The organism is Herbidospora sakaeratensis, from assembly GCF_001570525.1.
Lineage (GTDB): Bacteria > Actinomycetota > Actinomycetes > Streptosporangiales > Streptosporangiaceae > Herbidospora > Herbidospora sakaeratensis.
Window position 1 is genome coordinate 422,826 of sequence record NZ_BBXC01000012.1, and the last position, 55,105, is coordinate 477,930.

General features: G+C 71.6%; 57 protein-coding genes (1 of these 57 running past the window's edge). 32 read left to right on the forward strand and 25 right to left on the reverse strand.

The genetic code is table 11. The annotated features are described in order from the left end of the window. The first annotated feature begins 26 nt into the window (after positions 1-26). Together AW271_RS20790 and AW271_RS20795 are read left to right on the forward strand one after the other, a co-directional pair. The gene (locus AW271_RS20790) at positions 27-797 is read left to right on the forward strand and encodes an LOG family protein (RefSeq protein ID WP_062339037.1); all 771 of its coding nucleotides are present in this window, start codon (positions 27-29) and stop codon (positions 795-797) included. Continuing rightward, entirely contained in the window at positions 797-1,366 is a 570-nt protein-coding gene (locus tag AW271_RS20795) for an LOG family protein (protein WP_062339038.1), read from the forward strand. Before AW271_RS20790 ends, AW271_RS20795 begins: the two co-directional genes overlap by 1 nt. Before the next feature lie 5 nt (positions 1,367-1,371). On the opposite strand, the gene AW271_RS20800 is transcribed toward AW271_RS20795, so the two are convergent. Continuing rightward, entirely contained in the window at positions 1,372-1,569 is a 198-nt protein-coding gene (locus tag AW271_RS20800; protein WP_062339039.1) for a hypothetical protein, read from the reverse strand. Between the two features lie 44 nt (positions 1,570-1,613). On the opposite strand from AW271_RS20800, the gene AW271_RS20805 reads away from it, so the two are divergent. Beyond that, the gene (locus AW271_RS20805) at positions 1,614-1,949 is read left to right on the forward strand and encodes a hypothetical protein (RefSeq protein ID WP_062339040.1); all 336 of its coding nucleotides are present in this window, start codon (positions 1,614-1,616) and stop codon (positions 1,947-1,949) included. Continuing rightward, a complete protein-coding gene (locus AW271_RS20810; protein WP_062339041.1) occupies positions 1,943-2,488 on the forward strand; it encodes a DNA-3-methyladenine glycosylase I in 546 nt (181 codons plus the stop codon). The genes AW271_RS20805 and AW271_RS20810 overlap by 7 nt, the downstream gene beginning before the upstream one ends. Here the strand turns inward: AW271_RS20810 and AW271_RS20815 are convergent. Continuing rightward, a complete protein-coding gene (locus tag AW271_RS20815) occupies positions 2,478-3,245 on the reverse strand; it encodes a PaaX family transcriptional regulator (protein ID WP_062339042.1) in 768 nt (255 codons plus the stop codon). The genes AW271_RS20810 and AW271_RS20815 overlap by 11 nt on opposite strands. Before the next feature lie 183 nt (positions 3,246-3,428). Between AW271_RS20815 and AW271_RS38650 the strand changes: the two genes are divergently transcribed. Both AW271_RS38650 and AW271_RS20820 read left to right on the forward strand, forming a co-directional pair. After that, positions 3,429-3,596, forward strand: coding sequence for a DUF3117 domain-containing protein (locus tag AW271_RS38650; protein WP_083502187.1), 168 nt, complete (start codon positions 3,429-3,431; stop codon positions 3,594-3,596). Positions 3,597-3,679: 83 nt separating this feature from the next. Beyond that, positions 3,680-5,059 (forward strand): leucyl aminopeptidase family protein, encoded by a 1,380-nt coding sequence (locus AW271_RS20820; protein ID WP_062339043.1) that lies wholly within the window; start codon positions 3,680-3,682, stop codon positions 5,057-5,059. Here the strand turns inward: AW271_RS20820 and AW271_RS20825 are convergent. After that, positions 5,043-5,672, reverse strand: a complete 630-nt coding sequence (locus AW271_RS20825; protein ID WP_062339044.1) for an O-methyltransferase — start codon at positions 5,670-5,672, stop codon at positions 5,043-5,045. The genes AW271_RS20820 and AW271_RS20825 overlap by 17 nt on opposite strands. 127 nt (positions 5,673-5,799) lie before the next feature. On the opposite strand from AW271_RS20825, the gene sigE reads away from it, so the two are divergent. The 4 genes from sigE to AW271_RS20845 all read left to right on the forward strand — a co-directional run bounded on the left by sigE (position 5,800) and on the right by AW271_RS20845 (position 8,882). Next, the gene (gene sigE / locus AW271_RS20830; protein WP_062339045.1) at positions 5,800-6,429 is read left to right on the forward strand and encodes an RNA polymerase sigma factor SigE; all 630 of its coding nucleotides are present in this window, start codon (positions 5,800-5,802) and stop codon (positions 6,427-6,429) included. Continuing rightward, on the forward strand, positions 6,426-6,959 hold the full coding sequence (locus AW271_RS20835) for an anti-sigma factor family protein (protein ID WP_062339046.1): 534 nt from the start codon (positions 6,426-6,428) through the stop codon (positions 6,957-6,959). Before sigE ends, AW271_RS20835 begins: the two co-directional genes overlap by 4 nt. Before the next feature lie 124 nt (positions 6,960-7,083). Continuing rightward, positions 7,084-8,463 carry a S1C family serine protease gene (locus AW271_RS20840; RefSeq protein ID WP_062339047.1) on the forward strand — a complete coding sequence of 460 codons (1,380 nt, stop codon included), beginning with the start codon at positions 7,084-7,086 and terminating at the stop codon, positions 8,461-8,463. A 62-nt stretch (positions 8,464-8,525) separates the two neighbouring features. After that, on the forward strand, positions 8,526-8,882 hold the full coding sequence (locus tag AW271_RS20845) for a sec-independent translocase (RefSeq protein WP_062339048.1): 357 nt from the start codon (positions 8,526-8,528) through the stop codon (positions 8,880-8,882). Positions 8,883-9,020: 138 nt separating this feature from the next. Here the strand turns inward: AW271_RS20845 and AW271_RS20850 are convergent, their stop codons facing one another. Further along, on the reverse strand, positions 9,021-10,160 hold the full coding sequence (locus tag AW271_RS20850; RefSeq protein ID WP_083976939.1) for an Mrp/NBP35 family ATP-binding protein: 1,140 nt from the start codon (positions 10,158-10,160) through the stop codon (positions 9,021-9,023). Between the two features lie 136 nt (positions 10,161-10,296). Between AW271_RS20850 and AW271_RS20855 the strand changes: the two genes are divergently transcribed. Beyond that, positions 10,297-10,674: a MarR family winged helix-turn-helix transcriptional regulator gene (locus tag AW271_RS20855; protein ID WP_245653133.1), complete on the forward strand. Its 378-nt coding sequence runs from the start codon at positions 10,297-10,299 to the stop codon at positions 10,672-10,674. On the opposite strand, the gene AW271_RS20860 is transcribed toward AW271_RS20855, so the two are convergent. Together AW271_RS20860 and AW271_RS20865 are read right to left on the reverse strand one after the other, a co-directional pair. Then, entirely contained in the window at positions 10,633-11,106 is a 474-nt protein-coding gene (locus AW271_RS20860) for a DUF1003 domain-containing protein (RefSeq protein WP_062339050.1), read from the reverse strand. The two genes, AW271_RS20855 and AW271_RS20860, sit on opposite strands and share 42 nt — an antisense overlap. Further along, positions 11,099-12,307, reverse strand: coding sequence for a magnesium transporter MgtE N-terminal domain-containing protein (locus AW271_RS20865; RefSeq protein ID WP_062339051.1), 1,209 nt, complete (start codon positions 12,305-12,307; stop codon positions 11,099-11,101). The genes AW271_RS20860 and AW271_RS20865 overlap by 8 nt, the downstream gene beginning before the upstream one ends. Before the next feature lie 81 nt (positions 12,308-12,388). Between AW271_RS20865 and AW271_RS20870 the strand changes: the two genes are divergently transcribed. Then, positions 12,389-13,336, forward strand: coding sequence for an EamA family transporter (locus AW271_RS20870; protein ID WP_062339052.1), 948 nt, complete (start codon positions 12,389-12,391; stop codon positions 13,334-13,336). On the opposite strand, the gene AW271_RS20875 is transcribed toward AW271_RS20870, so the two are convergent. Together AW271_RS20875 and AW271_RS20880 are read right to left on the reverse strand one after the other, a co-directional pair. Next, positions 13,320-13,685 carry a hypothetical protein gene (locus AW271_RS20875; RefSeq protein WP_062339053.1) on the reverse strand — a complete coding sequence of 122 codons (366 nt, stop codon included), beginning with the start codon at positions 13,683-13,685 and terminating at the stop codon, positions 13,320-13,322. The two genes, AW271_RS20870 and AW271_RS20875, sit on opposite strands and share 17 nt — an antisense overlap. Before the next feature lie 32 nt (positions 13,686-13,717). Next, entirely contained in the window at positions 13,718-14,290 is a 573-nt protein-coding gene (locus tag AW271_RS20880) for a biotin transporter BioY (RefSeq protein ID WP_062339054.1), read from the reverse strand. 114 nt (positions 14,291-14,404) lie between these two features. On the opposite strand from AW271_RS20880, the gene AW271_RS20885 reads away from it, so the two are divergent. Continuing rightward, on the forward strand, positions 14,405-15,340 hold the full coding sequence (locus tag AW271_RS20885) for an HpcH/HpaI aldolase/citrate lyase family protein (RefSeq protein WP_062339055.1): 936 nt from the start codon (positions 14,405-14,407) through the stop codon (positions 15,338-15,340). Positions 15,341-15,402: 62 nt separating this feature from the next. Here the strand turns inward: AW271_RS20885 and AW271_RS20890 are convergent, their stop codons facing one another. Continuing rightward, entirely contained in the window at positions 15,403-15,960 is a 558-nt protein-coding gene (locus AW271_RS20890; RefSeq protein ID WP_062339056.1) for a DUF6529 family protein, read from the reverse strand. A gap of 33 nt (positions 15,961-15,993) precedes the next feature. Next, complete coding sequence (locus AW271_RS20895) at positions 15,994-16,677, reverse strand: hypothetical protein (protein WP_157554437.1); 684 nt, start codon at positions 16,675-16,677, stop codon at positions 15,994-15,996. 269 nt (positions 16,678-16,946) lie between these two features. Here AW271_RS20895 and AW271_RS20900 point away from each other — a divergent pair, with 269 nt between their 5' ends. Next, positions 16,947-17,753, forward strand: coding sequence for a CPBP family intramembrane glutamic endopeptidase (locus tag AW271_RS20900; RefSeq protein WP_169806370.1), 807 nt, complete (start codon positions 16,947-16,949; stop codon positions 17,751-17,753). Positions 17,754-18,578: 825 nt separating this feature from the next. Further along, entirely contained in the window at positions 18,579-21,317 is a 2,739-nt protein-coding gene (locus tag AW271_RS20915) for a beta propeller repeat protein (protein ID WP_157554439.1), read from the forward strand. A 118-nt stretch (positions 21,318-21,435) separates the two neighbouring features. Here the strand turns inward: AW271_RS20915 and AW271_RS20920 are convergent, their stop codons facing one another. Then, positions 21,436-21,804 carry an NUDIX hydrolase gene (locus tag AW271_RS20920; RefSeq protein ID WP_062339062.1) on the reverse strand — a complete coding sequence of 123 codons (369 nt, stop codon included), beginning with the start codon at positions 21,802-21,804 and terminating at the stop codon, positions 21,436-21,438. Between the two features lie 72 nt (positions 21,805-21,876). Here AW271_RS20920 and AW271_RS20925 point away from each other — a divergent pair, with 72 nt between their 5' ends. From AW271_RS20925 to AW271_RS20935, 3 genes are read left to right on the forward strand one after another with little or no spacing between them, the layout of a single operon-like run. Beyond that, the gene (locus tag AW271_RS20925; protein WP_062339063.1) at positions 21,877-22,506 is read left to right on the forward strand and encodes a DUF6758 family protein; all 630 of its coding nucleotides are present in this window, start codon (positions 21,877-21,879) and stop codon (positions 22,504-22,506) included. Between the two features lie 10 nt (positions 22,507-22,516). After that, entirely contained in the window at positions 22,517-23,233 is a 717-nt protein-coding gene (locus AW271_RS20930; RefSeq protein WP_062339139.1) for an MBL fold metallo-hydrolase, read from the forward strand. Between the two features lie 29 nt (positions 23,234-23,262). Next, positions 23,263-24,072 (forward strand): RecB family exonuclease, encoded by an 810-nt coding sequence (locus AW271_RS20935; RefSeq protein WP_174553104.1) that lies wholly within the window; start codon positions 23,263-23,265, stop codon positions 24,070-24,072. 8 nt (positions 24,073-24,080) lie between these two features. Here AW271_RS20935 and AW271_RS20940 read toward each other — a convergent pair whose 3' ends face one another. After that, positions 24,081-24,956 (reverse strand): alpha/beta fold hydrolase, encoded by an 876-nt coding sequence (locus AW271_RS20940; protein ID WP_062339065.1) that lies wholly within the window; start codon positions 24,954-24,956, stop codon positions 24,081-24,083. Positions 24,957-25,022: 66 nt separating this feature from the next. Beyond that, complete coding sequence (locus AW271_RS20945; RefSeq protein ID WP_083976943.1) at positions 25,023-26,681, reverse strand: DEAD/DEAH box helicase; 1,659 nt, start codon at positions 26,679-26,681, stop codon at positions 25,023-25,025. A 351-nt stretch (positions 26,682-27,032) separates the two neighbouring features. Between AW271_RS20945 and AW271_RS20950 the strand changes: the two genes are divergently transcribed. After that, positions 27,033-27,686, forward strand: coding sequence for a ferritin-like fold-containing protein (locus AW271_RS20950; RefSeq protein WP_062339066.1), 654 nt, complete (start codon positions 27,033-27,035; stop codon positions 27,684-27,686). Between the two features lie 285 nt (positions 27,687-27,971). On the opposite strand, the gene AW271_RS20955 is transcribed toward AW271_RS20950, so the two are convergent. From AW271_RS20955 to ligD (AW271_RS20975), 5 genes are all read right to left on the reverse strand, one after another. Then, the gene (locus tag AW271_RS20955; RefSeq protein ID WP_062339067.1) at positions 27,972-28,202 is read right to left on the reverse strand and encodes a DUF3107 domain-containing protein; all 231 of its coding nucleotides are present in this window, start codon (positions 28,200-28,202) and stop codon (positions 27,972-27,974) included. Positions 28,203-28,282: 80 nt separating this feature from the next. After that, positions 28,283-28,903 carry a TetR/AcrR family transcriptional regulator gene (locus tag AW271_RS20960; protein WP_030451799.1) on the reverse strand — a complete coding sequence of 207 codons (621 nt, stop codon included), beginning with the start codon at positions 28,901-28,903 and terminating at the stop codon, positions 28,283-28,285. 75 nt (positions 28,904-28,978) lie between these two features. Next, on the reverse strand, positions 28,979-29,164 hold the full coding sequence (locus AW271_RS20965; RefSeq protein ID WP_063818063.1) for a hypothetical protein: 186 nt from the start codon (positions 29,162-29,164) through the stop codon (positions 28,979-28,981). 22 nt (positions 29,165-29,186) lie between these two features. Further along, positions 29,187-30,053 (reverse strand): non-homologous end-joining DNA ligase, encoded by an 867-nt coding sequence (gene ligD / locus AW271_RS20970; protein ID WP_062339069.1) that lies wholly within the window; start codon positions 30,051-30,053, stop codon positions 29,187-29,189. Next, entirely contained in the window at positions 30,050-30,979 is a 930-nt protein-coding gene (gene ligD, locus AW271_RS20975; RefSeq protein ID WP_245653134.1) for a non-homologous end-joining DNA ligase, read from the reverse strand. Before ligD (AW271_RS20975) ends, ligD (AW271_RS20970) begins: the two co-directional genes overlap by 4 nt. A 77-nt stretch (positions 30,980-31,056) precedes the next feature. Between ligD (AW271_RS20975) and ku the strand changes: the two genes are divergently transcribed. Further along, positions 31,057-31,887, forward strand: coding sequence for a non-homologous end joining protein Ku (gene ku, locus AW271_RS20980; RefSeq protein ID WP_062339071.1), 831 nt, complete (start codon positions 31,057-31,059; stop codon positions 31,885-31,887). Here ku and AW271_RS20985 read toward each other — a convergent pair. Next, entirely contained in the window at positions 31,884-32,243 is a 360-nt protein-coding gene (locus tag AW271_RS20985; protein ID WP_157554441.1) for a hypothetical protein, read from the reverse strand. The two genes, ku and AW271_RS20985, sit on opposite strands and share 4 nt — an antisense overlap. Before the next feature lie 144 nt (positions 32,244-32,387). Further along, positions 32,388-32,963, reverse strand: coding sequence for a hypothetical protein (locus tag AW271_RS20990; RefSeq protein ID WP_062339073.1), 576 nt, complete (start codon positions 32,961-32,963; stop codon positions 32,388-32,390). A gap of 184 nt (positions 32,964-33,147) precedes the next feature. On the opposite strand from AW271_RS20990, the gene AW271_RS20995 reads away from it, so the two are divergent. From AW271_RS20995 to AW271_RS21035, 10 genes are all read left to right on the forward strand, one after another. After that, complete coding sequence (locus tag AW271_RS20995) at positions 33,148-34,035, forward strand: alpha/beta fold hydrolase (protein WP_275935770.1); 888 nt, start codon at positions 33,148-33,150, stop codon at positions 34,033-34,035. A gap of 65 nt (positions 34,036-34,100) precedes the next feature. Continuing rightward, positions 34,101-35,282: an adenylyltransferase/sulfurtransferase MoeZ gene (gene moeZ, locus AW271_RS21000; protein WP_062339074.1), complete on the forward strand. Its 1,182-nt coding sequence runs from the start codon at positions 34,101-34,103 to the stop codon at positions 35,280-35,282. 32 nt (positions 35,283-35,314) lie between these two features. Further along, positions 35,315-36,034 carry a hypothetical protein gene (locus tag AW271_RS21005; RefSeq protein ID WP_245653136.1) on the forward strand — a complete coding sequence of 240 codons (720 nt, stop codon included), beginning with the start codon at positions 35,315-35,317 and terminating at the stop codon, positions 36,032-36,034. After that, positions 36,028-37,227, forward strand: a complete 1,200-nt coding sequence (locus AW271_RS21010) for a S8 family peptidase (RefSeq protein WP_245653137.1) — start codon at positions 36,028-36,030, stop codon at positions 37,225-37,227. Before AW271_RS21005 ends, AW271_RS21010 begins: the two co-directional genes overlap by 7 nt. A gap of 88 nt (positions 37,228-37,315) precedes the next feature. After that, positions 37,316-38,113 (forward strand): hypothetical protein, encoded by a 798-nt coding sequence (locus AW271_RS21015; RefSeq protein ID WP_245653138.1) that lies wholly within the window; start codon positions 37,316-37,318, stop codon positions 38,111-38,113. Beyond that, the gene (locus AW271_RS21020) at positions 38,107-39,234 is read left to right on the forward strand and encodes a S8 family serine peptidase (protein ID WP_062339077.1); all 1,128 of its coding nucleotides are present in this window, start codon (positions 38,107-38,109) and stop codon (positions 39,232-39,234) included. The genes AW271_RS21015 and AW271_RS21020 overlap by 7 nt, the downstream gene beginning before the upstream one ends. 67 nt (positions 39,235-39,301) lie before the next feature. Continuing rightward, positions 39,302-39,661 (forward strand): hypothetical protein, encoded by a 360-nt coding sequence (locus AW271_RS21025; protein ID WP_062339078.1) that lies wholly within the window; start codon positions 39,302-39,304, stop codon positions 39,659-39,661. Then, positions 39,658-39,963 carry an MGMT family protein gene (locus AW271_RS38655; RefSeq protein WP_083975419.1) on the forward strand — a complete coding sequence of 102 codons (306 nt, stop codon included), beginning with the start codon at positions 39,658-39,660 and terminating at the stop codon, positions 39,961-39,963. Before AW271_RS21025 ends, AW271_RS38655 begins: the two co-directional genes overlap by 4 nt. Positions 39,964-40,014: 51 nt before the next feature. Then, entirely contained in the window at positions 40,015-42,903 is a 2,889-nt protein-coding gene (locus tag AW271_RS21030) for a CDP-glycerol glycerophosphotransferase family protein (RefSeq protein WP_083976945.1), read from the forward strand. Between the two features lie 263 nt (positions 42,904-43,166). Further along, positions 43,167-44,561 (forward strand): beta-N-acetylhexosaminidase, encoded by a 1,395-nt coding sequence (locus AW271_RS21035; protein WP_169806371.1) that lies wholly within the window; start codon positions 43,167-43,169, stop codon positions 44,559-44,561. A 40-nt stretch (positions 44,562-44,601) separates the two neighbouring features. Here the strand turns inward: AW271_RS21035 and AW271_RS43320 are convergent, their stop codons facing one another. Together AW271_RS43320 and AW271_RS21040 are read right to left on the reverse strand one after the other, a co-directional pair. After that, the gene (locus AW271_RS43320; RefSeq protein WP_500784378.1) at positions 44,602-44,832 is read right to left on the reverse strand and encodes a zinc ribbon domain-containing protein; all 231 of its coding nucleotides are present in this window, start codon (positions 44,830-44,832) and stop codon (positions 44,602-44,604) included. After that, a complete protein-coding gene (locus AW271_RS21040) occupies positions 44,810-45,736 on the reverse strand; it encodes an RNA-guided endonuclease InsQ/TnpB family protein (RefSeq protein ID WP_500784379.1) in 927 nt (308 codons plus the stop codon). Before AW271_RS21040 ends, AW271_RS43320 begins: the two co-directional genes overlap by 23 nt. 83 nt (positions 45,737-45,819) lie before the next feature. Between AW271_RS21040 and AW271_RS21045 the strand changes: the two genes are divergently transcribed. Both AW271_RS21045 and AW271_RS21050 read left to right on the forward strand, forming a co-directional pair. Then, positions 45,820-48,984 (forward strand): ATP-dependent helicase, encoded by a 3,165-nt coding sequence (locus tag AW271_RS21045; protein WP_062339080.1) that lies wholly within the window; start codon positions 45,820-45,822, stop codon positions 48,982-48,984. Beyond that, complete coding sequence (locus AW271_RS21050; protein WP_062339081.1) at positions 48,978-52,214, forward strand: ATP-dependent helicase; 3,237 nt, start codon at positions 48,978-48,980, stop codon at positions 52,212-52,214. Before AW271_RS21045 ends, AW271_RS21050 begins: the two co-directional genes overlap by 7 nt. On the opposite strand, the gene AW271_RS39890 is transcribed toward AW271_RS21050, so the two are convergent. The 3 genes in view from AW271_RS39890 to AW271_RS21065 are tightly spaced (each overlapping or abutting the next) and all read right to left on the reverse strand, a layout consistent with a single transcriptional unit that may run on beyond the window. Beyond that, positions 52,193-53,230, reverse strand: coding sequence for a type III PLP-dependent enzyme domain-containing protein (locus AW271_RS39890; protein ID WP_062339082.1), 1,038 nt, complete (start codon positions 53,228-53,230; stop codon positions 52,193-52,195). The two genes, AW271_RS21050 and AW271_RS39890, sit on opposite strands and share 22 nt — an antisense overlap. Next, positions 53,227-54,732: an IucA/IucC family protein gene (locus AW271_RS21060; RefSeq protein WP_062339083.1), complete on the reverse strand. Its 1,506-nt coding sequence runs from the start codon at positions 54,730-54,732 to the stop codon at positions 53,227-53,229. Before AW271_RS21060 ends, AW271_RS39890 begins: the two co-directional genes overlap by 4 nt. Next, positions 54,723-55,105, reverse strand: the end of a protein-coding gene (locus AW271_RS21065) for an IucA/IucC family protein (protein ID WP_063818048.1). 1,183 nt of this gene lie beyond the right edge of the window; 383 of the gene's 1,566 nt are visible here — the last part of the coding sequence; the start codon falls outside the window, past its right edge; the stop codon is at positions 54,723-54,725. The genes AW271_RS21060 and AW271_RS21065 overlap by 10 nt, the downstream gene beginning before the upstream one ends.

A 55,105-nucleotide genomic window follows, 5' to 3' on the forward strand; every position in this document is an offset into this window, starting at 1 on the left:
ATCCTGAGGGGCTAGCGTGGCGTCCCATGAACACGATTCGCCGTGAACGTCGCCAGGGCCCGCAGCTGCTCCGAGGCGAGATGGTGCCCGACTCCACCCACGACCAGCGCCTGCTCGACCGGCGCGGCCCGGCCGACTGGCTGCACATGGACCCCTGGCGGGTGCTGCGCATCCAGGCCGAGTTCGTCGAGGGCTTCGGCTCCCTGGCCGAGCTCCCGCCGTCGGTCACCGTCTTCGGCTCGGCCCGCACCAAGCCCGACTCGCCCGACTACGAGCTCGGCGTCCGCCTCGGGGCCGCGCTCGCCGACGCCGGCTACGGCGTCATCACCGGCGGCGGCCCCGGCTGCATGGAGGCCGCCAACAAGGGCGCGGTGGAGGCCGGCGGCATCTCGGTGGGCCTCGGCATCGAGCTCCCGCACGAACAGTCGATGAACGAATACGTCAACCTGGGCGTCGAGTTCCGCTACTTCTTCGTCCGCAAGACCATGTTCGTCAAGTACTCGTGCGGCTTCGTCACCCTCCCGGGCGGCTTCGGCACGCTCGACGAGCTGTTCGAGGCGCTGACGCTCGTCCAGACCCGGAAGGTCACCTCGTTCCCGGTGATCCTGATGGGCTCCTCGTTCTGGGGCCCGATGGTCGACTGGATCAAGTCGTCGCTGCTGGGCGAGGGCAAGATCTCCCCGCAGGACGTCGACCTGATCAGGGTCACCGACGACGTCGACGAGGCGGTGCGCATCATCGTGGAGGCCGACCGCCGCCGCGAGGAGGAGGCGAGCCTCGTGGGAGACGCCCAATAATGTACGTCTGCGTTTTCTGCGCCTCCTCCCAGAAGATCGACCCCAAGTACTTCCGGCTGGCCGCCGACGTGGGCGCCGAGCTCGCCCGGCGCGGCCACCACCTCGTCAGCGGGGGCGCGATCGTCTCGTGCATGGGCGAGGTCGCCCGCGCGGCCAGGGCCGGCGGCGCCCAGACGATCGGCGTGATCCCCCAGGTCCTGGTGGACATCGAGATCGCCGACACCGACTCCACCGAACTGGTCGTCACGACCGGCATGCGCGAGCGCAAAGGGATCATGGACGCCCGCTCCGACGCCTTCCTGGTCCTTCCGGGCGGCATCGGCACGATGGAGGAACTCTTCGAGATCTGGACCGCCCGGGCCCTGGGCATCCACCAGCGCCCGTTGGTCCTGCTCGACCCGTGGGGCCTCTACACCCCTCTGAAAGACCTCGTCGAGGGCATGTACGACCAGGGTTTCACCCGCCCCGACGTCTTCGACGGCATCGCCTGGGCCACGACCGTCGAAGAGGCCTTCGACCTCCTGGAACAGCCCACGCCCCGGATCACCCCCGGAGTCGACGAGGCGTGACCTGCCTAGGCCAGCCCGCGCCGGGCCAGGGCCGGCGGCCTGCGCCCGGCGATGGCCTCGGCCATGGCGACCGCCTGCCCGATCGCCTCGGCGTGGGCCGGGTCGGCCACGAGGAACTGGGCCGGGCCGCGCCAGGCGGCCAGGGCGGCCACGGCGATGGCCTCGTCGAGGTCGGCCGGCAGCTCGATGGTCTCTGTCGCCATGTCCTCGATGCTCTCACGCCCGGCACATGTGGCACGATTCGTATGTGCTGGTCGTACTCGTTCTCGCCGCGCTCGCGGTCGTGGGCTGCGTGGTCTGGGTCTCCATGGGCCAGGGCGGGGCGATGGCGGAGTTCCCGCCCGACGTGCCGCCGCTGGAGCTCCCCGACGCCGCCCAGGTGACCGCCGTCGACCTGGTGACCGTGCAGTTCCCGGTCGGCCTGGTCGGCTACCACACCGGTTCCGTCGACGAGACCCTCCAGCGGGCCGCGACCGCCATCCGCGACCGCGACACCCGCATCGCCGTGCTGGAGCAGAAGGTGGCCGAGCTGATGGCGAGCCGCCTCCAGGCCAAGTCGCTCGATTCGGAAGAGGCATGGTAGAGATCGTCCGCTGCGCCTGGGCCACCAGCGACCCGCTCTACCTCGACTACCACGACCACGAGTGGGGCCGCCCGGTCCACGGCGACGACAGGGTCTACGAACGCGTCACCCTGGAGGCGTTCCAGTCGGGCCTGTCGTGGATCACCATCCTGCGCAAGCGGGAGAACTTCCGCCGCGCCTTCGACGGCTTCGTGATCGAGAAGGTGGCGGCCTACACCGAGAAGGACGTCGACCGCCTGATGGCCGACGCCGGGATCGTCCGCAACCGGGCCAAGGTCGACGCCGCCATCGCCAACGCCCGCGCCGCCCTCGACCTCCCCGAGGGCCTCTCAGCCCTGGTCTGGACGTACGCCGAGCCCGACTCCCCGGTGCGCAGGACGATGGCCGAGATCCCCTCGTCCACGGTCAACTCCCAGGCGCTGGCCAAGGAGCTCAAGAAGAAGGGCTTCCGGTTCGTCGGCCCCACCACCGCCTACGCCCTGATGCAGGCGATCGGCCTGGTCAACGACCACATCGAAGGCTGCGTGGCTAGGACGTGAGGGTCCGCTCCACGAACGCCGCCGCCTTCGGCATCAGCCGCGACGCCTCCTGCTCGAAATAGGCCCGCGCCTTGTCGCCCGGCCACCCCGAGGGCAGCAGCGCCGCCGGGAGCCCCGGGTCGCGGAACAGGAAGTTGCGCCAGGTGTGCACCAGGCGCGACCTGACCGCGAAGACCAGGTCGTCGGGGGCGTCGTCGGGCAGCCCGTCGATCAGGGGCCGGGCCCCCGCGAGCCACTCCTCGTAGGCCCGTCCGATCGCGTCGAGATCCCAGGCCCGGGCCAGCAGGTCGACCGGATCGCCGTCGAGCACCGCCTCGAACCGGTCGGCGTGCAGGTCGAGCTGGTCGAGCTCGGCCGAGGCGCGGGGGCCGATCCAGGTGGTCTCCGAGAGGGGGGCGTACCCGAGGAAGGACAGGTGGGCCCGCAGCCGCTCGCGCCGGGTGCGGTCGCGCACGGGTTCGATCACCAGCAGGTGCCAGCGGCCCGGCCAGGTGATCGTGCCGCCCCGGTAGACCCGGGCGGCCGCCTCGTCGAGACGTCGCACACATTTCGGCGTGGCCGCGTAGCCCGGGCCGTGGGGCAGCCGGACCGGATCGAGCCACCCCTGCCGGACCATCCGGGAGATCGCCGTCCGGACGGCGGGCGCGGCGATCTCCAGCGGCGCCAGCAGCCGGACCAGGGCGGCCACCGACGCCTGGCCTCCCCGGCTGCGCAGATGGTCGCCGTAGAGGTCGAAAAGCGCGGCTCGGGCGTTCATCCCACCCAGTGTGGAGTCAGGAAGTTCCGCCGACAATCCATGGGCCGACCGCTTTGATCCTCAACCGAGTCCTCTCCCGTTACCTTTTTGAACCCGGAGGCGGGATAATAGGACATCACAGAAGACGTGAATGCGCCGGCCACCCTTCATTGGACGGCCGACAACGCGGGAAGGGATACACGCATGGCGGCGATGAAGCCGCGGACTGGTGACGGTCCGCTGGAAGTCACCAAGGAAGGCCGGGGCATCGTCATGCGGGTCCCGCTCGAAGGTGGCGGCCGGCTTGTCGTCGAGCTATCGGCGGACGAGGCCAGCGCCCTCGGTGACGCGCTGAAGAACGTGGTCGGCTGACTACAGCCGGATATCGAGCGACGTCGGCCCCGCCGCGGTCTTCCGCGCCGGGGCCGCATCCTTTTCCTTGACGTGGAGAGACCGTGCCTATTGAGACCACCGTGACCACCGTGGCCCATGCGGACGGCGACGCCGAGTTCCTCGCCGTCCCGTTCGGCCCCGACCTGGCCCCCGACGTCGAGCTGCCGGTCTCCGTCCCGGCTCTGCTCGCGCACTACGAGGCCAAGGGCGAGCCCGGAGAGGTCGTCGAGATACCCGTCGCCGCCGCCGACGGCGTGCGCCGTGTTCTCCTGTACGGCACCGGCCCGGCTCCGGCCGATCTCCGCAAGGCGGGCGCCGCCCTGGCCGGCCGCGTCAACGGCCGCGAGCGGCTCACCATCGTCGCCCCCGCCGAGGGCGACGTGGCCGAACTGGTCGCCGGGGCCCTCCTGGGCACCTACACCTACAAGCTGGGCGAGCCGAAGACCACACCGGTCCACGAGATCGTCCTGTCGGGCGCCGACGCCGCCGCGGTCGCCCGCGGCGAGGCGGTGGCCAAGGCCACCAGCGACGCCCGCGACCTGACCAACACCCCCGCCTCGATCAAGTCCCCGGCCTGGCTGGCCGAGCAGGCGGTCGCGCTGGCGGGCGAGGGCGTCGAGGTCACCGTCGACACCGAGCTGGTCGGCTTCGGCGGCATCCGCGCGGTCGGCCAGGGCTCGGTCAACCCGCCCTGCCTGATCACGATGACCTACGCCCCCAAGGGCGCCACCCGCCACGTCGTGCTGGTCGGCAAGGGCATCACCTTCGACAGCGGCGGCCTGTCGCTGAAGCCGTCGGCGTCCATGAAGGAGATGAAGACCGACATGGCCGGCGGCGCGGCCGTGATCGCCGTCCTGTCGGCCCTGGCGGCCTTCGACGTGCCGGTCAAGGTCACCGGCCTGATCGCCTGCGCCGAGAACGCCTTCGGCGGCAACGCCCAGCGCCCCAGCGACGTGATCACCCAGTACGGCGGCCGGACCGTCGAGGTGCTCAACACCGACGCCGAGGGCCGCCTGGTGATGGCCGACGCGATGGCCTACGCCGACCGCCACCTCGACCCCGACGTGCTGATCGACATCGCGACGCTCACCGGCGCCGCCAAGGTCGCCCTGGGCACCGGCTTCGGCGCCCTCTACGCCACCGACGACGCCCTGGCCGCCGGCCTGCTGGCCTCGGCCGCCCGCAGCGGCGACCGGCTGTGGCGGATGCCGCTGATCGACGACTACCGGACCGCGCTCGACTCCGACGTCGCCGACCTCGCCAACGTCGACAAGAAGGGCGGCCTGGGAGCCGGGTCGGTGCAGGCCGCCCTGTTCCTCCAGGAGTTCACCGGCGGACGGCCCTGGGCCCACCTCGACATCGCGGGCCCGGCCCGCAACGAGAAGGGCAGCACCGGATTCGGCGTCAGGCTGCTGCTCGACTGGCTCAGTTCGTCAGCTTGACCGCGGCGAGCAGGCCGTCGCCCAGCGGCAGCATGAGCGGACGCAGCCGCTCGTCGTTCTTGACCAGACGGCCGACCTCGCGGACGGCGACCGATTCGGGGTCGCGCTGCGTGGGGTCGGCCACCCGGTCGTGCCACAGGGCGTTGTCGAAGGCCACGATCCCGCCGGGCCGCAGCAGCCGCAGCGCCTCGCTCAGATAGTCGCCGTATTCCTGCTTGGCGGCGTCGCAGAAGACCAGGTCGTAGCCGCCGTCGGCCAGCCGGGGCAGCACGTCGAGGGCGCGCCCCACGATCAGCCGGGTGCGCCCGCTGGCGAAGCCCGCCTCGGAGAAGGTCTGCCGGGCCAGCCGCTGGTGCTCCGGCTCGACGTCGACGCTGGTCAGCGTGCCGTCAGAACGCATTCCCCGCAGCAGCCACAGGCCCGAGACACCGCAGCCGGTGCCGATCTCGACCACCGACCGCGCGTTGACCGCGGTCGCCAGGAAGCAGAGCGCGGCGCCCCCGCCGGGCAGGATGGGCGGGGCGCCCACCTCCTCGCCGCGCTGTCGCGCGTTGCGCAGGACGTCGTCCTCCGGGACGAAGTCCTCCGCATGGGCCAGGCTCGCCGTGTTCATGGTTGGCAAGCGTAGGGGAGTACGCCCCGATCGGGAACTCACGCCGCAACGGGGACGTTGCAGCTTTGAACGGTCTTTGTTCAGGTCGTTCGCCGCTGGTACGCAGGAAGGGGCGAAACCAGGCACTATGGCTGTAGCAACGGTCCTGGAGAGAGGATTGCCGGTGGACGATCACGACCACCAGGCGGGTGCTGAGGCGTCCACCTGGACACCTCCCACCTGGGAGGAGGTCGTCAGAAACCACTCGGCACGGGTATACCGGCTCGCCTACCGGCTGACCGGCAACATCCACGACGCCGAAGACCTGACCCAAGAGGTCTTCGTCCGGGTGTTCCGCTCTTTGTCCAGCTACCAGCCGGGCACGTTCGAGGGCTGGTTGCACCGCATCACCACCAACCTGTTCCTCGACGGCGCCCGCCGCAAGCAGCGGATCAGGTTCGAGGGGCTGGCCGACGACGCCGCCGAGCGCATGCACGGCCGCGAGCCGTCCCCCGAGCGGGCCTACGACGACAACCACCTCGACGCCGACATCCAGGCCGCGCTCGACGCGCTGGCCCCGGAGTTCCGGGCCGCGGTGGTGCTCTGCGACATCGAGGGCCTCTCCTATGAGGAGATCGCGGCGACGCTGGGCGTCAAGCTCGGCACCGTCCGCAGCCGCATCCACCGGGCGCGCGCGCAGCTGCGTGACGCGCTCGATCACCGTGCGCCGCGCGGTGACCAGCTTCCCCCTTCATCGTTCACCCGGGAGGGAGCATGACGCATCTTGGTGAGCGCGTTTCCGCGCTGATCGACGGCGAGCTCGCGCACCACGAGCGCGAGCGCGCCCTCGCCCATCTGACGTTCTGCGCCGACTGCCGCGACGAGGTCGACGGGATGCGGGCGCTGAAGAGCCGCCTGCGGTCGCTCGACCCGCCCGCGATGCCGGCCGATCTGACGATGTCGTTGCTGCGGCTGGGCGACATGGGCCCGCCGTCCCGCCCGCTGCCGAGTCAGCCGCCCCGGCAGCTGCCCGGCCCCTACAGCATCGCGCCCGCCGACACCCGCCCGGCCCGCCGTCCTTTTGGCGCGACCGGCCCCGGCCGTAGCCCCCGCCGCCGCGCGGCCGGTTACGTCGCGGTCGGGGTGGCCTCGGCGGCGGTCGCGCTCGGGTCGCTCTTCCTGGTCAACGGCGAACCTCGCCCTGCCCCCGCGCCCGAGATGATGTTCCCCCCGCAGGTCACCGCGTCGCCCCACGGCCGGTTGCCGGGTGCTCCGTCGCCCGGTCCCTCGCCCAAGCTTGTTCCTTGACGCGACTAACCGGCACCACGTCTGGGCAGTGAGACGGCATACGATCTGGCGTGACACGGGTCGTATGCCTTCCTCATGAGATGGGGTGGCGGCCCCGCCACGACCGCTGGGAGTGACTGCACCGATGACCGACGACACGCGTGACGACGACGCGTACGGGCGGCCTGAGTTCTATCCGGTGGGCGAGTGGGGCGAGGAAGACGATCCCCGCCGGCCCCAGCAGCAGGGAGCGGCCCATCCGCCGCCCCCGCTTCCCGGCGGAGAGCCGACGCAGACCTATTTCCCGCCGCCTCCGCCGCCCAACGCCTACGGCATGGGCCAGGGGTGGGCGCCGCCGCCCGGCGGCATGCCCGATCTTCCCCGGCGGGAGCGCCGTTCCGGCCCCCGGACCGGCACCCTGGCCGCCCTGGGCCTCGTGATCGCGCTGGTGGCCGGCGGTGCGGCGTCGTGCGGGACCTACCTGTTGACCCGGCCGACCGCCGGCATCGACCCCGGCTACGCGATCCCGACCCCGGCGGCCGCGCCGACCGGGCGGGCGCCCGAGTCGATCGCGGGGGTGGCCGCCAAGGTGCTGCCCAGCGTGGTCTCGCTCGAGGTGCAGGGCAGCGGGCAGGCGGGCACCGGCTCCGGGTTCCTGATCCGGGGCGGCTACATCGTCACCAACAACCACGTCGTGGCGGCCGCGGCGCGGTCGGGCGGGGCGATCCGCATCCGGTTCGCCAACCGCGAGTCGACCACCGCGCAGATCGTGGGGCGCGACCCCAACTCCGACATCGCCGTGGTGAAGCCCGACGAGACCTTCGGCTCGCCCGAGGTGGCGCTCGGCAACTCCGACTCCATGGTGGTCGGCGACCCGGTGATCGCGATTGGCTCGCCGCTCGGCCTGACCGGCACGGTCACCACCGGCATCATCAGCTCGCTCAACCGGCCCGTCGAGGCCGGCGGTGAGAGCGGGCGCGACTCGGCGCTGATCAACGCCATCCAGACCGACGCGGCGATCAACCCCGGCAACTCGGGCGGCCCGCTGGTCAACGGCCGGGGCGAGGTCATCGGCGTCAACTCGGCCATCGCGACCATAGGAGCCGGGCAGCAGCTGGGCGGGCAGCAGTCGGGCAGCATCGGCCTCGGCTTCGCCATCCCCGTCAACCAGGTACGCCGGATCGCCGAGGAGCTCATCTCGACCGGCTCGGCCCGCACGTCCCGGATCGGGATCACGATCGACCAGAACTACCAGGGTCAGGGGGTCCGCATCGCCGACGCCCCCGACCGGGGGGTGCCGCCGATCACCCCGCAGGGGCCCGCCGACAAGGCCGGGCTGCGGGCGGGCGACGTGATCCTCGAGGTCGACGGGCAGCCGATCAGCGACAGCCGCGAGCTGATCGTCACGATCCGCAGCAAGACGCCGGGCGACCGGGTCCCGTTCAAATACAGCAGGGCGGGCGCCGAGCGAACAGTTGATGTCGTGATCGGGGCGGCGCCGGCTCCGTCGGCCCAGCCCTCGTGAGCACGCCTGCCCGGGTACTAGTCTGATTCACGACGGTTCGGGCAGGGCAAGGGAGATCTACGGTGTTCGGACTCGGCTGGGCGGAGATCCTGGCGCTTGTAGTGATCGCGTTGCTCGTCTTCGGGCCGGAGAAGCTGCCGGGGGTCGCCTCGCAGGCGGGCCGGACTCTCCGGCAGATCCGGCAGATGGCCAACAACGCCCGAACCGACCTCGAGGCCAACCTCGGGCCGGAGTTCAAGAACTTCGACCCGACCGACCTCAACCCCAAGAACTTCGTCCGCAAGCACCTGCTCGACGACGTCGAGAAAGACTGGAACGCCACCCCGGAGGAGACGGCCGCGGCCGACCCGCCGCCCCCTCCGGTGACGGTCGAGCTGACGGCGGGGGAGATCCCGCCCTACGACAACGAGGCGACCTGAGCCCAGACGAAAAGGCCCGCTCCCGGAGGAGCGGGCCTTTCGTTTTGTACGGACGCGGCCGGTCGCGGCGGATACGGCGCGGACCGGAGGCGGCGGGCGGCTGCCGGGGTGGGCGGAGCCGTAACGGAGAAGAAGGACTTAGCGGCCGGCGGGGCTGATGTCGAGCTTCATGCCCTTCAGGCCGCCCCTCTTCTTGCTGAGGCCCGCCGCGATGCGGCGGAGTTCGGCGGCGGCCGGGGCGTCGGGGTCGGTGAGGACGAGGGGCTTGCCCTCGTCGCCGCCCTCGCGGAGGCGGGTGTCGATGGGGATCTGGCCCAGCAGCGGCACGCGGGAGCCCAGGGTGCGGGTCAGGGCGTCGGCGACGGTCTGGCCGCCGCCCTCGCCGAAGACCGAGATGCGCTCGTCGCAGTGGGGGCAGGGCAGCCAGGACATGTTCTCGATGACGCCGGCGATCTGCTGGTGGGTCTGGGCGGCGATCGAGCCCGCGCGCTCGGCGACCTCGGCGGCGGCCTGCTGCGGGGTGGTGACCACGAGGATCTCCGCGCTCGGCATGCGCTGGGCGACCGAGATCGCGATGTCGCCGGTGCCCGGCGGCAGGTCCATCAGCAGGACGTCGAGGTCACCCCAGAACACGTCGGCGAGGAACTGGTGGAGCGCCCGGTCGAGCATGGGGCCGCGCCAGACCACCGCGCTGTTGCCCTCGGGCTTGAACATGCCGACCGAGATGACCTTGATGTCGTGGGCCACCGGCGGCATGATCATGTCTTCGACCTTGGTCGGCTTCTCGCCGACGCCCAGCATGCGCGGGATGCTGTGGCCGTAGATGTCGGCGTCGACCACGCCGACCTTGAGGCCGGAGGAGGCCATGGCGGCGGCCAGGTTGACCGTCACCGACGACTTGCCGACGCCGCCCTTGCCGCTGGCGACCGCGAAGACACGGGTCAGCGAGCCGGGCTGGGCGAACGGGATCTCCTTCTCGGGGCCCCGGTTGCCGCGCAGTTTCGTTTGCAGAGTTTTACGTTGCTCGGCGCTCATCACGTCCATTTCGACGGAGACGCGCGTGACGCCGTCGATCTTGGAGACGGCGGCGGTGATGTCGCGGGTGATGGTGTCCTTCATCGGACAGCCGGAAACCGTCAGGTAGACGCCTACGCGCACCAGCCCATCGGGGGCGATGTCGATGCTCTTGACCATGTCGAGCTCGGTGATCGGCCGGCGGATCTCGGGGTCGTTGACCGTCGCCAGGGCCGCGGTCACCACTTCTGGGGTCGGTGCCATGTAGTCATGCTACGAACTGGCGACCTGTCATACGAATCGAGGTCGCGCCTCTAGGATGACGCGGGTGAGTCCGACAAGTCCGCCTGTCCTGTCGGCGGAACAAATCGAGGTCTGGCGCACCATGCAACGTGCCCAGATGCGGATCACCCGGAGCATCGAATCCGACCTCCTGGAGTCCCACGATCTGGCCATGGCCTCGTACGACGTGCTGCTCCAACTGTCCGAGTCGCCCTACCAGCGGCTGCGGATGAACGACCTCGCCGACCGGGTGCTGCTGTCGCGCAGCGGGCTGACCCGGCTGATCGACCGGCTGCAACGCGACGGCCTGGTCGAACGGCAGGCCTGCCCGAGCGATGCGCGCGGCCTCTACGCCGTGCTCACCGACAAGGGTTCGGCCCTGCTCGACGAGGCCACTCCGACCTACCTGCGCGGTGTGCGGGCCCAGTTCGTCGAACGGCTGAGCCGGGCCGAGCTAGGGCAGTGTGCCGCCCTTGCCGTCAAGCTGGTCGACTAGCCACTCGGCCTCGGCCTTGATGAAGTCGCGCGTGGCGACCTCACCCAGGGCGATGCGCAGCGCGGCGATCTCCCGGGTCAGATATTCGAGCTCGGCCCGGTTCTGCTCCGCCGCGTGGCGGTCCTGCTCGCCCTGGACCCGGTCGCGGTCGTCCTGGCGGTTCTGCGCGAGCAGGATCAGCGGGGCGGCGTACGACGCCTGGAGCGAGAGCATCAGGGTCAGGAAGATGAACGGGTAGGGGTCGAATCTCAGCGGGCTCAGGGTGTTCCAGGCGACCCAGAGGATCACGAAGGCGGTCATGTAGACGAGGAACCTGGCCGTGCCCAGGAAGCGGGCGAACTTCTCCGACCACTTGCCGAACGCCTCGGGGTCGTACCGGATGGGCAGTTGCCTGCGCAGTTCGCGGGGCTGGTCGAGCCGGCCTTCAGTCATGTCGCTCCCGCCAGTCTTCGGGCAGCAGGTGGTCGAGGACGTCGTCGACGGTCACCGCGCCGATCAGGCGGCCGTCCTCGTCGATCACCGGGGCCGCCACCAGGTTGTAGGTGGCCAGGTAGGAGGCCACCTCGGGGAGGGAGAACTCGGGCCTGATCGGGTCGACGCTGTCGTCGACGAGTGAGCCGAGCAGGGCGTAGCTCGGCTCGCGGAGCAGCCGCTGGATGTGCGCGATGCCGAGGTAGCGGCCGCTGGGGGTCTCGGTGGGCGGGCGGGTCACGAAGACCTGGGCGGCGATCGACGGGGGCTGCTCGCGGGTGCGCAGCCGGGCCAGCGCCTCGGCCACCGTGGCGTTGGGGGGCAGGACGACGGGCTCGGTGGTCATCATGCCGCCGGCGGTGTCCTCCGCGTAGCCGAGGAGGCGGCGTACCGGATCGGCCTCTTCGGGGATCATCAGGGCCAGCAGGCTCTCGGCCTGCTCGGGCGGGAGCTCCTGGAGCAGGTCGGCGGCGTCGTCGGGGCCCATGTGCTCCAGGACGTCGGCGGCCCGCTCGGCGTCGAGGTCGCCCAGGATGGCGACCTGGTCGCGTTCGGGCAGCTCTTCCAGGACGTCGGCCAGCCGGTCGTCGTTGAGGGCGGCGGCGACCTCGGCCATGCGCTTGCCGGGGAGCTCCTGGAGCACGCCGGCCAGGTCGGCGGGGCGCATGGCGTCGAAGGCGGCCAGCAGGCTCTGCGCGCCCTGGTCCTTCTGCGCCACCTCGAAGCCGCTGACCTGGCCCCAGTCGACGACCGTGGTCTCGCCCCGGCGGCGGGTGCCGCGCCGGAAGGCGACCTTGGTGATCATCCAGTCGGGCGGGCTGGGTTGCTCCATGGCCAGGTCGAGCACGGTGCCGGGCTCGTCGTCGACGGTGATCTCCAGGTCGAGCAGCTCGCCGATCGCGAGGGTCTCGGATTCGCGCTGCTCGAAGCGGCGCAAATTGAGGCGTCCGGTGAAGATGACCGCCCCGGCCTCGACCGAGATCACCCGGGTGATCGGCAGGAACACCCGGCGGCGCGGCTGGACCTCCACGACGTAGCCGTGGACGCGCGGGGGCAGCGGGCCGCGCAGCGCGACGACCACGTCCCGGACCCGGCCGATCTTGTCACCGGCGGGATCGAACACCGCGAGCCCGGCCAGCCGGGCCACGAAGATCCGCTCCACCTTGGCAGGTTATGGGGATGCCCCGGTCCGGGCGGATATGACAGGATCAAAGTAGGTCAACGGTAGTTACAGGGAAGAGTCATGATCCGGTCAGTCAGCCTTGGAATCGCGGCCGTGTCCGCCGTGTGCTTCGGGTTCTCCGGACCCATGGCGAAGTACCTGAACGCCGCCGGGCTCGCCCCCCTGGAGTCGGTGTGGGTGCGCATGGCCGGGGCCGGGCTGCTGCTCCTGGCCGCGCTGGCGCTGCTGCGGCCCGCCGCGCTGCGTATCCCCCGCTCCCAGTGGCTCTTCTTCGGGGTGTACGCCCTGGTCGCCGTCGCCGGGGTGCAGGCCCTGTACTTCCTGGCCATCCAGCGGCTGCCCGTCGGCGTGACCCTGCTGATCGAGTACACCTCGCCGGTCCTGGTCGTGCTCTGGGTGCGGTTCGTCCGCCGGGTCAGGCTGCCGGTGGCGGCCTACATCGGCGCGGTGATCGCGGTGGCCGGGCTGGCGGTCGTGGTCGAGGTCTGGGACGGCCTGCGGCTCGACGCCCTCGGGCTGGTGCTGGCCCTGCTGGCGGCGGCATGTTGCGCCGGCTACTTCCTGATGAGCGACAACCTGCACGTCGACCCGCTGGGCCTGGTGGCCTGGGGCATGATCGGCGCGGCGGTCGTGCTGCTGCCGTTCGCCCAGCCGTGGTCGATCGAGTGGGCGGTCTTCGGCGACGTCGTGACCGTGGCGGGCAACACCCTGCCCGTCGCCGGGGCGGCCGGATGGCTGATCCTGGTGGCGACGGTGGTGGCGTACATCGCGGGCGTGACGGCGGTGCGGCGGTTGTCGGCGGCGGTGGGGGCGACGGTGGCCTCGCTGGAGGTCATCACCGGCGCGCTGATCGCCTACTTCCTGCTGGGGGAGGCGCTGGGCGCCTTCCAGATCGTCGGTGGCGCGGTGGTGCTGCTCGGCGCGCTGCTGGCCCAGACGGCGACGGTACGGCGGGCTCCCGCGGAGGCGCCCGCCGCACGCGAGCCGGTTCTCAATCCGTCGGCCTGAGCCGGATCACCGACGAGCGTTTGGCCCACCGGGCGGGCAGCCCGGCCGCGTCGGGGGCGTTCAGCCGTTCCTTGGCGAGGGCGGCCACCACCTCGGGGCTGGTCGTCTGGTCGACGACCTCGACCGCCGCCGGGAAGCGGACGAGCTGGGCGCCGTTGTCCTTGCTCCGGAGCACGACCTCGATCTCGTGCTGGGCGGTGAGGCCGGGGAGGTTCTGCTCCCCGCCCCCGACCACCATGTAGATGGCGTCGTCATGCCAGACGTGCCAGGCCAGTCGGGTGCCCTGAGGCAGCACCACCCACAACACGCTCGACCGCTTCGCGGCGTCTTCGATCAACGCGAGGCTCATGACCGCCAGCTTTGCACAGGTCAATTCGCCTGTCAGGAGGTGAAAATCTCCCTGAGCTTCCAGGCCGCGGGCAGCAGCCCGGCGGCGACGAGGACCTTGAGCCCGTCGCCGATCAGGAAGGGCACGACGCCCTTCTCGATCGCGGTCGCCAGGCTCATGTCGGCGGCCACGGCCAGCCACGGCACCCCGACCAGGTAGATCAGCACGGTGCCGACGACCATCGTGACGACGGTCCGGCCGACCGTACGGTCACCGCCCCGCCCGGCCAGCGCGCCGACGACCGAGGCGGCCAGGAAGAAGCCCACGACATAGCCGAGCGTGGCGTCGCCGGCGGCGGTGAACCACGGCACGCCCGCCAGGCCCGCGAGCAGGTAGAGGGCCATGCCGGCGGCGGCCCTGTAGAGGCCCAGGGTGGCTCCGGAGAGCAGCACGGCGAAGGTCTGCAGGGTCACCGGCACGGGGCTGCCCGGCACCGGGAACGCCACCTGGGCGGCCAGACCGGTCAGCGCGGCGGCGCCGACGACGAGCGCGACGTCACGGAGGATCGTGCCGGGGATGAGGTCGGAGAGGACCGCGGGGCGGTTCGCGGCGACGGCTCGGGACATTGTCTGTCTCCTTGAAGAAGAGGCATTACCTCCTTATTAATCACATAGATCACCTCCTGATCCCTTATGACGTCCGACACAACGTCCGCCGACGGGCTTTGTAGGGTTGGGCCCATGCGCGCGCGACGTACGTGTCTGGCGGTACCCGGGAGCAGCCCGAGGTTCCTGGAGAAGGCCCAAGGGCTGCCCGCCGACGAGGTCTTCCTCGACCTGGAGGACTCGGTGGCCCCGCTGGCCAAGGAGTCGGCTCGGGCCAACGTCGTGTCCTTCCTGAAGGAGGGCGACTGGGGGGCCAAGACCGTCGTCGTGCGGGTCAACGACCTGTCGACCTCGTGGACCTACCGCGACGTCATCGAGGTGGTCGAGGGCGCGGGCGACCGGCTCCACTGCCTGATGCTGCCCAAGGTCGAGGACGCCTCCCACGTGCGGTGGCTCGACGTGCTGCTGACGCAGGTCGAGAAGGCCGTCGGGCTGCCCGTCGGCGCCATCGGGATCGAGGCGCAGATCGAGAGCGCCCGGGGGCTGGTCAACGTCGACGAGATCGCGCGGGCGTCGCCCCGGGTCGAGACGCTGGTCTTCGGGCCGGCCGACTTCATGGCGTCGATCGGCATGCGCACTCTCGTGGTGGGGGAGCAGCCGCCCGGCTACCCCGAGGGCGACGCCTACCACTACATCCTGATGCGCATCCTCATGGCGGCCCGGGCCCACGGCCTCCAGGCCATCGACGGGCCCTACCTCCAGATCAAGGACGTCGACGGCTTCCGCCGCGTCGCGGCGCGGGCGGCGGCGCTGGGCTTCGACGGCAAGTGGGTGCTGCACCCCGGCCAGATCGACGCCGGGAACGAGGTCTTCTCGCCCGCCCAGGACGACTACGACCACGCCGAGCTCATCCTCGACGCCTACGACTACTACACGACGGTCGAGCGGCGCGGCGCGGTCATGCTCGGCGACGAGATGATCGACGAGGCGTCGCGCAAGATGGCGCTGGTGGTGGCGGCCAAGGGCCGCGCCGCAGGGCTCGCCCGGACGAAGGCGTTCGAGCGGCCTTAAGCGAGACGCGGACGGCCGAAGGCCGGCTGCGTCTCGCGTGGTGAATCTGCCGTGGAGACAGGTCAGAACTGGACGCCGATCGTGGTGAAGAACCAGAACGACGAGGTCAGCCAGAGGCCGATCAGCAGGGTGAACAGCAGGCCGCCGGCGACCGGCAGCGTCCAGCCGGGCAGGCCGCGCTTGGGCAGCGACAACATCTTGGTGACGAACACGCCGTAGAAGACGCAGCCGAAGATCGAGTGGAACATGACGCGCGGGTCGTCGTAGCGCGCGCCCACCGAGTAGAGGCAGTGGAAGGCGACCGGCACGGTGGCCAGGAACGCCAGGCGGCCCGACCAGCGGTGCACCGGGCCGGGCCAGGAACCCCGCACGGGGATCTTGCCCCAGATGGCGAACGCCGAGAACACCTGCACGATCGCCAGCAGCGCGGCGACCGTGGTCAGCCAGACCTTCATGGCCAGCGGGCCGGAGAAGCCGGCCAGGCCGTAGGCGAAACCGGTCGGGGGGTGCAGTTCGCCGTACACGCCGAGGGCGGCGGCGACCAGGCCGCCCGCGAGCACGGGGATGACGAGGACGGCGACGGCGCCACGGTTCTGTGGGGCGACTTGGGTGTGAGACATCTCAGGCTCTCAAGCGTTCGGGGGCGGCGGGGATCAGGAGGCGGGCGCCAGGAAGGCGTCGATGAACTGGTCGGGGTCCTGGGGGGTGAGCGGGATGCCGTACCACTCCTGGACGCCGCCGTCGAAGGCGGCGGCGGGCTCGCCGGAGTTCTCGCCGAGCATGATGCGGCCGACCGACTGGCCGTTGGGGAGCTTGATCCAGCCGCCGACGACACGGGCGCCGCGGACCTGGGCGGTGGCGCGGTAGAGGCCCGAGGGCTTCTTCACGGTGGCGGCCGAGAAGCGCCAGCTCTTGTTCTTCCACTCGATGCGGCCCTGCGCCTTGCCGCCGCGCAGGGCGGCCGTGACCAGGGTGTCCTTGCCTTCGAGGGTGATCGTGTTGTCGGCGGCGGTGCCCCGCAGCCACGCCTCGATCTTGCCGTCGCAGAAGTAGCCGACGACCTTGCCCTTCCTGATCGAGATCGCGATCAGGCCGCCGTTCTGGTCGACGACGCCGGCGTAGTCGGCCTTCTTCGGGGTGGGGTCCTCCTCCTGCTCGGGGGCGGCCACCTCTTCGGGTTCCTGGGTCGCGTCGGGGGTGGCCTCTTCCTGGGCCTCGGGGGTCTCTTCGGGCGTGGCCAGCGGGTCGGCCCCGGCCCCGGCCGCCGCCGGGACGGCCGCGGTCTCCTGGATCTGGGGCGAGGCGGTCGCGCTGGCCACCGTCAGGCCCGCGGTCATCACCACTCCGACGGCCAATGTGTAAATGGGTCCTAGCCGGCTCATGTTCCGTCTCTCCTGGGTTTGTTTCCTGCCCCAGAGTGAATCGCGGCGGGCCGCGTCTGTCTGTGGACTAATGCGCACTCGTCTGGGATGAGAATGGGGGCGTGATCCAGCAGCCATCGCTCACGTCGTGGATCGTCCCGCCGCCTCCGGGTCTGCGGTACGACCAGCTCGCGCGCACCCCGGTCCACCGGTGGTGGCGGCCTCTGCTCGGGACCCTGCTGATCGTGGTCGTCTACGTCGCGCTGACGGCGGCGCTCGGTCTGGTCGCGATGCTCCTCATCGCCGTGTCGGGGGCCTCGCCGATGGGCTTGTCCCCCGGCCGGATCCTGTTCGAGGACCCGGTGCTCGACCTCGCGTTCCAGCTCGTGGCGATCGCGATCCTGATTCCGCTGGTGCTGGGGGCGGCCTGGCTGGTGCAACGACGTCCACCCGGGACCCTTTCCTCGGTGGCGGGACGGCTGCGGTGGCGGTGGCTCCTGCGGTGCGTTCCATTGGCGATCCTCGCGGTGGTGCTGGGGGAGGTCGCCCAGAGCCTGGTCCTGCTGGCGACGGGGGTTTCTCCCGGATACGGCTGGGCGGGCTGGTCGGATCTGCTGGTGCCGTTGCTCGTCGTCCTTCTCCTCGTGCCCATGCAGGCGGCTGCAGAGGAGTACGCGTTCCGGGGCTGGGTGGTTCAGGCTTTCGGCGCCTATTTGCGCAATCCCTGGTGGGGGATCGTCATCTCGTCGGCCGTCTTCGCGGCGTTCCACGGGTACACCGACTTCGGAATCGCCTACACGTTCGGGTTCGGCGTGCTGATGGGATGGGTGTCGATCCGCACCGGCGGGCTTGAGGCCGCCATCGCGCTGCACGCGGTGAACAATGTGGGGGCGTTCGGGATCGCGGCGGTGGCGGGGGAGCTCGGGTCGGCGCTGGAGCAGGGTTCCCTGCCGTGGCAGACCCTGGTGGGGACGATTGTGCAATTTGGCGTTTTTGGGGTTGGTGTCGTGGTTTTGGCTCGTAAGTCGGGAATTTCGGTGGAGGGCGGATAAATCTCACTAGAGAGGAGGTGATCGTGGGTTGCGGGAGGGGTATCAGAGGGATTGCGTCCCTCCCAGACATATGTGGAACGGTCCTGATAGAGGAGGTAAGTGGCCGTGCCCCCCGAAGACGAGGAGCAGCCGGATGTGCCCCCGAAGCTCCACCACTCGCCACCGGGCCCTGCCACGACCCCTGAGGAGAGTCCCCGCCCGCGCACCTCACCCTGGGCCCTGCCCCCCTTCGCCGCGCCGACGCCGGAAGACCCTCCGGTCCGCGGCCGCCGTCCCTACGACGCCGACGAGCCGGAACCCCGGCCGGGCGACCTAGAGACGACTCAGCCCCGGCGGGCGATCGGGTCGTTACCGTTCGAGGCCCTGGGCGAGCGGCGTCACGGGCCGATCGGGCCACGGCCGGGCGAGCCTCAGGACCAGGTGATCTGGCCCCTGGGCAAATCCCCGTTACCCGTGCCGCCCGCGCCTGCCTCCGAGGGCGAGCCTGAGCGGCCCAGAGACGTGGCGGCAGTCGAGGGGCTGGGCGGCTCGCGGAACGCTGATCCTCATGGCGAGACCGACAAGCCGCGGGCCGACTCCTATGGCGAGGCCGGTCGGTCTGTCGGCGCGGTCGAGGGGCTGGGCGGGTCGCGAGGTGCTGATCCCTATGGCGACGTCGATCGGGCGCGAGGCGTGGATCCCTATGGTGAGGCCGGGCGGGCGCTGCCTGCGGTCGCCGGGCTGGGTGGGGCGGCTCACGATGATCTGTTGAATGATCCGCTCGGCTCGCGGGGGAACGCCGGGTCATCGGGGGGTGGAGCGGCTCTGCCGCCCGGGGTCGAGCCCATGTATCCCGTCGATCCCGCCATTCGCAGTGAAGAGGCCACGCCCGAGGGGATCTATCCGCCCGATCCCGCGCTGCGGCAGAGCCGGCCGTCTGATTTTCCGCCTCGGCATCATCGGCCCTACTCCACCCCTCAGCGGCCCGACGACGACGAGCGCGGCGGGCCCAGGGAGTATCCCGACAAGCTGGTCGCCTCCGGGCCGCCACGGGAGCACGGGATCCGGGTCCGGCCGGCCATCGCGGCGGAGCCGGAGTTCGTCCCGGAGCCGGAGTTCGGGCCGGGGAGGCGGGAGAAGGACGTACCGGCGGCGGTGCCCGCTGTTCGGAAGGCGTCGCCTGAGCGGATCGGGAAGCCGCCCGGGGGGCGGCCGTTGCGGCCCGACGTGCTGGCCACGCTGGGGCCGCCCCGGGGCGGCAAGCACGGGCGCAGAGGGGTGCGGGCGCAGCGGCGGCGGCCGAGGATCGGGTTGCCGTTGCTGGTCATCGTGGCGGTCATCACGGCCGCGGCGTTCGGGTTGTTCGTGGTGCGGTGGGCGACCGCGCCGGCCACGTCGGGGATCCGGCTCGCGGTCGGCGACGGGCAGTCGGGCGACTCGGCGTTCCAGGCGCCGGGGTTGCCCGGCAACGGATCGCGGCAGGTGCTGACGTCGGTCGCGTCGTCGGGGTCGACGATCGTGGCGGTCGGCACCGACACCACCAGCGCCATCGCGCGGCCCCTGTTCATCGTCTCGGTCAACGACGGCAAGGACTGGACCCTCGGCGAGGTCAACGGGCCGCCCGGCTACGAGGCCGCGCCGGGGTCGCCCGGCCGGGTCGTCGGCAGCGGCGGGAAGTGGCTCGCCGTCAGCACCGACCCCGCCGGGCCCGAGGGCCGGGGCATGTGGACGTCGCCCGACGGCCAGGCGTGGGCGGCGGTCGACCCGGCCCGGCTCGGGATGTTCCTCGAATCCGACCGGGTGACCGATCTGGCCCGGACCGCCACCGGGTTCGTCGCCGTCGGCAGCACCATGCAGGCCGACGGCACGCCGGGCGCGGTCGCCTGGACCTCCGCCGACGGCCAGGCGTGGACGCGGGTCGACACCCCGCGGATCGGCACGCCCGACATGATCCGCACCGTCAAGGCGGTCGTGGCCAAGGGAGACAAGGTCGTCGCCCTGGCCGAACCGGGGGCCGGCACCGCGACCGTGATCCTGCGATCGGACGACGGGGGGCGGTCGTGGCTGCGTACAGCGACGGCGCTGCCCGACATCAGGCCCGAGACGGGCGCGCTGGCCGCGTCGGGTGACGGCTTCGTGCTGGTGCCGACCGGGCAGCGGTTCTCCGGTCCGGGTGTACGGGTGCACTGCTCGCCCGAAGGCCAGAACTGGACCGCCTGCGGGACCATCGGGCCGCTCAGCCCGGCCGGGAGCGGCGTGCGCGGGCTGGCCGCCTCGGGGGCGGGCCTGGCCGCCGTCGTGGAGTCGGCCTGGGAGGAGTACGCCCTCTTCACCAGCGACGACGGCCGCGACTGGCGCAAACGGGCCGACCTCGGTCTCATCCCGGGGACGCTGCGCGGGCTGACCATCACCGACAGCGGGCGCCTGGTCGCCGGTGGCGACAAACGCGGCGCCGGCGACGTGGAGAACCTGCCGGTCCTGATGACGGCCGAGAAGGGCAAGGCCGCGCGGGCCGTGCCGCTGGAGAGCGTGCCGGGGCTGAACCGGCTGGCCCGCAACACCTCGGGCGTGCTGGCGGCCGGGGGCGCGTTCGTCGCGGTCGGCTCGGCCAACGGCGACGCGGGCATCTGGACCAGCGGGAACAACGGCGCCAACTGGCGGGCGATCAACTCCCAGTGGCTCGGCGGGTCGGGCCGGCAGGCGCTCTCCGACGTCGCCCACGGCCCCAAGGGCTGGCTCGCCGTCGGCAGCACGATGGCCGACCTGCTGGTGACCAAGCCGCTGCTCGTGGTGTCGTCCGACGGAAAGGGCTGGCGGCCGGGGCCCGAGATGACCGCGCCCGAGGGCCACTACTACCTGGCGCCCCAGACGGTCGCCGCCGGGCCCAAGGGCTACGTGCTGGCCGGCGAAGACCAGACCGGCGCCGGGATCGGCCCGGCGCTCTGGTTCACCGGCGACCTCAAGAAGTTCACCCGCGTGGGCGAACTGCCCGCAGGGGCGGCCGAGGTGCGCATCCACGACGTGGCCGCGACCGACGACGGCTTCGTGGCCATCGGCGGGACCGGCCGGTCGGAGCGGGAGAACGGGGTCGTCTGGGTCTCCGCCGACGGGCTGAAGTGGGAGGCCAAGAACCGCGTCCTGCCCGACGACGCCCAGTCGGCCGGGCTGCGCCACATCGTCGCCCACGACGGAAAGCTGGTCGCGACCGGGACCGCCCTGACCGACGACGGCACCCGGCCCTTCTCGGCGGTGAGCGGCGACGGCGGCGACAGCTGGGAGTTCGCCTGGTTGCCCGCCGAGGCGCCGGCCGTGGTCCTCGACCTGACGGCCAGCGAGCGCGGCATCGTCGCCGTGGGCGCTCATGGCACCGGCAGCGAGGTCGACAGCTCGGTGTGGGCGTCGGAGGACGGGCTGGTGTGGGTCCGGCACGGGCTCGTCGAAGACGGGCTCGGCGGCGCGGGCGCCCAGTGGCTGGGGGCGGTGACGATCTCGGGCCAGCGGGTGATCGCGGTCGGCCGCTCGACGACGAGCAAGACCGACAACATCACCATCTGGCGCAGCACCCTGTCCTCGGGAGACGCGTGACGGCCCATCAGCAGCCCGTTGCCGGCGCATGAGCCGTCGAGGCGCGGCCGAGGTGCGGCCCCCACGCGTGTCACCGGCTTGCGGGTGGAGATCCCGTCTGGCCGGACGGCCCTTCGGTTCAGGTGACCGGGAGGTCGTTCAGGAAGTCGAGGAGGCCGTTCGTCAGCGGGAGACGTACAAGATCATCGTCGGTGGCCCAGACGGCCGCCGCCGCGTCGTCGCCCGGTTTCAGGTCGCCGCCGGTCACGTGGGCGTGGTAGTCGAAGATGTCGTAGAAGCCGACCACGATCGTTCCCGCCAGGGCGCCCACCTGGATCTCCAGGCCGGTCTCCTCCCTGATCTCGCGGCGGAGGGCCTCGGCGTCGGTCTCGCCCTCTTCGACGCGGCCGCCGGGCAGGGACCACAGGCCCTCCGACGGCGGGTGGCCACGCTGGATGAGCAGGAGGCGACCCTCGGTGTCGCGGATGATCGCCCCAACGCAGCGCATAACGCCAAGATTACGGCTAAAAGCCCCGGGGAGCCTTGACGGGTCCCGGGCATCGGAGCACGGTGAGTAACTGTGAGAGCCGCGCCCACCTGTCCCCGGTGCTTCGGCCCGCTGAGCGAACCCAATGTCTGGTCGAGCGCCTGGCGGTGCCTGGTGCACGGCGAGGTGCTGCCGCATCGCTCCCATCGGCCCGGCGCGGCCGCCGTCGAACTGGTCAAGGGCTCGGCGGTGCCCGCCTGGGTGCCGTGGCCGCTGCCCGCCGGATGGCTGGTGACCGGGTTCGCCGAGGCGGGCGACCGGGCCGCCGTGGTCGCGGTCTCGGGGCCCTCGCTCAGCTACGGGCCCGCCGACATGCTGATCATCTCGGAGGAGCCGGGGGTCGGACTCGGATCCGCCTACGCCGGCCTTCCTGGGCCCGACCCCGGTGACATCGTCACCGACGTGCCTCTCAGCAAGATCGAGGTCAACGGGCACTCCATCCCGCTCTGGGTGGTGACCGAGGGCGTGCCGGGAGACAGGGCCGTGTACGTCGGCGAGGCCGCCGGGTGCTGGCTCTGGACCGTCGCCTGGCCCGCCGAGGCCGGGAACCTGATCACTCTGATGCAGCTCGCGCTGGCCGATCTCCGCGATCTGGAGTGGGACGTGCCGTTCGGGGCGTTCTCTCCACGTCTGACGGGGGAAGGCGCGGCGGGAACGGGCTAGAGTGCTGTTCGTGACAGCGCGTATCGAGCGAGTGGTGACCTCGGGGGTCGTCGAGATCGACGACGTCGAGCACAAGGTTGAGAACAACACCTGGATCGTGGGTGACGACGACGAGGTCATCGTCATCGACCCCGCGCGCGACGCGGAGAAGATCCTGGAGAAGGTGGGCGAGCGGCAGGTCCTCGCCGTCATCTGCACCCACGGGCTGCCCGACCACGTCGGCGGCGCCATCGAGGTGGCCGCCCGCGACGAGGCCGTGATCGCCCTGAGCCCCAAAGACAAGCGTCTGTGGCGGCAGACCTGGGAAGACACCTGGCCCGACATCGAGATGGAGGACGAGGGCCTGTTCGCCGTCGCCGACACCGAACTCGAGGTCATGAACACCCCGGGCGTGACCGCGGGCGGCGTGTCGCTGCTGGCCGAGTCGCTGGGCGTGGTGTTCACCGGCAAGACCCTGCTGGCCGACGGCCCGGGCAAGCTCGGCGGCGAATACCCGGCCCTGGCCGACCAGCTCACCTCGATCGGCGAGCGGCTCTTCACCCTTCCCGGTGACACCCGGGTGCTCCCCGCCCACGGCGAGGAGACCACGATCGGCGACCTGGAGCCCCTGTTCGACCGGTGGCTCTCCGGTTCGCTGACCGCCGACCCCGAGGAGCAGCAGCAGGAGGGCCCGCTGACCGACGGCACCCGCGTGTCGGGCATCCGCCTCAACGCCAACGACGACTGAGCGCGGTGGAGCAGCTCCCCCTGGAAGGAATGCCGCGGCGGCTCTTCTCGTGTACGCCGTCGCGGCTCAACTCCTGGCTCGACTGCCGCCGGCGTTACCGGTTCACCTACCTCGACCGCCCCGCGCCCCAGAAGGGCCCGCCGTGGGCGCACAACAGCGTGGGCGCGTCGGTCCACAACGCGCTGGCGGCGTGGTGGCGGGAGCCCTACGAACGCCGCACCCCGCTGTCGGCCGCGATCCTGGTCTCCAACGGCTGGATCACCGAGGGCTTCCGCGACGCGGAGCAGTCGCTGAAATGGCGTGACCGGGCCCGCGAGATGGTCTCGGGTTACACCGCCACCCTCGACCCCTCCGACGAGCCGGTCGGCGTGGAGCGCACCGTCGCGACCCGCACCTCGGTGATGGCCCTCTCGGGCCGCATCGACCGCCTCGACCGGCGCGGCGACGAACTGGTCGTGGTCGACTACAAGACCGGCCGCCGCCCGTTGACCAGCGACGACGCACGTGGGTCCCTGGCCCTGGCGGTCTACGCCGTCGCGGCGAGCCGGGTGTTACGCCGGCCCTGCCACCGGGTGGAGCTCCACCACCTGCCGACCGGCGAGGTCGTCGAGTGGGAGCACACCGACGAGTCGCTGGCCCGCCACCTGTCGCGGGCCGACCAGATCGCGGCCGAGGCGCAGGAGGCCGACGAGGCCTACCGCGCGGGCGAGGCGACCGATGAAACGTTCGCGCCGTCGCCGGGCGTGCTGTGCTCGTGGTGCGACTTCCGCAAACACTGCCCGGAGGGTCAGGCCGCCGCCCCCGACAAGGAACCCTGGGACGGGCTGGCCCCCATCTAGAGCAGGCGCTAACGGGACAGCATCGTGCTCTCGGCCGTGTTCCAGAAGCGGGTCAGGGCCGCCGCCGTCGTCTCCGGGGCCTCGACCGCGGGGGAATGGACCGCCCCCGGCACCACGACGCATTCGCAGTCGAGCCGGTCGGCCATCTCGGCCTGCAGGCGGGGCGGCCAGCCGTCGTCGTGCTCCCCGTAGAGGACCAGGGTCGCCAGGCCCGATTCGGCCAGTTCGTCGACGCGGTCGTCGGCGTCGAGGACCGCCCGGCCCATGGACTCCAGCCCCACCAGGGAGTTGGCGAACAGGCGGCGGCGGAGGAAGGCCACGATCTCCTCGGGGACCCCGGCGCGCAGCGCGTCGGGTTCCATCTTCTCGGTCCACATGGCTTCGAGGCCGAGCTCGGGCATCTTCGCCAGCATGCGCCGGCCGGCCGCCTCGCGGGCGCCGACCATGCCGGCCGGGCCGGAGCTCATGAGGGTGTACGACGCCAGTTTGCCGGTGCCGTCGAGCACCGTCTCGCGGGTGACGAGGCCGCCGAACGAGTGGCCCAGCAGGTGGACGGGCTCTCCGCCGCCCACGACGGCCACCAGGGAGTCGACGTCGCGGCCCAGGGCCGCGCAGGTGTAGGCGGCGGGGTCGTCGGGGCCCGGCGTCTCGAACTGGCCGCGCAGATCGATGGCCACCACGCGGCGGCCCGCCTGGGCCAGGGTCTGCAGCACCGAGAGGAAGTCTTCCTTGCTGCCCGTGTAGCCGGGCACCAGCAGGGCCGGCCACCGGTCGGGCAGCCCGCTGCCGGGCAGGGCCTCAAGGGCGGCGAACACCCCTTCAGGGGTTTCGATCCGCTTCGGGCTCACTCCGGGTGGCAGGTCCAGGAATCTCGGCGTACTCACGTGAAGCCACGATACTGAAACCCGCAGGGCGCCGCAGATGAGCAGCGGAGCCCTGCGGTGTCAGGGCTAGTTCCGGCGCGGACGCGGGCGGTTGCCGCCGGAGCCGGAGTGACGGCCGTTGCCGCGCGCGGCCTTGCGCTCGGTGGCGGCCGAGGGCGCGGGCAGGTCGTCTTCGGTGGCCAGGTCGGGCGAACGGAAGACGATCGCGAACGGGCTGGCCGGGATGATCTTCTCGGGTTCGGCCGGCCGGGTGGTCTCCATGGGAGTCACCTCCACCTCTTCCTCAACTTCGTGAATCTCATCGTGAATCGGATCGAGGATGTCGCCCTCGAAGAGGGCGGGTGCCTCGGGAACCTCGGGGACCTCGACGACCTTGTCGGCCTCGACGACGTCGGCGATGGTCTCGGTGACCGTCTCGGCGACCGTCTCGGTGACATCGTCGGACGTGCGGCCGCCACGGGTGCGACGGCGGTTGCGGGCCGGGCGCTCCCTGCGCTCGTCCTTCTCCCTGTCGCGGTCCTTGTCGCGGTCACGGTCCTTGTCGCGGCGGCTGCGGGTGCGGCCGGTCTCGCCGAGGTCTTCGATCTCCTCGGCGTCGAGGCCGGCCCGCGAGCGGTTGGCGCGCGGCAGCACGCCCTTGGTGCCCGGCGGGATGCGCAGCTCTTCGAGCAGGTGGGGCGAGCTGGAGTAGGACTCGGCCGGCTCGGGGTTGCCGAGGCCCAGCGCGTTGTTGATGACCTTCCAGCGGGTCATCTCGGTCCACTCCATGAACGTCACCGCGACGCCGGTGCGACCGGCCCGGCCGGTCCGGCCGATGCGGTGGACGTAGGTCTTCTCGTCCTGCGGCAGGTCGTAGTTGACCACGTGGGTGACGTCGTCGATGTCGATGCCGCGGGCCGCCACGTCGGTGGCCACCAGCACGTCGATCTTGCCGTTGCGGAACGCCCGCAGGGCCTGCTCGCGCTGGCCCTGGCCGAGGTCGCCGTGGACGGCCGCCGCCGCGAACCCGCGGTCGCGCAACTGCTCGTGGACCATGTCGCAGGCCCGTTTGGTCTCGCAGAAGACCATCGTGAGGCCCCGGCCCTCGGCCTGCAGCAGCCGGGACAGGATCTCGATCTTGTCCATCCGGTGGGTGCGGTAGACGAACTGGGTGACCTGCGAGGGGGCGTCGTTCTCCGCCTCGGTGGTCTCCGCGCGCACGTGGATCGGACGGGTCAGGTAGCGCCGCGACAGGGCCACGATCTCGCCCGGCATGGTGGCCGAGAAGAGCATGGTCTGCCGCTGTTCCGGCACCAGCTTGATGATGCGTTCGATGTCGGGCAGGAAGCCCAGGTCGAGCATCCGGTCGGCCTCGTCGAGCACCATCATGGTGATCTGGCTGAGGTCGAGGTGCTTCTGCTTGATCAGGTCGAGCATCCGGCCCGGGGTGCCGACGATCACGTCGACCCCGCTCTTGAGCGCCTCGACCTGCGGCTCGTAGGCGCGCCCGCCGTAGACGGTCAGGATGCGGGAGCCGAGCTTCCCGGCGGCCAGGACCAAGTCTTCGGTCACCTGGAGAGCCAGCTCACGGGTCGGGACCAGAACGAGGCCCCGGGGCTTCTTGCGGTTCTTGCGTGGCTTCCCGACGGACTGGAGCATCGCGACGCCGAAGGCGTAGGTCTTGCCGGTGCCGGTGCGGGCCTGGCCGATGACATCCTGGCCGGACAGCGCGAGGGGGAGAGCCATCTCCTGAATCGGGAAAGGTGAGACGATGCCCTCGGTCTCCAGGGCATCGGCGATCTCTGGGATGACACCCAGGTCTCGGAACGTCGTAATCGTCGCCTGCCTCAGTCGTGTGGCGAAGGCGGTTTCGTGACCAAACGGGCTCGCGTGCCGGGTCCTTACGAAAGGCGCCTTCGACGTCGTACGCGACCGCGCGCAGCCAAACTCTCTGGGGGTTACCGGGAACAGATACCCCGGATCAACACAGTGCGGTCGCACTTCTCACCGAGCAGTCTACTCGATACCACAGCTGCTAACCGATTTGCGGCGTGTTTCGCATGTTTCTTCGAGAGACCCTGCCCCTACGCTGCTGCCATGACCATTTCCCGGCCCGGTGTCGTCGACCTTCTGGGCGTGCTCGCCTACGCCGAGCTCACCGCGTTCCTCCGGATGGCGCAGGACGCCTCCGTGCTGGCCCCCTCGCTGACCGACAGGGCCGCGCTCGGCGACGTGGCGGCCACCGAATACGGCCACTTCCGGCTGGTGCGCGACCGGATCGCCGATCTCGGCGCCGACCCGGAGGAGGCGATGGCCCCGTTCGCCGACGCCCTCGACGCCTGGCACGAGCAGACCCAGCCGGGCGACTGGTACGAGGCCCTGGTGAAGGCCTACGTCGGCACCGGCCTGGCCGGCGACTTCTACCGGGTGGCCGCCCGCCGGGTCGACGAGGAGACCCAGAAACTGGTCGACCAGGCGCTGGCCGACGAGGCGCGCTCGGAACTGGTCGTCGAACGCGTCAGGAAGGCGCTGGCGGAGGATCCGCGCCTGGGCGGCCGGCTGGCCCTGTGGGCGCGGCGGCTGGTCGGCGAGGCGCTGAGCCAGGCCCACCGGGTCGCCACGGCCCGGCCGGAACTGGCCGAACTGCTCGTCGACGGCGACGACCTGGCCGCCATCGGACGCATGTTCGCCCAGCTGACAGAGGAGCACGGCAAGCGGATGTCGGCGCTCGGGCTCACTCCCGGGGGCTGAATCAGGCGTCCCAGAGTAATGATCGAGAGGCGTGAAGGCGCCATTGGGTTGTACCGTGCGAGTTATGAGGGCCTCGCGCCGCTACGGCAGTTCCTTGACAAGATGTGGACCGAACCGATGGGCCTCCCGCGCGGTGTTGCGCCGGGCGAGCTCAGGATGCCCGACCATCAGCAGACGCAGGGACGACGCACACATCCCACGCAGACGTCCGCCGGGCTGTATCCACGGTCCCCGTTAGAAGCCAATGGGCGCCGCCGTCCAAAAGCGGCGCCCGAAGGCGTTCATCTAGAGAGTGCCGCCGAACCCGACCGAACGGCTGGCTCCCTCGCCGATCTCGATGAAGCCGAGCGCCGCTACGGGCACGATCACCCGGTTTCCCTTGACGTCGGTGATGGAGAAGACGCCGCGGTCGGCCGCGAGCGCGTTGCGGATCTCCGCCTCGATCTCCTCGACGGTGAGGTCGGTCTCGACGACGAGTTCACGGTGCACCGACTGCACGCCGATCTTGATTTCCATCTGGGCCCCTTTCGAGAGGGTTCCATCGTGGCCCCCGGAATCGCCGCGGCAGAGCCCTGATCGCGGCGGGCGTAAACCGGCTAGGTCGTGCGGGGGAAACCGCCGATGCCGCGCCAGGCGAGACGGGCGATGAGCCCGGCCGCGGCGTCTTTCGGGATCGCGCCGCCGCTGGTCAGCCAGTAGCGGGCGCTGACCTCGGCCATGCCGACGAGCCCGACGCCGAGCAGGTGGGCGTCTTCGCTGGAGCAGCCGGTGTCCTCCTGGATCACCTCGGCGATCGCGTCGGCGCTCTGCCGCAGCGAGCGTTCCATGCGCTCGCGCACGGCCGCGACGTTGCGCAGGTCGCTCTCGAAGACCAGGCGGAAGGCCTCGCCCTGGCTGGAGACGAAGTCGAAGAACGCGCCGATGGCGGCCTGGACACGCTGCTTGTTGTCGGTCGTGGAGGCCAGCGCCTCCTTGCAGCGCGAGACCATGTCGTCGACGTGGACGTCGAGCAGCGCCAGGTAGAGCTCGAGCTTGCCCGGGAAGTGCTGGTAGAGCACCGGCTTGCTGACGCCGGCCCGCTCGGCGATCTCGTCCATGGCGGCGGCGTGGTAGCCGTTCTCGACGAAGACCTCTTGGGCGGCGCTGAGCAGCTGGCGACGGCGGGCGAGCCGGGGCAGCCGGGTGCCCCGGGGCTTGGCGTCCGGGGTAGCGGTCACGGCCTCTCCTTGCACGCGGGCTTCATCGATCGGGTTTCCTGGCGGGGGCCACCATCCTACGGCTGGGCCACCAGGTCAGCGATAGTCGTCCTCGTCGTCGGCGTATGTCCGGTTCTGGTCGGTGGCGTCCGCCGGGTCGGCCTCCAGGGGCAGATCTTCCGGCCAGGGGTTTTCTTCGGGTTCGTCGTCGAGGGGGCGGTTCTGCTCGGCGACGTCGGCCTCGGTGGCCTCGCTGGTGGCTTCGCTTCCGCTCTCGGACATGGCGTCCTCCTCTCGGCCCACACTACGGGAACAGGTCTCCGGACGCCTCGACCCGTGCCAGCACATCGGACGTGGTGAACCTGAGCTGGTCGGGGTGGTCGCAGCCGGCCACTTCTTCCCAGGTCAGCGGGGTGGAGACGGTCGGATGCGGGTTGGCGCGCATCGAGTAGACGGCGACGGTGGTCTTGGCCGGGTTGTTCTGGCTCCAGTCGATGAACACCTTCCCCGGGCGTTCGCGTCTAGCCATCACGGCGGTGACGAAGTCGTGCCGGCGGGCCAGCCGTTCGGCGATCGCCCTGGCGAACTCCGAGGTGCTCACCTCCGAGGTCCACGGCACGTGGAGCTGCATGCCCTTGTTGCCGCTGGTCTTGGCGAAGCAGTCGAGGCCCTCGCCGGCCAGGGTGTCGCGCAGCAGCAGCGCCACCTCGCAGCACTCGACGATCGTCGCCGGGGCCCCCGGGTCGAGGTCGAAGACCAGCAGGTCGGGCGGCAGCGGGTCGCCGTCGGGGGAGACCCGCCACATGGGCACGTGCAGTTCCAGGGCGGCCAGGTTGGCGTAGTAGACCAGAGTCGGCAGGTCGTCGACGATCGCGAAGTCGATGGTCTCGCGGTCCTTGGTGCTGCCGGGGACGGGCAGACGTACACGGCGGACCCACGACGGCGTGTGGGCGGGCGCGTTCTTCTCGAAGAAGAAGGCCCCGCCGACGCCGTTCGGGTAGCGCTTCACGGTGAGCGGGCGCCCGCGCAGATGGGGGAGCAGGACCGGCGCGATCCGGGTGTAGTAGTCGATCACCTCGGCCTTGGTGAACCCGGCCTCCGGGTAGAGGGTCTTGCCGAGGTTGGTCAGCACCAGGTCACGGCCCTCGACCTGGACGGGCACCTTCTTCACAACCGCACCTCCGCCGGGATCTTGTCCGGCCGCAGGCCGCGCCAGGCGGGGGCGCGCAGGCGTCCCTCGGTGGTCTGGTTGGCGTAGGCGACCTCGCCGACGATCTCGGGGCGCACCCAGCGCGCGTCTCTGGCGATCTCCCGGGGCAGTTCTCTCGTGTACGCGCTGCGCGGGATCTCCAGCGGTGCGAGCAACGCGTGAAGCTCGTCGAGGGCGGCGTCGCTGAACCCCGTGCCGACATGACCCAGGAAGACGAAGCCGTCGGGGCCGAAGGCCCCCATCAGCAGCGACCCGATGCCGCCCGATCTGCGGCCCTTGCCCGGCCGCCAGCCGCCGATGACGACCTCGCGTTCGGTCACGTTCTTCACCTTGACCCACCAGGGTGACCGGGTGCCCGGTCGGTACCGCGAGTCGACGTGCTTGGCCACCACCCCTTCGAGCCCCTGCTCGACGGTGGCCGCCACCACGTCGGGGTGGCAGGGAAAGGTGGGCGCGACCGTGATGCCGAGCGACTCCAGCAGCGCCCGCCGTTCGTGGTAGGGCCGGTCGAGCAGCGCCTCGCCGTCGAGGGCGAGCAGATCGAAGGGCATGTACGTCACCGGCACTGCCCGCAGCAGCCCGTGGGCGCCCGGGTCGCCGACGTGCATGCGCCGCTGGATCAGCTCGAACGAGGGTTTCCCGTCGTGGTCGAACGCGACGACCTCCCCGTCGAGCACGACCGAGCGGCCGGGCACCTCCAGGCCGGCGACCTCGGGATAACGCCCGGTGACCTCGACGCCCCTGCGGCCGAACAGCCGGGGCGAGCCCTCCAGGTAGGCGAGCACCCGGATGCCGTCCCACTTGACCTCGAGCACGTAATGGGCGCCGTCCGACGGCAGCGGGCCGGGGACGGCGAGCATCGGTTCGACCGGGTATGGCAGTGCCACAGGGGGTATGTGCCCATTAGGTAAGTCATCTGAATCCCGACATGGCGGTATTCGAACACAGAGACGAGAATGTGGCTATGCGCAGCATCTGGAAGGGCGCCATCTCGTTCGGCCTGGTGACGATCCCCGTGAAGCTCTACTCGGCGACCGAGCAGAAGGACGTCTCCTTCCACCAGGTGCACCGTGAGGACGGCGGCCGGATCAGATACAAGCGCGTGTGCACCGTCGACGGCGAAGAGGTCGCCTACGCCGACATCGCCAAGGGCTACGAACTGCCCACCGGCGACATGGTGGTGCTGACCGACGACGACTTCGCCGACCTGCCGCTGTCGAGCTCCCGCCGCATCGACGTCCTCCAGTTCACCCCGGTGGAGCAGATCGACCCCATCTACTTCGCCAAGTCCTACTTCCTGGAGCCCGACGCCCAGGGCGCGAAGCCCTACGTGCTGCTGCGCGACGCGCTGGAGCGGTCGGGCCAGGTCGCGATCGTGAAGGTCGCGCTGCGTCAGCGCGAGTCGCTGGCCACCCTGCGGGTACGCGACGGGATCTTCGTCCTGGAGACGATGCTCTGGCCCGACGAGGTGCGCACCGCCGACTTCCCGTTCCTCGACGAGGACATCGACCTGCGCCCGCAGGAGCTCAAGATGGCCGAGTCGCTGATCGAGACGATGGTGGGCGACTTCGACCCGGGCGAGTACAAGGACGCGTACAGAGAGGCGCTCCAGGAGGTCATCGACGCCAAGGTGGCCGGGCGCGAGGTGATCCAGGCCGAGGCGCCGGCCGAGGCGGGCCCCGCCGTCGATCTCATGGCCGCCCTGCGGGCCAGCGTCGACGCCGCGAAGCGCGAACGCGAGGGCGTCCAGAAGAAGAAGGCGGAGCCCAAGAAGAAGACCCGCAAGACCGCCTAGTAGCGCTCACTGAGCAGCAGGTCGAGCTCGAACTTGTTGCCTCGCCTCAGATAGCCGGCCTGGGTGTAGCCCACGCGGCCGTTGCCGACGCCGACGACCCGGCGCCACGTGTTCTCCTCGCCGAAGAGCCGGCAGCTGCCGGTGATGAAGTCGCCGAGGTTGTAGAGGTCGTCAATGATCTTGCTCTTGACGTCGGGCGCCGTGTGGACGGGGGCCGCCGCGTTGAACATGCTCTTGGCCCCCCTCATGAGCTGATACGAGCAGACCTCCGCGTTCGCGGGGGCCGCCGCCGCGGTCACGAGGGTGCCGGAGGCCAGGGCCGCCGCGACGGCGATACCAGTCAGACGGGTTATCATCATCACTCCTAGTAATCATCGTGATCCTTTCGGTGATAACCCTGTGTGACCAAACGAAACGTGCCGCGATGACCGGAGTCATCGCGGCACGATCGTCGCTGGGATCTCAGAAGACCACTCAGGTCATTCCGTGATCAGGTCCTGCTAGTTGCGGTGCCAGCGGTACTGCTTGTGGAGGTGCCAGCCCTCCGTGAAGCCGCTGCGCGGGCTCCAGCGGTGACGCTTGAAGTGCGACTTGACCTTGTGGAAGTGGTGGCCGCCGTGGAAGCCGTGGCCCCAGCTGCCGCCGTCGCCGCCCCAGTCGCCGCCGCCGTCGCCGTCCCAGCCGCCGCCCCAGCCGCCACCGCCGTGGTGGTGGTGGCCGCGGACCGGGTGGCACTTACCGATGGTGTAACCACCGGAGTGCAGGTAGCCGACGATCCGGCTGCGGTGCCACGGGCGGTGGTAGACCCGCACGTAGTGACGGAAGCGGCCCGCCGGGAAGGCGCCGTGGTGCAGCTTCGGGTCCGCGTGGTGCGAGCCGTGCCGCACCTTGAAGACGCAGGTGTGGTTGTGGAAGTGGTGGTGACCGTGGTGACCGTGGTGCCCGTGGCCCCAGTCGTCACCCGACCACTCGTGGCCACCGCCGTCGGCGGCGGCGGGAGTCGCGATGGCGAGGACGGCGCCGCCGCCGACGAGGGCGGCGGTAGCCAGGGTGCTGGCGAGCTTCTTGAGCTGCATCAATTACTCCTTGTGATTGGCTGGTGCCTGATCGTGTTATGTCCTCACTCTGCGTGACAAAACGGGCAGTATCCGGCTTTTGCGGTCACTTAGCGTAGCCATGGAGTACGATGGGGTGGATTGTCCGTAAACGGCGGGAGGACGTGGCGTGACAAGCCCGATTTCTGCGGAGATTCCGGGCCCGGTGCCCGACTGGCCGAGCGACCGGGTCGATCTTGGCGATCTGCGGCTCAATTACCGATTTACGCCTGACGGGCCCCGGGAGAAGGCCGTGATGATCCACGGCCTGGCGGGCTCGGCGACCAACTGGACCGACCTCTCTGACCTGCTCAAAGACCAGGTGCGCACGTTCGCGCCCGACCTGCCCGGCGCCGGGTGGTCACCCGAGCCCGAAGACCGCGACTACTCGGTGTCCGCGCACGCGCGGGCCATGGTGCGGTTCATCGAGTGGGCAGGCGGGCCGGTCCACCTGTTCGGCAACTCGCTGGGCGGGGCGGTGTCCGTACGGGTGGCCGCGTGGCGTCCCGATCTGGTGAAGTCGCTGACGCTGGTCTCGCCGGCCCTGCCCGACCTGCTGCCGCGGGTGGGCCCGGCCCGGGTGGCGCTGTCGGCGGTGCCCGGCGTGGCCGAGTTCGTGGTCCGGCACATGTCGGTGACGGTGCCGCCGGAGAAGCGCATCCAGGCGACCATCTCCATGTGTTACGGCGACCTCGACTGCGTCCACCCCGACCGGCTGGCCGCCGCCGTCAAGGAGTTGCGCCGCCGCGACGACCTGCCCTACTCCGCCTCGGCCATGATCGGTTCGGCCCGGGGCATCGTGCGCGAGTACTTCCGGCCCGACCTCTGGCGTGAGGCGGCCCGGGTCGAGGCCCCCACCCTGGTCATCCACGGGCGCCGCGACCGCATCGTCGACGCGCGCATGGCCTCCCGCGCCTCGCGCGCCTTCCGGGACGTGCGCATCGTGACGCTGCCCTGGGCGGGCCACGTGGCCCAGATGGAGTCGCCTCAGATCGTCGCCCGCGAGGCCGGAGCGCTGATTCGGGAATGCGCGGACGCGCCGGTTAGGTTGTGATGTGGAGCGCGCCCCTCCGGGGGCGCGAGCCTTACCCTCGAACGCCCTGAAACGGGAGTGGAACTGTGTCGTTGCCACCGCTGGTCGAGCCGGCCCCCGAGCTCACCGTCGACGAGGTGCGCCGCTACTCGCGCCACCTGATCATCCCCGACGTCGGGATGACCGGGCAGAAGCGGCTGAAGAACGCCAAGGTCCTGTGTGTGGGCGCCGGCGGTCTCGGTTCCCCGGCCCTGATGTATCTGGCCGCGGCGGGCGTGGGCACGCTCGGCATCATCGACTTCGACGTCGTCGACGAGTCGAACCTGCAGCGTCAGATCATCCACGGCCAGTCCGACGTCGGCCGCCTCAAGGCCGAGTCGGCCGCGGCGACCGTGCGCGAGATCAACCCGCTCGTCAACGTGGTGATCCACAACGTGGCCCTCACCACCGACAACGTGATGGACGTCTTCTCGGGCTACGACCTGATCGTCGACGGCACCGACAACTTCGCCACCCGCTACATGGTGAACGACGCGGCCGTGCTGCTCGGCAAGCCCTACGTGTGGGGCTCGATCTACCGCTTCGACGGCCAGGCCAGCGTCTTCTGGGCCGAGCACGGTCCCTGCTACCGCTGCCTCTACCCGGAGCCCCCGCCCCCCGGCATGGTGCCCTCGTGCGCCGAGGGCGGCGTGCTCGGTGTGCTCTGCGCCTCGATCGGCTCGATCCAGGTCAACGAGGCCATCAAGCTGCTGACCGGCATCGGCGACCCGCTGGTGGGCCGTCTGATGATCTACGACGCGCTCGAGATGAAGTACCGCGACGTGAAGGTCCGCAAGGACCCCGAGTGCGTGTTGTGCGGCAAGAACCCGACGGTCACCGCGCTGCTCGACGACTACGAGGCGTTCTGCGGCGTCGTGTCCGACGAGGCCCAGCAGGCCGCGCAGGGCTCGACCATCACCGCGCTGGAGCTCAAGAAGTGGCAGGACGACGGCGAGAACATCTACCTCGTCGACGTCCGCGAGCAGGGCGAGTACGAGATCGTCAACATCCCCGGCGCGACCCTGATCCCCAAGGGCGAGTTCCTCAACGGCTCGGCCCTGGAGAAGATGCCGCAGGACAAGAAGATCGTCCTGCACTGCAAGTCGGGCGCGCGCTCGGCCGAGGTGCTCGCGGTGCTGAAGAGCGCCGGGTTCTCCGACGCCGTCCACGTCGGCGGAGGCGTGCTGAGCTGGGTCAAGACGGTAGACCCGTCTCAGCCGACTTACTGATACGACCCATCTGGGCCGGTTACAGTCGGTCCGTGACGGAAAGACGCAGTTGGCCGGCGCTCGTCGTGGCGTCGGCCCTCACCGTGAGCTGCGCGGTCGTCGCGGGGGTGGGGGTCAGTTCGGCGATGACCGAGCTGACCCGTGGCCCCACCAAGCAGGAACGCCGCGCCGCCGCCGCCGAGGAACTGGCCCGCCGCTGGCGCACCTGGCCGGCCGGCAAGATCTTCCCCGAGCGGCTCGGCTACACCTCCGAGCAGGGCGGCCGTGAGGTCGCCCGCCGGGTCGGCATCGGCCCCGAGACCGACTGCGCGCGGGCCGTCGACGCCGCGCTGCGCACCGCGATGGACGACGCCGGCTGCCGGGGCCTCATCCGCGCCACCTATCTCGACGCCGTCGAGGGCGTCGTGGTCACCATCGGGGTGGCCGCCTTCCGCGACGCCGCCGCCGTGATGGCCGCCACCACCGCGCTGCCCCGCGAACACCGCCCCTCTCCGGGCCTGCGGCCCCTGACGTTCGCCAAGACCGCCACCGAGCGGTTCACCGCCGCCGGCCGCCAGTACGGCACCTACCACCGGGCCGGGCCCTATCTCGTGATGGTCACCGCCGGGCAGGCCGACGGCCGCCCCGCCAAGGCCCTCGACCGCCCGATGACCTCGATGTTCACCTTCACCGACGAGCTCTCGGAGCAGATCGCCCGCGGCCTGGTCGCGCCCGAGCCCGCGACCTGCGAGTCGGAGGGCTTCCTGTGCTGATCCGGGCCCTCGCGGCGGCGCTCCCGCTGCTCCTCCTGTCCGTCCCGGCCTACGCCGACGGCGTGCGGGGCGGCCAGACCGGCACGCTCGGCATGATCGGCATCAACCAGGCCTGGCGCGAGACCAAGGGCGACGGCGTCCTGGTGGCCGTGCTCGACTCGGGCGTCGACCCCGACCACCGCGACCTCGCGGGGTCGGTCAGGGTGGGCCGCGACTTCACCAAGGGCGCCAACCCGGCCGGCGTGCGGCCCCAGCGGCTGCACGGGACGTACATGGCCTCGCTGGTCGCCGGGCACGGCCACGGGCCCGGCGGGCGCGACGGCGTGATCGGGGTCGCCCCGGAGGCCGAGATCCTGTCGGTCCGGGTGATCCTGGAGGACGACGAACCCGGCTTCAAGAAGTTCAACATGGACGAGCGCTACGAGAGCGTGATGGCCAAGGGCATTCGGTACGCCGTCGAAGAGGGCGCCGACGTGATCAACCTGTCGATCGCCAAGGGCGCCGCGACGGAGGACGACCGGGCGGCGGTGGCGTACGCGATCTCCCGGAACGTGGTGCTGGTCGCGGCGGCCGGGAACGACGGCGCCGAGGACGCCGGGGGCCACTACTCCTACCCGGCCTCGCTGCCCGGGGTGATCTCGGTCGCGGCGGTGACCGGAACGATGCAACGGGCCTTCTTCTCCACCCGCAACGCCTCGGTGATGCTGGCCGCGCCGGGGGTCGACATCCTCGGGGCCGGGCCCGGCGACGAATACTGGGTCGGCCGGGGCACGTCCCAGGCGACGGCGCTGGTGTCCGGGGTGGCCGCCTTGATAAAGGCGAAATATCCGAAGATGTCGCCCGCGTTGGTGGCCCAGGCCCTCGCCGGCTCGGCCGTCGCCCCCAAGGGCGCCGGCTACAACACCGGCACCGGCTTCGGCGTCGTCAACGCCGGCCGCGCGCTGACCGCGGCGGCCCGGCTCGCCGGGCATAGACCGACCGCTTCGGGGAAGGAGGCCCACGATCCCGACCGCCCCTTCTCCGCCGCCTCCCCGCAGCCGATCGCCATGGTGAAACGCGACCGCCGGATGATCACCTTCTACGGCGCGGCGGGCGTCGCCGGGCTCCTCGGCGCAGGTGGCAGCGTCGCCGTGATCGTCGTCTGCGCCCGCCGCGCGCGGCGCAGGGAGGCTTCACCAGAAATCGCCACCTAGGAGACCTCTACCGAATCGTTGGCGTATGGAGTCTTCGGCGTAACATTGAGGAATGTCGCCACAGCAGCCGCGAGCCCAGCGAACGCGGGTGCGCGCATGGCCGGCCACACGTGGGCGCGCGGCGGCGGTCCAGGAGGCCAAGGAGCGGCGGGAGCTCGAGAAGGGCGTCCGCCGCCGCGGCATCGTCACGAGCCTGCTGACGGCCGCGGTGCTGGTGGCGGCCGTCAACGCGGTGATCGCCGGGGTGGGCATCGTCCAGGAGACCCGGTCCCGGCCCCTGACCGGCCAGGAACGCGCCGACTACGTGAAAGAGGACGTCGCGCGCCGCTGGCACGACTGGCCGGCCTCGATGGTCTTCCCCGACGAGCTCGAATACGTCGGCCTGGCCCGCTCGCAGCAGTTCGCCCGCCGGGTCGGCATCGCCCCCGAGATCCCCTGCTGGGCGGGGGTCGACCGCTCGGTCGCCTCGGTCTTCCGCGAGGTGTCGTGCCGGTCGCTGCTCCGGGCGACCTACGTCGACCAGTCGGGCGCGTTCGCGATCACCATCGGCGTGGCCGTCATGGCCGACGAGGACGCCCGCACCGCCGCCGCCGCGAAACTGCCGATCGACGACCGGGTCGGGGTGCGGCCGGTGGCCTTCCCGGGCACCGTGACCGACCTGTTCGGCGCGGCCCAGCGGCAGCGCTCGGGCTGGGTCGGGGTGGGGCCGTACATCGTCTTCTACACCGCCGGGTACACCGACGGACGCACCCGTGACGCGATCCCGCAGGAGGAGCTGTTGCACAGCGAGCTGTGGCCGACCGCGCAGGCCCTCGGCGGCCGGGTGGCCCGGTCGCTGGGCGAGGAGCCCGAGGTGCCGCGCTGCACCCAGGGGAACGAGTGCTGAGGGCGGCCGCCCTGGCGGCGGCCGCGCTGCTGGCCGTCGCGGCGGCCCCGCCCCCGCTCGACGACCTCGGCGTCGACGCCGCCTGGGCCGAGACCAAGGGCGCCGGGGTGACGGTGGCGCTGCTCCACGACCGCGTCGGCGAGCCGGCCGGGCTGAAGGGCCGCGTCGTCCAGGCCCCCGACATGACAGGAACGTTCTTCGAGGGCGACGAGATGCGCACCAACGACTACTCGACCGTCCTGGCCGGGCTGGTCGCGGGGAACGGGACCGGCGGCGGCCCCCAGGGCACCGCGCCCGAGGCCACCGTGTTGTCGGTGCCGATCACCTCGATGCCCCTCGAAGGCGGTCTGGTCGACCCCGAGGGCGCCCAGGGCACCCCGCTCGACAGCCCGATCGCCCGCGGCGTGCGCTACGCCGTCAACCACGGCGCCCAGGTGATCGTGGTCCCGATGGGCATCTTCGGCGTCGGCCGGGTCGAGCGCGACGCCGTGGCCTACGCCCTCCAGCGCGACGTGGTGATCGTCTCGGGGGCGGGCGACATCGGCCAGTGGCCCTCGTCCACCACCAACGGCACCTCCTACTGGCAGTTCCCGGCGGGCTTCCCCGGCGTGATCGGGGTGGCCGCCGTCGACGACGCGGGTGTGCGCGCCCCCGCGAGCTCCGACAACCTCTCGGTGCTGGTCGCCGCCCCGGGCGTGCGCATCCCGGCGGGTCAGACCGGCGGGCGGCCCTTGGCGGTGAACGGCACCCAGGCGGCCAGCGCCCTCGTGGGAGGGGTGGCCGCCCTGATCCGGGCCGAACACCCCCGGTTGCCCGCTGAACTGGTCGCCCGGTCGGTGTCCGACTCGGCCGGGCCCCACCCCGGCAACGGCTACGACGACAAGGTCGGCTTCGGCGTGGTGAACGCGGGCAAGGCGCTGGCCCGCGCGGGAGAGCTGGCGAAATACCAGGAAGAGGTGCCGGTGGGCGGCGACCTCCACTTCGGCGGGGGGCCGAAGTCGGCCGGTCCGCAACCGCCCGGCCCCGACCCGCTCCGCTTGTGGGTGTACGGTGCGGGCGCGGTGGTGAGCCTGGCCGCCTTCGGCCTTCTCGCCGGGCTGCTGGCCCGCAGACGGAGATGACGACTTAGAGGGAAACTTGCCCTTTCTCATCACAACAAGGGGCAAAGGTTCGCTATCGTCGCGCCTCATGGGTTACGAGCTGCGCGTCGAGCGTGAATCACCGCTCGCCTACGCCGAACTCGTCCGCGCGTTGTCGGGCCATTCCGACCTCGAGGTGCGCGGATCGGCCGAGGCGGGAGAGGTCGTCGCGCGGCATGGCGACGACGGCCACCGGGTCGCCGAGTGGTCGGGCCGGCTGTTCGGCTCGCCCGAATCCGACTGGCACCTCGCCCACCTGGCGCGCGTCGCCGAGCTGCTGGGCGGACGGCTGGTCGGCGAGGACGGCGAGGTCTACGGCGTCCGCGACGGCATTCTGGAACAGGGCGACGTCGAGTTCGGCAAGGTGGAGGACCTCCTCTACGCCGGACCGACAAGCTGGAGCCAATGAACGATCACCCGCCGCCGTTCGCCGACCGGGTCCTCGACCTGGTCGAACGGATCCCGCCCGGGAGGGTCATGTCGTACGGCGACGTGGCCGAATATCTCGGTGAGGGCGGGCCCCGGCAAGTGGGGCGGGTGATGGCCACCTGGGGCGGCGCCGTCCCGTGGTGGCGCGTGATCAGAACCGATGGGAGCCCGCCGCCGGGCCTGGAGGCCGAATGTCTCCGCAGGTGGCGTACGGAAGGAACACCGGTGAAAGGGGAACGCGCATTGATGCGTGAGGCACGATGGGACGGAATCCCCCTTTAACCGGCATTACCATTTCTGAAACACCGGTCATCCGAAGGGTGGTGCCCCCTTATGACACCCGCTCGCCAGGGCGATTCCGTCGCCGATCGACTGCGGGCTGTCCAGGAGCTCTATGACAGGGGCGAGCCACTCGACGCCCTCGTGGAGCTCATCCGCGCGGAGGGTCTGAGCAGCGCCGAACGCGCCCGGCTCGACGCCGAGGTGCTGGCCGGTTGCCTGGGCGCCCGGCTCGACGCCGCCGCCAAGCGCGGCCCCGCCCGCAGGGCCCAGGCCATCGAGGTGCTGCGCCCCTATCTCGCCACCGTCGACCCGAAGGTCAAGCGCGACCTGCCGGTCGGCCGGCGGGTGGCCTTCCACCTGGTCGAGACCGCCGACACCAAGACACTCGCCGACGGCGACGCGCTGGCCAAGCTGGCCGCCGCGGCCGCCGAGCCGTCCCGCCGCGTCCGCAAGGGCCTGCGCTGGTACGCCGACCTCCCCGTCGAGGTCCCCGACCAGTCGCTGCTGCGGCTGCGTCCCGCCGACATGGTGCCCGTCACCCGGATCGACGACATCACCTGGGAGGGCGGCAAGCTCCGCATCACCGGCCACGCCTACCTGGCGGGCCTGTCGGTGCGGTCGCGGCGCTTCAACCGGGCGACGGTCGTCCTGCGCGGTCCGCGCTGGTTGCCGCCGGTCACCCTCAGGACCACCCGGGTCTTCCGGCCCGAGGCCACCCACGACGCCCGCGAACCCGGCTGCAACTACGACTGGGCCGGCTTCCAGGCCGAGCTCAACCCGTTCTCGCTGCGCTGGCGGGCGGGCGTGCGGGCGATGGTCCGCGGCGCCAAGCGGATGATCAAGCGCCGGCACACCGTCCAGGACACCACCACCTGGCGGGCCGAGATCGTGATCTGGTCGCGCGCCGCCCGCGCCAAGGGCGTGCTGCGCGGCCCGTCGATCGGCCGGGTCGAGCGGCCCGCCGGACGCCGGACCCGCGACCGCTGGTGGGTGCGGCCCGTCTGGACGTCCGACAAGGCGCTCCAGGTCGTGCTCCAGCCCACCCGGGCTGAGCTGACCGGGGTCAAGATCGACGGCGAGACGGTCGAGCTGACCGGCTTCCTGCCCGGACGCGCTGTCGACAAGGGCAAGGCCCGCGTCGGCGGCCACCGCATGCCGGCCGAGTTCACCCCCGCCGAGGGCGGCAGCGTCTTCTCGCTCTCGCTGGGCGTGCAGACCCTGCTGACCGCCGACGCGCGGCGGCTCTGGGTCGAGCCGAAGGGCGACCCGGCGGCCTCGGTCATGCTGGAGGGCACTCCGGAGACCCGGCTGCTGCTGGGCGACCGCGAGATCACCGTCCAGGGCGACCGGCGCGACCGCGTGGTCATCTCCGGCCACAAGGTGCTGCCCGTCATCAAGGCGATGGCCTGGCACGACGGCGCCCTCAAGCTCAGCGGCGAATACCCGGCCGAGGCCGGCGAGCGCGACCTGGTGCTGCGGCACCGGGGCGGGCTGACCTACCGGGTGCCGCTGCGCCGCGAGGGCACCGCCTTCGAGGTGGAGTTCGCGCCCGGCGCGATGCCCCGCTTCGGCGACACCACCCCGCTGGTCGAGGGCACCTGGACGATGTCGGTCGCCCCGCCCGGCAAGTACGGCCCAGCGATGGTGCCCGTCCGGGTCGACCACGCCGCCCTCGACACCATCGACGAGGAGCAGCGCACGGTCGGCGGCCGGGTCTACCGGTTCGTGGCCACCCGCTACGACGTGCCCGTCCTGGTGGCGGCCGAGGAGCGGCCCGGCGACGAGCGCAGCGCGGCCGGGGTGTGGGCGCTCAGCCGCACGTTCTACCCGGCCGAGAAGGCCAAGCCGATCCGCCAGGCCACCGTCTACGCCTCCTTCGACGGCCGGTCCTACTCCGACAACCCGCGCGCCATCTACGAGGAGCGGCTGCGCCGGGGCGACGAGGGCGAGCACATCTGGGTCGTGCGCGACGGCGCGTTCACGCCGCCGGGCTCGGCCGAGCTGGGCCTCGGCGAGGGCATCGTGCCGACGGTGGTCCGCGAGGGCAGCCGGGAGCACTACGAGGCCCTGGCCCGCGCCCGCTACATCGTGGCCAACCAGTTCCTGCCGCCGTGGTTCCGGGCCCGCGACGACCAGGTCTACGTCCAGACCTGGCACGGCACCCCGGTCAAGCACATCGGCCGCGACCTGCCCCACATGCGGCGCGAGCCGCGTCCGCCGGTGTACGCCCGGCAGACCACCGAGGTCCGCCAGTGGGACCTGCTGATCTCCCAGTCGCCGTGGGCGTCGGGCGTGCTGCGCAAGGCGTTCGGCTACGAGGGCGAGCTGCTGGAGTGCGGCAACCCGCGCAACGACGTGCTGTTCCACCGCGACGCGCTGGCCCCGGCCATCCGCCGCCGGCTGGGCGTCCCGGAGGGGAAGCGGGTCGTCCTGTACGCGCCCACCTTCCGCGACTGGGACCGCCGCAACGCGGCCGTCAAGCTCGACCTGGCCGACGCGCAGCGGGCGCTGGGCGACGACCACGTGGTTCTGGTCCGCGGGCACATGATGCAGGCGTTCCCGCACGTCCAGTCGCTGGGCGGGTTCGCGATCGACGTCACGACCTACCCCGACATGGCCGACCTGCTGGTCATCGCCGACGTGCTGGTCACCGACTACTCGTCGTCGATGTTCGACTTCGTCGCGACCGGACGGCCGATCGTGTTGTTCACGCCCGACATCGACAAGTACAAGAACAGCCGGGGCCTCTACCTCGACCTGGAGGCCCAGCGGCCCGGCCCGCGCCTGGCCAGCTCGGCCGAGGTGGTCGAGGTGCTGCGCACCATCGACTCGGTGTCGGTCCGGCTCGCCGACCGCTACGCGGCCTTCGCCCGCACGTACGCCCCGCACGACTCCGGTAAGGCCACCGCCCGCCTGGTCGACCACGTCTTCACCGGCTAGCCGTGTCTGCCTGCCCCGCCTCCCGGCGGGGCGGGCACCTGTTCGCCTGCCCCGCCTTCGGCGGGGCGGGCTCGGGCGCCTTCAGTCCGTGTCTTCCCTCGTCGCTCCGGTTCGCTTCGCTCTCCTGCGCTCCTCAGTCCAGACACGGACGCGCCCGAGCGGGCACCATATGGGTTATGTGGCGTCGGCTTTTCGTGGGGCTGGTGATGGTGGTGACAGCGTGTGGCCAGGAGACACCTGAAGTGGGGGCTCCTCTGCCGTTGGTGCCTCTTCCGGCGTCGGTGACCCGGCTGGAGCAGAGCTTCACCCTCGAACCCGGCGACACGGTCGCCTCGGCCGAGCCGTCGGTCGGGGCTTTGCTCGTCGCCGGGCTGAAAGCCGACACCGGTCTCGAACTGTCGACCGGCCCCCGGGGCCGCGTCAGGCTCGACCTCGACGCGCCCCAGGCCGGCGCCGAGGGGTACGAGCTCACCGTCGGGGCCGACGGCGCCCGCATCAGCGCGGCGACGCCCGAGGGCCTGTTCCGGGGCGCGCAGACCTTCCGGCAGCTGGCCCGCGAGCGCGAGGTGCCCGGCGTGCGGGTCAGCGACCGGCCCCGTTACGCCTGGCGCGGCGCGATGCTCGACGTCGCCCGCCACTTCCGCCCGGTCGCCGACGTCAAGCGGTTCGTCGACCTGATGGCGGCGTACAAGCTGAACGTGCTGCACCTGCACCTGACCGACGACCAGGGCTGGCGCATCGCCGTGCCCGGCTGGCCCAAGCTGACCACGGTCGGCGCGTCGACCGAGGTGGGCGGCGGGCCGGGCGGCTTCTACACGGCCGCCGACTACCGCGAGATCGTCCGGTACGCCCAGGAACGTTTCGTCCGCGTCGTGCCCGAGGTCGACGTGCCCGGCCACACCAACGCCGCCCTGGCCGCCCATCCGGAGCTCACCTGCGACGGGGTGGCGCCCGAACCGTACACGGGCGTCAAGGTCGGTTTCTCGGCCCTGTGCCCCGGCAGACCCGAGACGGCCCGGTTCCTGAACGACGTGCTGAAGGAGCTCGCCGCGCTGACCCCCGGCCACCACCTGCACATCGGCGGCGACGAGGTCGAGAAGCTGAGCGAGCGCGAGTACGCCCAGATCGTCGAGCTCGCGTCCAAGGCGGTGACCGCCAACGGCAAGGAGGTCGTCGGCTGGCAGGAGGCCGGCGCGACCGTGCTGCCCCCGAACTCGCTGGTGCAGTACTGGCAGACCAACGGCGGGCCCGAAGACGTCGAACGCGCGGTGGCCCAGGGCGCGAGGGTCATCATGTCCCCGGCCAGCCGGGTCTACCTCGACATGAAGTACGACGACGCCACCCGGATCGGCCAGACCTGGGCCGGCACCACCGAGGTCGACGACGCCTACGACTGGGACCCGGCGACCCTGATCGACGGGATCGGGGAGGAGAAGATCGAGGGCGTCGAGATGGCCCTGTGGACCGAGACCGTCGTCACCATGAACGACGTCGAGCTGCTGACCTTCCCGCGCCTGCCGGCCATCGCCGAGGTCGCCTGGACCCCGCAGGCGCAACGTTCGTTCGACGCGTTCGCGGCCCGCCTGGCCCCGATGGCGACCGTCTGGGACCGATGGGGGGTCGACTACCACCGTTCGCCGCGCATCAGCTGGCCGTGACGTGTTGACCTCGTCTCGCGGCGGGTGAGACGTTCCTGCTTCACCATCGGCCGCCCGCACGAGACAACGCTCGTCCGGGTCCTCTGCCGACTCCACAGGCGTTTTGCCTGTCCGCCAGCCCGGCGGCCAAGATGTTCCTCGCGGCGTTCACGTCGCGATCGTGGGAGACGCCGCAGTCGCAGGTCCAGGTGCGGACCCGCAACGGGAGCTTCGGCCGGACGGCTCCACATGCGCTGCAGAGCTTGGAGCTAGGCAACCAGCGATCGGTCACGAGGAGCTCGCGCCCGTATCTCCCTGAGCTGCCGCCAGCTCGCGTCGCTGATGGCCCGAGCCAGCGGGCGGTTTTTCACCAGATTGCGCACGGTGAGGTCTTCCACGGCGATCACTTGGTTCTCGCGGATCAGCCGGGTCGAGAGTTTGTGCAGGAAGTCGCGGCGACGGTCACTCGTTCGTGCGGTCAACCGGGCGACCTTCGACCGCGCCTTGGCCCGATTCGCCGACCCCTCCGACTTCCTGGCCAGGGCTCGACGGGCTCGGGCCGGCCTGCGGGCGTCCGAACGTTCGAACTTCGGGTTGTCGATCTCGTCGCCGTTGGACAACGTGGCCAGAGTCGTGACTCCCATGTCCACGCCCACCGTGGCCGGCACGGGCGCCAGGGGAGTGATCTCCTCCTCTACCAGGATGCAGACGAACCAGCGACCGGCCGAGTCCTTCGAGACGGTCACCGTCGACGGCTGGGCGTCGTCGGGCAGTGGGCGCGACCAGACGATGGCCAGCGGGGCGTCCATCTTGGCCAGTGTCAGGGTGCCGTTCCGCCAGCGGAAGGCCGAGCGGGTGTACTCGGCCGTCAGCCGTGATCTCTTGCGGGACTTGTAAGCGGGGTAACCCGCCCGCCTATCGAAGAAGTTCGCGAATGCCGGCTGGAGATGCCGCAGCGCCTGCTGGAGCGGGACGGATGAGACCTCCCTGAGGAACGACAACTCCGGGGACCTCTTCCAGGCCGTGAGGGCCGCCGAGGAATCCGCGTAGGAGACCTTCCGGCCCTCTGATCGGTAGGCGCGGGTCCTCTCGTCGAGAGCTTTGTTGTAGACGAGCCGCACGCAACCGAAGGTGCGGATAAACTCCTCGGCCTGTCCCGAGGTCGGGTAGAAACGGTACTTGTATGTCCGCTTCACCCTCCGCCCCATGGTTAACGTTATAACCCAACGTCCGCACGCTTGTCGTGCGTTTGTTCGAAAGTTTTGTCGAGAGGGACCCGATGAACTACCGGCTGGTGCGGCGCGGGGGCGTGGGGCGCGGGCCCGGTCCCGTGCTCGACGAGCATCAGCGGGCTGTGGTGGCCCATGAGAGCGGACCGCTGCTGGTGCTGGCGGGCCCCGGGGCCGGGAAGACGACCACCATAGTCGAGAGCGTCGTCGACCGGGTCGAATCGCACGGCGTCGACCCCGAGCGCATCCTGGTCCTCACCTTCAGCCGCCGGGCCGCCGGAGACCTGCGGGACCGCGTCACCGCCCGGTTGCGCCGCACCACTCGCACCCCCCTGGCGCTGACCTTCCACAGCTACGCCTACGCCCTGCTGCGCCGCGAGGCCCTGGAGGCGGGCCAGCCGCCGCCGCGCCTGCTGACCGGCCCCGAGCAGCTGCTCGAAGTCCGCCGCCTGCTGCACGGCGAGCTCGAAGACGGCGCCACGCGGTGGCCCGAGGCGATGCGCGAGTGGCTCAAGACGCGGGGCTTCGCCGAGGAGGTCCGCGACTTCCTGGCCCGCGCCCGGGAACGCGGCCTCGACGGGCCCGCGCTCGTCGAGCTCGGCCACACCCACGGCCGGTCCGACTGGGTGGCGGTGGGCCGGTTCGCGGCCCGCTACCAGGAGCGTTTCGACCTCGACCCGGTCTGGACGCTCGACTACGCCGAGCTGATCAGGGAGGCGGCCGCGCTGCTGGCCGACGGTCCGGTCAGAGACCGCGAGCGGGCCGCCTACGACGTCGTGTTCGTCGACGAATACCAAGACACCGACCCGGCGCAGGAGGACCTGCTGCGCGGGCTGGCCGGCGACGGGCGCGACCTGGTCGTGGTCGGCGACCCCGACCAGGCCATCTACGGGTTCCGCGGCGCCGAGGTCCGCAACATCCTCGACTTCCCCGAACGTTTCCGGACCGCCGCCGACGGGCCCGCGCCGATCGTGGCGCTGCGCACCTGCCGCCGCAGCGGCGAAGACCTGCTGGCCGCCTCGCGCCGGATCGCGAACCGGCTGCCGGTGCCGCCCGGCTGGCGCGACACCTCCCACCGCGACCTGCACGCCGTCGACGGGCTGGAGCCGGGCGAGGTCCGCGTCGTGATCGCCGACAGCGTGTCGCAGGAGGCCGCCGTGGTCGCCGACACGCTGCGCCGGGCCCACCTGCTCGACGGCGTGCCGTGGCAGCGCATGGCCGTGCTGGTGCGCAGCGCGACCCGGCAGGTGCCGATGCTCCGGCGGGCCCTGCACACCGCCGGGGTGCCGGTGGTCGTCACCGGCGACGAGGGGCCGCTGATCACCGAACCGGGCGTGCGCCCGCTGATCCTGCTGCTCAAGGCGGCGGCCCGGCCCGAGTCGCTCGACGTCGCCACAGCCGAGGAGCTGCTCACCGGCCCGCTGGGGGGCACCGACATGATCGGCGTCCGCCGTCTCCGGCGCGGCCTGCGCATCGCCGAGCACGAGGCGGGCATCGTGCCGCCCCGGTCGAGCGACGAGCTCATCGTGGCCGCGGTGCAGGCCCCCAACGAGCTCACCCTGCTCGAACCCCACGTCGCCGCGCCCGCGCAGCGGCTGGCCAACCTGCTGGCCACGGCGCGGCAGACGGTGGCCAAGGAGCTCACCGCGGAAGACGCCCTGTGGGAGGTCTGGAAGGCCAGCGGCCTGTCGGAGCGCTGGACCCATTCGAGCCTCGGCGGCGGCGCGCGCGGCGGCCAGGCCGACCGCGACCTCGACGCGGTGGTGAACCTGTTCGACTACGCCGCCAAGTTCGTCGACCGGCTGCCGCAGGCCGGCGTCGAGGTGTTCGTCGACGACCTGATGGCCCAGGAGATCCCGGCCGACTCGCTGGCCGCCCAGGCGCCCGACGGCGAGGCGGTGCGCATCCTGACCGCCCACCGGGCCAAGGGCCTCGAATGGGACGTCGTGGTGGCCGCCGGCGTGCAGGAGGGCGTCTGGCCCGACCTGCGGGTGCGCGGCTCGCTGCTCGGGGTCGAGTCGCTGGTCGAGGTCGCGGGCGGGATCGCGCTCGACGGCACCGAGGCCGAGAAGTACGCGCTCGGCGCCAAGATGCTGGCCGAGGAGCGGCGGTTGTTCTACGTCGCCGCCACCCGGCCGCGCGCCCGGCTGGTCGTGACGGCGGTCGGCGGCGAGGACGCCGACGAGCGCCCCTCGCGCTTCCTCAACGAACTCGTCCCCGGCGGCCTGGAGAACGCGACCGTCGACGACCGGGCCCGCTGGCTCAGCATGCCCGCGCTGGTCGCCGACCTGCGCGCGGCCGTCTGCGACCCGACCCGCCCCGAGCCGATGCGCCGCGCCGCCGCCCGCCACCTGGCCCGGCTCGCCGACGAGGGCGTGCCGGGGGCCGACCCGTCGTCGTGGTACGCCCTCACCGAGATCTCCGACGACCGCCCGCTCGCCTGGCCCGAGGGTGTCGTGCAGATCTCGCCGTCGGCGGTCGAGAAGTTCACCAAGTGCGGCCTGCGGTGGGTGCTGGAGACCGCGGTCGGCACCGGCGGCGAGAGCGTGCCCCAGGTCTTCGGCAACGTCATCCACGCCATCGCCGTGCTCGCGGCCGAGGAGCACACCACCGACGAGCTGGCCAAACGCCTCGACGACGTGTGGGACGACCTCGACTTCGGCGGGATCTGGTTCAACCGCAAGCAGCGCCACGTGGCCGAGAAGATGGTCGACCGTTTCCTCACCTGGCACCGCGAGAACCCGCGCGAGCTGGTCGGCTTCGAGGAGTCGTTCACCCAGGTCGTCTCCGACGGGATCGTCATCAAGGGCCGGGTCGACCGGGTCGAGCGCGACGGCGACAACCGGGCCGTGATCATCGACATCAAGACCGGCACCGCCAAGCCGCGCGACGACGAGCTCGACCGCCACCCGCAGCTCGGCGTCTACCAGCTCGCGACCGTCCTGGGCGCGTTCGAGCGCCACGGCATGACCGAACCCGGGGGAGCCGCGCTGCTCCAGGTCGGCAAGGCCGCCGGGACCGGCCCGCTGGCCAAGGAGCAGTCGCAGATCCCTCTCGCCGACGACGTGAATCCCGAGTGGGCGCAGGACCTGGTCACCACGGTCGCCGCCGGCATGTCGGCCAACCTGTTCGTCGCCAAGGTCAACGACGGGTGCCGCACCTGCGCGGCCCGGTTCTCGTGCCCGGTGAACGACGGCGGGGGCCAGGTGTGCTGACCCCGTTCGACCTGGCGGCCACGCTGGCTGTGCCGCCGCCCACGCACGAGCAGGCCGGGGTGATCTCCGCCGACCTCGGGCCGATGGTCGTCATCGCCGGGGCCGGGTCGGGCAAGTCCGAGACCATGGCCGGGCGGGTCGTCTGGCTGGTCGCCAACGGGTTCGCCAAACCCGAGCAGATCCTCGGCCTCACCTTCACCCGCAAGGCGGCGGCCGAGCTGGCCGAACGTGTGCACAAGCGGCTGACGACGCTGGCCGAGAAGACCGAGACCCCGATGGACCTGGAGGTGGAGCCGACGATCTCCACCTACCACGCCTACGCCGCCCGCCTGGTCACCGACCACGCCCTCCGCGAGGCCATGGAGCCCACGATGCGGCTGGTCACCCCGGCCGTCGCCTGGCAGATGGCGGCCCGCGTCGTCGGCCAGTACGACGGCCCGATGGACCAGATCGACCTCGGCCCGCCGAGCGTCACCGCCGCCGTGCTCGACCTGGCCGGGGAGATGGCCGAGCACCTGGCCACCGCCGACGAGGTGCGCGACCACGGCCGGCGCTGGTCCGAGCGGCTGGCGCTGCTGCCGGGCCGGGTCACCAACGCCCAGCGCAGGCCGGTGCAGGTGCACGCCGTGCGGGAGCAGCTGCTGCCGCTCGTGGAGGCGTACCAGAAGCTCAAGCGGGCCCGTGAGGTGATCGACTACGGCGACCAGATGGCGCTGGCCGCCCAGATCGCCTCCCGGCACGAGGAGGTCGGCGAGATCGAGCGCGCCCGGTTCACCGTGGTGCTGCTCGACGAATACCAGGACACCAGCCACGCGCAGCTGGTGCTGCTGCGGTCGCTCTTCGGCGGCGGGCATCCCGTCACGGCCGTCGGCGACCCGTGCCAGTCGATCTACGGCTGGCGGGGGGCCTCGGCGGGCAACCTGTCGCGGTTCCCGCACGACTTCCCGACCGCGCAGGGCGAGCCGGCGCCGGTCCGGCAGTTGTCGGTCAGCTTCCGCAACGGCGAGCGGGTGCTCGACGTCGCCGCCCGCATCCAGACCGACCTGCGCCGCGAGAGCGCCGAGGTGCCGGTGCTGACGCCGGGGGAGAACCGGGCCGACCGGGGCCGGGTGGTGTGCGCCTACCACGCCACGGCCCACGACGAGGCCGAGTGGATCGCGGAGGGCGTACAGAAGCAACTGGGCCTGGAGCTCGCGCCCGACGGGCTTCCGTGGGGCGAGGGCGAGCGGAGCAAGCCCCGGCAGGGCCCGGCCCTGCAGCCGGGCGACGTGGCGATCCTGGCCCGCAAACGCTCGCAGTTCCCCACGCTCCGCAAGGCGCTGGAGGCGCGCGGCATCCCGGTCGAGGTGGTCGGGCTCGGCGGGCTCCTCACCGTGCCCGAGGTGGCCGACATCGTCTCCACCCTCCGGGTCATGTACGACCCCACCGCCGGCGACGCCCTGATCAGACTGCTGGCCGGGCCCCGCTGGCGCATCGGCCCCGCCGACCTGAAGCAACTCGGCGACCAGGCCAGGGAGCTCAACCGCGAGCGCGACGAACGCGGCGGACGCCCCAGCGACCCCCTAGACCAGGTCGTCGCCGACCTGGAGGCCGAACGCGGCAGCATCATCGACGCCCTCGACGAGCTGCCCGACCGCCCCGACTGGCTCGACCCCTACTCCCCGCTGGCCCGCGAGCGGCTGCCGAAGCTCGCCGAGGAACTGCGGCTGCTGCGCTCCCACGCCGGGTTGCCGCTGCCCGACCTGATCTCCGAGGTGGAGCGCCGGACCGGCCTCGACGTCGAGGTGGCCGCACGCGGCGGCAGCCCGCTGGCCGCCCGCGCCGACCTCGACGCCTTCCTCGACGCGGCGGCCCGCTTCGCCGGCGACGCCGAAGACCCGACGCTCGGCGCGTTCCTCGCCTACCTCAAGGCGGCCGAGACCGAGGAGTTCGGCCTCGAAGGCGGCCGGGTCGGCGAGACCAACAGCGTCAAGCTGATGACCGTGCACGCCTCCAAGGGCCTCGAATGGCCCGTCGTGGTCGTGCCCGGCCTGTCGGAGGTCACCACGGCGGCCGGCAGGCTGGCCCGGGGCAGCGTCTTCCCGGCCACGCCGGTCACCAACTCGCGCTGGACCGACAACCCGCGCAAACTGCCCTACGCGCTGCGGGGCGACGCCCGCGACCTGCCCGCCCTCGAAGGGCTGACCAAGGAGGAACTGGCCGACTTCGACGCCGCCAGCCGGGAACGCGACCTGCGCGAGGAGCGCCGCCTGGCCTACGTGGCGGTGACCCGGGCCCACTACCTGCTGATCGCCTCGGGCTACCGGTGGGGCAGCGCGTCGCGTCCGCTGGAGCCGTCGCGGTTCCTGCTGGAGGTCCGCGACCAGGCGTCGTCGGTCGCCGTCTGGACCGAGGACGACGCCGTGGAGAACCCGCTGCTGGCCGAGCCTGCCGAGGCGGCCTGGCCGTCCGTGGCGGTCCGCGACGGCATCGCCGAAGGCGCCAGGTTCGTCCGGGAGGCCCTCGACGGGCTCGACGACGAGGGTGTCGGCGAGGTGCGCCAGTGGGAGCAGGAGCGGATGCAGTCGTGGGCCCGCGACACCACGCTGCTGCTGCGCGAGCGCGACCGGCGGCGCGAGGGCAACCTCGTCGAGCTGCCGCTGCGCCTGTCGGTCTCGTCGCTGGTCTCCCTGGCCAAGGACCCGTCGGCCTACGCCCGCGAGGTACGCCGCCCGCTGCCCCACAAGCCCGCCCCCTTGGCCCGGCGGGGCACCTCGTTCCACCGCTGGCTGGAGACGAGATGGGGCCAGCAGCGGCTCATCGACGAACTCGACCTGCCCGGCGCGGCCGACGACCTCAACGAGGCCGACGAGCAGCTGCGCGTGCTGCAGGCCCGGTTCGAGGAGAGCGAGTGGGCCGAGCGCACCCCGATCGACCTGGAGGTGCCGTTCGAGACCGTCATCGCCGACCGGCTGGTGCGCGGCCGCATGGACGCCGTGTTCCCCTGGAACGACGGCTACGTCGTGGTCGACTGGAAGACCGGCAACCGGCCGCGCGGCTCGGCCGCCGCCCGCATCCAGGCCATCCAGCTGGCCGCCTACCGGCTGGCCTGGGCGAAGCTGGCCGAGGTGCCGCTGACCCGCGTCAGCGCGGCCTTCCACTACGTGCTGGAGAACCGCACCGTCAGGCCGGTCGACCTCATGGACCTCGACGACCTGACGGCGCTGATCTACGGCATCCCCGAGACGTAGTGGAACTCCGGCTTCGGGTGCATCAGGAAGTCGTGGTGGGAGATGTTGTACGCGTAGGCCCCGGCCATCGCGAAGGCGACGACGTCTCCCGGGCTCAGCGCCGCTCTGACCCGGCGGGCGAACACGTCCTTCGGGGTGCAGAGTTGCCCGACGAGCGTGACCTCCTCTTCGGGGCCGCCTGATCCGAAGACGGTGAAGGGCTGGTCGTGGCCCTTCGTGACGGGCGTGCGGAGGTGGTGGGTGCCGCCGGTGAGGACGGCGAACAGCTCGCCGTGCACGCGCTTCACGTCGAGCACCTTCGCCAGGTACCAGCCGCAGTAGGCGGTCATGGCCCGGCCGGGCTCGATCCTCAAGATGTCGCGCCCGAGTCCGCGCAGCCCTTCACCGTAGGACTCCCAGTCGAAGGTGCGGCCGGGGTCGGCGTAGTCGACGGCCATTCCGCCGCCCACGCACACCTCTTCGCCCGGCAGGGCGTGGTCGATGATCGTCTTAGCCAGGCTCGTCAGGGCGGGCGCGTCGAGCCCGCTGGCGAGGTGCGCGTGGACGCCCGCGATCCGGGCGTTCCCCGGTTTCTCGCGGCACGCCGCCACCATCTCCGGGTCCATCCCGAACGGCCCGCTCATCGTCAGCGCAGCGCCGTCGACCTCCGCCTTCAGGTTCAGCCGCAGCAGCACGTCCCCCCGGAGCAGATCGAGCTCCCGGGGGCTCTCGACGTGGAACCGGTAGGGCCTGCGCGTCAGGTCGGCGGCGGTCTTGCCCGGCCCGCCGAACGCCAGCCGCCTGCCCGGGAACAGCGCCGAGACGTGGTCGAACTCGCCGCCCGACGACACCTCGAACCCGTCGACATGGGGCGCCAGCGTGCGCAGGATCGCCGGGTCGGGGTTGGCCTTCACCGCGTAGTAGAGCTCGACCCCTTCGGTCGCCGCCCGGATCCGGGCCGCGTGGGCGTCGAGCGCCGCCAGGTCGTAGACGTAGGCCGGCACGTCGCCCAGACGCCCGGCGATCTCCTCGATCATGCGACCACCAGCGGGTTCGCGACCGGCACGTAGGTCGCGGCCCGGTCGGCCCGCCGCTCCCACCGCACGGTCAGGTTGGCCTTGGCGGGCAGCGGCGCCCCCGACATCAGCCGGACCAGCGGCTCGGGCCACCCGATCGAGTCACCGTAGGCGCCGATCACCTCGGCGGCCACCCGCCACAACGTCTCCAGCGGCGCGCCGACCGAGGCCGCGATCTCGGCCAGATGGTTCACGACCAGGCAGTAGACCACCCGGTCCCAGCCCTTCTCCGGCGTGTACGTCATCGCCCGCGCCACCTCCTCGCGCACCCCGGCCAGGTCGTGCCCGACCAGCTTCGTGCCCTCCAGGTCGCGGAACACCGCTTGCGCCGGCCGCCCGGCGGCGTCGAGCCCGACCAGCACGTTCTGGAGATGCGGTTCGAGCACCACTCCGTGCGTCAGGAAGGCCTCCAGCACCGGCAGCGCGACCACCTCGACGTACGAGCGCCACCACCCGACCGGGTCGTCGCCCCCGAGGTCGCGCAGCGCCAGCGCCCCCGCCAGCACCGGCGTGACGTCGGGCCCGCACCGGCCGCGCGGGCTGCACCGCACCAGCACGCCGAGCCCTTCGAACAACTCCCGGCCCAGGTCGACGGTCCGGTAGCCGGGCTCGGGCAACCACCGGGTGCCCGGGAATCGCTCGGTGAGTGCGGCGAAGACCGGGGCCAGCCGCCGCGACAACTCGACCCCGCCCGCCAGCTCGTACCAGGCGTTCTTGCGCACGCAGTTGGTGATCCGCACGTCGAGGGAGAACTTCAGGCACTTGTCGAGCAGGGGGTCGTAGACGGTGCGCACCGACGAGGTCGGCAGCACGTCGTGCTGGGCCGGGCCGAGGTCGATCAGCCGGTCGCCGTCGACGGGGGGCCGGATCAGCTCGTACTGCCACGGGTGCACCGGCAGCAGCCGGTAGCCCGGCGGCACGTCCGCCGGGAGGCCGTCGAGGGCGCTCACGTCGCCCTCCTCGACGACCAGGTCCTCGCGCACCGCCAGCAGCCGCAGCGGGAACCGGGCGTACGCCTCGGGCGCGTACGCCAGCCAGTCGCCCCGGGCCGCCTCGCGGGCCTTGGGCGCGGGATGGAACGCATGCCCGAACACGAGGTCCTGCTCCGAGGCCAGCCACTCGTCCCGGGGCGGCTTGCCCTGGGCGCGGGCCGCCAGCAGCCGCTCGACGACCTCCCGGCTCCCGGCCACCTGCGCCGCGAACTCCCCGTTCACCCCGGGCAGCTCGCGCGCGACCAGGGCGACCAGGTCGTCGGAGGTCAGCGGCTCCCAGGCGGTGCCGGTCAGGCGCTCGGGCTCGGCGATGCGCAGGGCGGCGCCCCCGCTCGTCCTCGCCCGCAACCACACCCCGCCGACCCGCACCATCGTGTGGGGCCCGGCCGGGAACGCCTGGCCGGGCAGTTCGCGGATGCAGCACCGGAGGAGGGCCGCGACGGTGGCGTGCTCCGCGACGTTCACGTACATGGGCCAGAAGACCCCTTTCGCAGATAGTTCGGGCCGCTGGTCCCGTAGAACTTGTTGATGTCCTTCGCGCCGCTCCTGGCCTTGGAGACGAGGCTCCCGGCGGTGACCATGCTCTTGCCGACCAGCCGGGCGGCCTCCAGCGTGCGGTTGCGCAGCAGCCGGGCCATCGGGTGGTCGCCGTGCTCGTCGAGGGCCTGCGCCAGGGCGGCCCGCACCAGGTCGGGCCGGAGCGTCACCGCGGCGGCGGCCAGGTGGAGGGTGATCGTCACGAACACGTCGGCCAGCGCGTGCGGATCGCCGGTCAGCATGCGCTCGTCGGCGAAGCCGGGCGCCGCGATCCCGGCCGCCGCCAGGTGGTCGGGGGAGGCCAGCA

Bases quoted from the DNA above. Each gene is read 5' to 3' on its own strand.
- AW271_RS20790 (WP_062339037.1), top strand. From the start codon at position 27: ATGAACACGATTCGCCGTGAACGTCGCCAGGGCCCGCAGCTGCTCCGA.
- AW271_RS20795 (WP_062339038.1), top strand. From the start codon at position 797: ATGTACGTCTGCGTTTTCTGCGCCTCCTCCCAGAAGATCGACCCCAAG.
- AW271_RS20800 (WP_062339039.1), bottom strand. From the start codon at position 1,569: ATGGCGACAGAGACCATCGAGCTGCCGGCCGACCTCGACGAGGCCATC.
- AW271_RS20810 (WP_062339041.1), top strand. From the start codon at position 1,943: ATGGTAGAGATCGTCCGCTGCGCCTGGGCCACCAGCGACCCGCTCTAC.
- AW271_RS20815 (WP_062339042.1), bottom strand. From the start codon at position 3,245: ATGAACGCCCGAGCCGCGCTTTTCGACCTCTACGGCGACCATCTGCGC.
- AW271_RS38650 (WP_083502187.1), top strand. From the start codon at position 3,429: ATGGCGGCGATGAAGCCGCGGACTGGTGACGGTCCGCTGGAAGTCACC.
- AW271_RS20825 (WP_062339044.1), bottom strand. From the start codon at position 5,672: ATGAACACGGCGAGCCTGGCCCATGCGGAGGACTTCGTCCCGGAGGAC.
- sigE (WP_062339045.1), top strand. From the start codon at position 5,800: ATGGCTGTAGCAACGGTCCTGGAGAGAGGATTGCCGGTGGACGATCAC.
- AW271_RS20835 (WP_062339046.1), top strand. From the start codon at position 6,426: ATGACGCATCTTGGTGAGCGCGTTTCCGCGCTGATCGACGGCGAGCTC.
- AW271_RS20840 (WP_062339047.1), top strand. From the start codon at position 7,084: ATGACCGACGACACGCGTGACGACGACGCGTACGGGCGGCCTGAGTTC.
- AW271_RS20850 (WP_083976939.1), bottom strand. From the start codon at position 10,160: ATGGCACCGACCCCAGAAGTGGTGACCGCGGCCCTGGCGACGGTCAAC.
- AW271_RS20855 (WP_245653133.1), top strand. From the start codon at position 10,297: ATGCGGATCACCCGGAGCATCGAATCCGACCTCCTGGAGTCCCACGAT.
- AW271_RS20860 (WP_062339050.1), bottom strand. From the start codon at position 11,106: ATGACTGAAGGCCGGCTCGACCAGCCCCGCGAACTGCGCAGGCAACTG.
- AW271_RS20870 (WP_062339052.1), top strand. From the start codon at position 12,389: ATGATCCGGTCAGTCAGCCTTGGAATCGCGGCCGTGTCCGCCGTGTGC.
- AW271_RS20875 (WP_062339053.1), bottom strand. From the start codon at position 13,685: ATGAGCCTCGCGTTGATCGAAGACGCCGCGAAGCGGTCGAGCGTGTTG.
- AW271_RS20880 (WP_062339054.1), bottom strand. From the start codon at position 14,290: ATGTCCCGAGCCGTCGCCGCGAACCGCCCCGCGGTCCTCTCCGACCTC.
- AW271_RS20885 (WP_062339055.1), top strand. From the start codon at position 14,405: ATGCGCGCGCGACGTACGTGTCTGGCGGTACCCGGGAGCAGCCCGAGG.
- AW271_RS20890 (WP_062339056.1), bottom strand. From the start codon at position 15,960: ATGTCTCACACCCAAGTCGCCCCACAGAACCGTGGCGCCGTCGCCGTC.
- AW271_RS20895 (WP_157554437.1), bottom strand. From the start codon at position 16,677: ATGACCGCGGGCCTGACGGTGGCCAGCGCGACCGCCTCGCCCCAGATC.
- AW271_RS20915 (WP_157554439.1), top strand. From the start codon at position 18,579: ATGTATCCCGTCGATCCCGCCATTCGCAGTGAAGAGGCCACGCCCGAG.
- AW271_RS20920 (WP_062339062.1), bottom strand. From the start codon at position 21,804: ATGCGCTGCGTTGGGGCGATCATCCGCGACACCGAGGGTCGCCTCCTG.
- AW271_RS20935 (WP_174553104.1), top strand. From the start codon at position 23,263: ATGCCGCGGCGGCTCTTCTCGTGTACGCCGTCGCGGCTCAACTCCTGG.
- AW271_RS20945 (WP_083976943.1), bottom strand. From the start codon at position 26,681: ATGGCTCTCCCCCTCGCGCTGTCCGGCCAGGATGTCATCGGCCAGGCC.
- AW271_RS20950 (WP_062339066.1), top strand. From the start codon at position 27,033: ATGACCATTTCCCGGCCCGGTGTCGTCGACCTTCTGGGCGTGCTCGCC.
- AW271_RS20955 (WP_062339067.1), bottom strand. From the start codon at position 28,202: ATGGAAATCAAGATCGGCGTGCAGTCGGTGCACCGTGAACTCGTCGTC.
- AW271_RS20965 (WP_063818063.1), bottom strand. From the start codon at position 29,164: ATGTCCGAGAGCGGAAGCGAAGCCACCAGCGAGGCCACCGAGGCCGAC.
- ku (WP_062339071.1), top strand. From the start codon at position 31,057: ATGCGCAGCATCTGGAAGGGCGCCATCTCGTTCGGCCTGGTGACGATC.
- AW271_RS20985 (WP_157554441.1), bottom strand. From the start codon at position 32,243: ATGATAACCCGTCTGACTGGTATCGCCGTCGCGGCGGCCCTGGCCTCC.
- AW271_RS20990 (WP_062339073.1), bottom strand. From the start codon at position 32,963: ATGCAGCTCAAGAAGCTCGCCAGCACCCTGGCTACCGCCGCCCTCGTC.
- AW271_RS21025 (WP_062339078.1), top strand. From the start codon at position 39,302: ATGGGTTACGAGCTGCGCGTCGAGCGTGAATCACCGCTCGCCTACGCC.
- AW271_RS38655 (WP_083975419.1), top strand. From the start codon at position 39,658: ATGAACGATCACCCGCCGCCGTTCGCCGACCGGGTCCTCGACCTGGTC.
- AW271_RS21030 (WP_083976945.1), top strand. From the start codon at position 40,015: ATGACACCCGCTCGCCAGGGCGATTCCGTCGCCGATCGACTGCGGGCT.
- AW271_RS21045 (WP_062339080.1), top strand. From the start codon at position 45,820: ATGAACTACCGGCTGGTGCGGCGCGGGGGCGTGGGGCGCGGGCCCGGT.
- AW271_RS39890 (WP_062339082.1), bottom strand. From the start codon at position 53,230: ATGATCGAGGAGATCGCCGGGCGTCTGGGCGACGTGCCGGCCTACGTC.
- AW271_RS21060 (WP_062339083.1), bottom strand. From the start codon at position 54,732: ATGTACGTGAACGTCGCGGAGCACGCCACCGTCGCGGCCCTCCTCCGG.